Source organism: Solibacillus sp. FSL R7-0668, from assembly GCF_038006205.1.
In the GTDB taxonomy this organism is placed as follows: domain Bacteria; phylum Bacillota; class Bacilli; order Bacillales_A; family Planococcaceae; genus Solibacillus.
The window spans coordinates 884,387-942,057 of record NZ_JBBOUU010000001.1; the positions used below are offsets into that span (position 1 = coordinate 884,387).

At 39.3% G+C, this 57,671-nt stretch carries 60 protein-coding genes and 1 other annotated feature (2 of these 61 running past the window's edge); of the genes, 53 read left to right on the plus strand and 7 right to left on the minus strand.

The window, feature by feature from the left end:
* Nucleotides 1-29 carry the 5' end (the start) of a peptidyl-prolyl cis-trans isomerase gene (locus tag MKX47_RS04040; protein WP_340771406.1) on the minus strand. It extends 472 nt beyond the left edge of the window, so the window shows 29 of its 501 coding nt (coding positions 1-29); its start codon is at nt 27-29; its stop codon lies off the left edge, out of view.
* Nucleotides 30-199: 170 nt separating this feature from the next.
* On the opposite strand from MKX47_RS04040, the gene MKX47_RS04045 reads away from it, so the two are divergent.
* The 3 genes from MKX47_RS04045 (at nt 200) to pyc (ending at nt 5,166) form a co-directional block, all read left to right on the plus strand.
* Nucleotides 200-481 (plus strand): YlaN family protein, encoded by a 282-nt coding sequence (locus tag MKX47_RS04045; RefSeq protein WP_340771409.1) that lies wholly within the window; start codon nt 200-202, stop codon nt 479-481.
* Between the two features lie 63 nt (nt 482-544).
* The gene (locus tag MKX47_RS04050; protein ID WP_340771411.1) at nt 545-1,714 is read left to right on the plus strand and encodes an FtsW/RodA/SpoVE family cell cycle protein; all 1,170 of its coding nucleotides are present in this window, start codon (nt 545-547) and stop codon (nt 1,712-1,714) included.
* A gap of 17 nt (nt 1,715-1,731) precedes the next feature.
* On the plus strand, nt 1,732-5,166 hold the full coding sequence (pyc, locus tag MKX47_RS04055) for a pyruvate carboxylase (RefSeq protein ID WP_340771414.1): 3,435 nt from the start codon (nt 1,732-1,734) through the stop codon (nt 5,164-5,166).
* Between the two features lie 44 nt (nt 5,167-5,210).
* Here pyc and MKX47_RS04060 read toward each other — a convergent pair whose 3' ends face one another.
* Complete coding sequence (locus MKX47_RS04060; RefSeq protein ID WP_340771416.1) at nt 5,211-6,122, minus strand: COX15/CtaA family protein; 912 nt, start codon at nt 6,120-6,122, stop codon at nt 5,211-5,213.
* Nucleotides 6,123-7,040: 918 nt separating this feature from the next.
* Between MKX47_RS04060 and coxB the strand changes: the two genes are divergently transcribed.
* The 6 genes from coxB (at nt 7,041) to MKX47_RS04090 (ending at nt 12,773) form a co-directional block, all read left to right on the plus strand.
* Entirely contained in the window at nt 7,041-8,111 is a 1,071-nt protein-coding gene (coxB, locus tag MKX47_RS04065; RefSeq protein WP_340771418.1) for a cytochrome c oxidase subunit II, read from the plus strand.
* A gap of 39 nt (nt 8,112-8,150) precedes the next feature.
* Nucleotides 8,151-10,091, plus strand: a complete 1,941-nt coding sequence (locus tag MKX47_RS04070; protein WP_340771420.1) for a cbb3-type cytochrome c oxidase subunit I — start codon at nt 8,151-8,153, stop codon at nt 10,089-10,091.
* Complete coding sequence (locus MKX47_RS04075; protein ID WP_340771422.1) at nt 10,091-10,717, plus strand: cytochrome (ubi)quinol oxidase subunit III; 627 nt, start codon at nt 10,091-10,093, stop codon at nt 10,715-10,717. Before MKX47_RS04070 ends, MKX47_RS04075 begins: the two co-directional genes overlap by 1 nt.
* On the plus strand, nt 10,717-11,064 hold the full coding sequence (locus MKX47_RS04080; protein WP_340771424.1) for a cytochrome C oxidase subunit IV family protein: 348 nt from the start codon (nt 10,717-10,719) through the stop codon (nt 11,062-11,064). The genes MKX47_RS04075 and MKX47_RS04080 overlap by 1 nt, the downstream gene beginning before the upstream one ends.
* Nucleotides 11,065-11,326: 262 nt before the next feature.
* Nucleotides 11,327-12,238 carry a cytochrome c oxidase assembly factor CtaG gene (gene ctaG / locus MKX47_RS04085; protein ID WP_340771426.1) on the plus strand — a complete coding sequence of 304 codons (912 nt, stop codon included), beginning with the start codon at nt 11,327-11,329 and terminating at the stop codon, nt 12,236-12,238.
* A gap of 73 nt (nt 12,239-12,311) precedes the next feature.
* Nucleotides 12,312-12,773: a DUF420 domain-containing protein gene (locus MKX47_RS04090; RefSeq protein ID WP_340771427.1), complete on the plus strand. Its 462-nt coding sequence runs from the start codon at nt 12,312-12,314 to the stop codon at nt 12,771-12,773.
* An 86-nt stretch (nt 12,774-12,859) separates the two neighbouring features.
* Here the strand turns inward: MKX47_RS04090 and MKX47_RS04095 are convergent, their stop codons facing one another.
* On the minus strand, nt 12,860-13,216 hold the full coding sequence (locus tag MKX47_RS04095; protein ID WP_340771430.1) for a YugN family protein: 357 nt from the start codon (nt 13,214-13,216) through the stop codon (nt 12,860-12,862).
* Nucleotides 13,217-13,365: 149 nt separating this feature from the next.
* Here MKX47_RS04095 and MKX47_RS04100 point away from each other — a divergent pair, with 149 nt between their 5' ends.
* From MKX47_RS04100 to MKX47_RS04110, 3 genes are all read left to right on the plus strand, one after another.
* Nucleotides 13,366-14,412, plus strand: a complete 1,047-nt coding sequence (locus tag MKX47_RS04100) for a CAP domain-containing protein (protein ID WP_340771432.1) — start codon at nt 13,366-13,368, stop codon at nt 14,410-14,412.
* Nucleotides 14,413-14,480: 68 nt separating this feature from the next.
* Nucleotides 14,481-15,962: a UDP-N-acetylmuramoyl-L-alanyl-D-glutamate--2,6-diaminopimelate ligase gene (locus tag MKX47_RS04105; RefSeq protein WP_340771436.1), complete on the plus strand. Its 1,482-nt coding sequence runs from the start codon at nt 14,481-14,483 to the stop codon at nt 15,960-15,962.
* Nucleotides 15,963-16,010: 48 nt separating this feature from the next.
* Nucleotides 16,011-16,457, plus strand: coding sequence for a YlbF family regulator (locus MKX47_RS04110; protein ID WP_340771439.1), 447 nt, complete (start codon nt 16,011-16,013; stop codon nt 16,455-16,457).
* A 49-nt stretch (nt 16,458-16,506) separates the two neighbouring features.
* Here MKX47_RS04110 and MKX47_RS04115 read toward each other — a convergent pair whose 3' ends face one another.
* Nucleotides 16,507-17,415, minus strand: a complete 909-nt coding sequence (locus tag MKX47_RS04115) for a glycerophosphodiester phosphodiesterase family protein (protein WP_340771440.1) — start codon at nt 17,413-17,415, stop codon at nt 16,507-16,509.
* Between the two features lie 276 nt (nt 17,416-17,691).
* On the opposite strand from MKX47_RS04115, the gene MKX47_RS04120 reads away from it, so the two are divergent.
* Nucleotides 17,692-17,964 (plus strand): YlbG family protein, encoded by a 273-nt coding sequence (locus MKX47_RS04120; protein WP_340771443.1) that lies wholly within the window; start codon nt 17,692-17,694, stop codon nt 17,962-17,964.
* On the opposite strand, the gene MKX47_RS04125 is transcribed toward MKX47_RS04120, so the two are convergent.
* Nucleotides 17,965-18,354, minus strand: coding sequence for a DUF7147 family protein (locus tag MKX47_RS04125; RefSeq protein WP_340771445.1), 390 nt, complete (start codon nt 18,352-18,354; stop codon nt 17,965-17,967).
* A gap of 53 nt (nt 18,355-18,407) precedes the next feature.
* On the opposite strand from MKX47_RS04125, the gene MKX47_RS04130 reads away from it, so the two are divergent.
* The 3 genes from MKX47_RS04130 to coaD are packed head-to-tail and all read left to right on the plus strand — an operon-like array spanning nt 18,408 to nt 20,910.
* Nucleotides 18,408-19,826, plus strand: coding sequence for an RNA polymerase II (locus MKX47_RS04130; protein ID WP_340771447.1), 1,419 nt, complete (start codon nt 18,408-18,410; stop codon nt 19,824-19,826).
* 29 nt (nt 19,827-19,855) lie between these two features.
* A complete protein-coding gene (gene rsmD / locus MKX47_RS04135) occupies nt 19,856-20,428 on the plus strand; it encodes a 16S rRNA (guanine(966)-N(2))-methyltransferase RsmD (RefSeq protein WP_340771449.1) in 573 nt (190 codons plus the stop codon).
* Nucleotides 20,425-20,910, plus strand: coding sequence for a pantetheine-phosphate adenylyltransferase (coaD, locus tag MKX47_RS04140; RefSeq protein WP_340771452.1), 486 nt, complete (start codon nt 20,425-20,427; stop codon nt 20,908-20,910). The genes rsmD and coaD overlap by 4 nt, the downstream gene beginning before the upstream one ends.
* 49 nt (nt 20,911-20,959) lie before the next feature.
* Here coaD and MKX47_RS04145 read toward each other — a convergent pair whose 3' ends face one another.
* Nucleotides 20,960-21,730, minus strand: a complete 771-nt coding sequence (locus tag MKX47_RS04145; protein ID WP_340771456.1) for a hypothetical protein — start codon at nt 21,728-21,730, stop codon at nt 20,960-20,962.
* Nucleotides 21,731-21,937: 207 nt separating this feature from the next.
* Here MKX47_RS04145 and MKX47_RS04150 point away from each other — a divergent pair, with 207 nt between their 5' ends.
* A complete protein-coding gene (locus tag MKX47_RS04150; RefSeq protein WP_340771459.1) occupies nt 21,938-22,987 on the plus strand; it encodes a SepM family pheromone-processing serine protease in 1,050 nt (349 codons plus the stop codon).
* Here the strand turns inward: MKX47_RS04150 and MKX47_RS04155 are convergent.
* Nucleotides 22,984-24,192 (minus strand): nucleotidyltransferase, encoded by a 1,209-nt coding sequence (locus tag MKX47_RS04155; protein ID WP_340771462.1) that lies wholly within the window; start codon nt 24,190-24,192, stop codon nt 22,984-22,986. The genes MKX47_RS04150 and MKX47_RS04155 overlap by 4 nt on opposite strands.
* 185 nt (nt 24,193-24,377) lie before the next feature.
* Here MKX47_RS04155 and MKX47_RS04160 point away from each other — a divergent pair, with 185 nt between their 5' ends.
* From MKX47_RS04160 to MKX47_RS04335, 36 genes are all read left to right on the plus strand, one after another.
* Nucleotides 24,378-24,911: a YceD family protein gene (locus MKX47_RS04160; RefSeq protein ID WP_340771465.1), complete on the plus strand. Its 534-nt coding sequence runs from the start codon at nt 24,378-24,380 to the stop codon at nt 24,909-24,911.
* A 23-nt stretch (nt 24,912-24,934) separates the two neighbouring features.
* Nucleotides 24,935-25,108 (plus strand): 50S ribosomal protein L32, encoded by a 174-nt coding sequence (rpmF, locus tag MKX47_RS04165; RefSeq protein ID WP_008403415.1) that lies wholly within the window; start codon nt 24,935-24,937, stop codon nt 25,106-25,108.
* A 165-nt stretch (nt 25,109-25,273) separates the two neighbouring features.
* On the plus strand, nt 25,274-26,038 hold the full coding sequence (locus MKX47_RS04170; protein WP_340771467.1) for an enoyl-CoA hydratase/isomerase family protein: 765 nt from the start codon (nt 25,274-25,276) through the stop codon (nt 26,036-26,038).
* Nucleotides 26,039-26,146: 108 nt separating this feature from the next.
* Nucleotides 26,147-26,530 (plus strand): transcriptional regulator, encoded by a 384-nt coding sequence (locus tag MKX47_RS04175; RefSeq protein ID WP_340771469.1) that lies wholly within the window; start codon nt 26,147-26,149, stop codon nt 26,528-26,530.
* 118 nt (nt 26,531-26,648) lie between these two features.
* Nucleotides 26,649-26,861: a biotin/lipoyl-binding carrier protein gene (locus MKX47_RS04180; RefSeq protein WP_340771471.1), complete on the plus strand. Its 213-nt coding sequence runs from the start codon at nt 26,649-26,651 to the stop codon at nt 26,859-26,861.
* A 17-nt stretch (nt 26,862-26,878) separates the two neighbouring features.
* Entirely contained in the window at nt 26,879-28,414 is a 1,536-nt protein-coding gene (locus MKX47_RS04185; protein WP_340771473.1) for an acyl-CoA carboxylase subunit beta, read from the plus strand.
* 68 nt (nt 28,415-28,482) lie between these two features.
* Nucleotides 28,483-29,370: a ketopantoate reductase family protein gene (locus tag MKX47_RS04190; RefSeq protein ID WP_340771476.1), complete on the plus strand. Its 888-nt coding sequence runs from the start codon at nt 28,483-28,485 to the stop codon at nt 29,368-29,370.
* Nucleotides 29,367-29,762: a DUF3397 domain-containing protein gene (locus MKX47_RS04195; RefSeq protein ID WP_340771479.1), complete on the plus strand. Its 396-nt coding sequence runs from the start codon at nt 29,367-29,369 to the stop codon at nt 29,760-29,762. Before MKX47_RS04190 ends, MKX47_RS04195 begins: the two co-directional genes overlap by 4 nt.
* 103 nt (nt 29,763-29,865) lie before the next feature.
* Complete coding sequence (bshC, locus tag MKX47_RS04200; RefSeq protein ID WP_340771481.1) at nt 29,866-31,479, plus strand: bacillithiol biosynthesis cysteine-adding enzyme BshC; 1,614 nt, start codon at nt 29,866-29,868, stop codon at nt 31,477-31,479.
* Between the two features lie 176 nt (nt 31,480-31,655).
* The gene (mraZ, locus tag MKX47_RS04205) at nt 31,656-32,087 is read left to right on the plus strand and encodes a division/cell wall cluster transcriptional repressor MraZ (protein WP_340771484.1); all 432 of its coding nucleotides are present in this window, start codon (nt 31,656-31,658) and stop codon (nt 32,085-32,087) included.
* A 20-nt stretch (nt 32,088-32,107) separates the two neighbouring features.
* Complete coding sequence (gene rsmH, locus MKX47_RS04210) at nt 32,108-33,058, plus strand: 16S rRNA (cytosine(1402)-N(4))-methyltransferase RsmH (RefSeq protein WP_340771487.1); 951 nt, start codon at nt 32,108-32,110, stop codon at nt 33,056-33,058.
* Between the two features lie 3 nt (nt 33,059-33,061).
* A complete protein-coding gene (gene ftsL / locus MKX47_RS04215) occupies nt 33,062-33,439 on the plus strand; it encodes a cell division protein FtsL (protein ID WP_340771491.1) in 378 nt (125 codons plus the stop codon).
* A gap of 38 nt (nt 33,440-33,477) precedes the next feature.
* Nucleotides 33,478-35,661, plus strand: coding sequence for a penicillin-binding protein (locus MKX47_RS04220; protein WP_340771494.1), 2,184 nt, complete (start codon nt 33,478-33,480; stop codon nt 35,659-35,661).
* A 63-nt stretch (nt 35,662-35,724) separates the two neighbouring features.
* Nucleotides 35,725-37,641: a penicillin-binding transpeptidase domain-containing protein gene (locus tag MKX47_RS04225; protein ID WP_340771498.1), complete on the plus strand. Its 1,917-nt coding sequence runs from the start codon at nt 35,725-35,727 to the stop codon at nt 37,639-37,641.
* Nucleotides 37,642-37,777: 136 nt separating this feature from the next.
* Nucleotides 37,778-38,752, plus strand: coding sequence for a phospho-N-acetylmuramoyl-pentapeptide-transferase (gene mraY / locus MKX47_RS04230; RefSeq protein ID WP_340771500.1), 975 nt, complete (start codon nt 37,778-37,780; stop codon nt 38,750-38,752).
* Nucleotides 38,749-40,101 carry a UDP-N-acetylmuramoyl-L-alanine--D-glutamate ligase gene (gene murD, locus MKX47_RS04235; protein ID WP_340771503.1) on the plus strand — a complete coding sequence of 451 codons (1,353 nt, stop codon included), beginning with the start codon at nt 38,749-38,751 and terminating at the stop codon, nt 40,099-40,101. Before mraY ends, murD begins: the two co-directional genes overlap by 4 nt.
* Nucleotides 40,102-40,108: 7 nt before the next feature.
* On the plus strand, nt 40,109-41,221 hold the full coding sequence (gene ftsW, locus MKX47_RS04240; protein ID WP_340777709.1) for a putative lipid II flippase FtsW: 1,113 nt from the start codon (nt 40,109-40,111) through the stop codon (nt 41,219-41,221).
* Nucleotides 41,205-42,053, plus strand: a complete 849-nt coding sequence (locus tag MKX47_RS04245) for a cell division protein FtsQ/DivIB (RefSeq protein ID WP_340771506.1) — start codon at nt 41,205-41,207, stop codon at nt 42,051-42,053. The genes ftsW and MKX47_RS04245 overlap by 17 nt, the downstream gene beginning before the upstream one ends.
* Nucleotides 42,019-42,750 carry a DUF881 domain-containing protein gene (locus tag MKX47_RS04250; protein ID WP_340777712.1) on the plus strand — a complete coding sequence of 244 codons (732 nt, stop codon included), beginning with the start codon at nt 42,019-42,021 and terminating at the stop codon, nt 42,748-42,750. The genes MKX47_RS04245 and MKX47_RS04250 overlap by 35 nt, the downstream gene beginning before the upstream one ends.
* Nucleotides 42,751-42,788: 38 nt before the next feature.
* Nucleotides 42,789-43,496: a DUF881 domain-containing protein gene (locus tag MKX47_RS04255; RefSeq protein ID WP_340771509.1), complete on the plus strand. Its 708-nt coding sequence runs from the start codon at nt 42,789-42,791 to the stop codon at nt 43,494-43,496.
* 14 nt (nt 43,497-43,510) lie between these two features.
* Nucleotides 43,511-43,876 (plus strand): small basic family protein, encoded by a 366-nt coding sequence (locus MKX47_RS04260; RefSeq protein ID WP_340771511.1) that lies wholly within the window; start codon nt 43,511-43,513, stop codon nt 43,874-43,876.
* 104 nt (nt 43,877-43,980) lie between these two features.
* Nucleotides 43,981-45,273 carry a cell division protein FtsA gene (ftsA, locus tag MKX47_RS04265; protein ID WP_340777713.1) on the plus strand — a complete coding sequence of 431 codons (1,293 nt, stop codon included), beginning with the start codon at nt 43,981-43,983 and terminating at the stop codon, nt 45,271-45,273.
* Between the two features lie 39 nt (nt 45,274-45,312).
* Nucleotides 45,313-46,473, plus strand: coding sequence for a cell division protein FtsZ (ftsZ, locus tag MKX47_RS04270; protein ID WP_340771513.1), 1,161 nt, complete (start codon nt 45,313-45,315; stop codon nt 46,471-46,473).
* Between the two features lie 178 nt (nt 46,474-46,651).
* Nucleotides 46,652-47,473 (plus strand): sigma-E processing peptidase SpoIIGA, encoded by an 822-nt coding sequence (locus MKX47_RS04275; RefSeq protein WP_340771515.1) that lies wholly within the window; start codon nt 46,652-46,654, stop codon nt 47,471-47,473.
* Between the two features lie 13 nt (nt 47,474-47,486).
* A complete protein-coding gene (sigE, locus tag MKX47_RS04280) occupies nt 47,487-48,194 on the plus strand; it encodes an RNA polymerase sporulation sigma factor SigE (RefSeq protein WP_340771517.1) in 708 nt (235 codons plus the stop codon).
* Between the two features lie 81 nt (nt 48,195-48,275).
* Nucleotides 48,276-49,046 carry an RNA polymerase sporulation sigma factor SigG gene (sigG, locus tag MKX47_RS04285; protein WP_340771519.1) on the plus strand — a complete coding sequence of 257 codons (771 nt, stop codon included), beginning with the start codon at nt 48,276-48,278 and terminating at the stop codon, nt 49,044-49,046.
* Nucleotides 49,047-49,114: 68 nt separating this feature from the next.
* Nucleotides 49,115-49,354 (plus strand): PRC-barrel domain-containing protein, encoded by a 240-nt coding sequence (locus tag MKX47_RS04290; RefSeq protein ID WP_340771521.1) that lies wholly within the window; start codon nt 49,115-49,117, stop codon nt 49,352-49,354.
* A 75-nt stretch (nt 49,355-49,429) separates the two neighbouring features.
* Complete coding sequence (locus MKX47_RS04295; RefSeq protein WP_340771523.1) at nt 49,430-50,098, plus strand: YggS family pyridoxal phosphate-dependent enzyme; 669 nt, start codon at nt 49,430-49,432, stop codon at nt 50,096-50,098.
* 12 nt (nt 50,099-50,110) lie between these two features.
* Nucleotides 50,111-50,653, plus strand: a complete 543-nt coding sequence (locus tag MKX47_RS04300) for a cell division protein SepF (RefSeq protein ID WP_340771525.1) — start codon at nt 50,111-50,113, stop codon at nt 50,651-50,653.
* A 23-nt stretch (nt 50,654-50,676) separates the two neighbouring features.
* Nucleotides 50,677-50,937 carry a YggT family protein gene (locus MKX47_RS04305; protein WP_340771527.1) on the plus strand — a complete coding sequence of 87 codons (261 nt, stop codon included), beginning with the start codon at nt 50,677-50,679 and terminating at the stop codon, nt 50,935-50,937.
* A 92-nt stretch (nt 50,938-51,029) separates the two neighbouring features.
* Complete coding sequence (locus MKX47_RS04310) at nt 51,030-51,818, plus strand: YlmH family RNA-binding protein (protein WP_340777715.1); 789 nt, start codon at nt 51,030-51,032, stop codon at nt 51,816-51,818.
* A 94-nt stretch (nt 51,819-51,912) separates the two neighbouring features.
* On the plus strand, nt 51,913-52,458 hold the full coding sequence (locus tag MKX47_RS04315; protein WP_340771529.1) for a DivIVA domain-containing protein: 546 nt from the start codon (nt 51,913-51,915) through the stop codon (nt 52,456-52,458).
* A gap of 67 nt (nt 52,459-52,525) precedes the next feature.
* Nucleotides 52,526-52,744, plus strand: a binding site (T-box leader).
* 86 nt (nt 52,745-52,830) lie between these two features.
* A complete protein-coding gene (ileS, locus tag MKX47_RS04320) occupies nt 52,831-55,596 on the plus strand; it encodes an isoleucine--tRNA ligase (RefSeq protein WP_340771532.1) in 2,766 nt (921 codons plus the stop codon).
* 340 nt (nt 55,597-55,936) lie between these two features.
* Nucleotides 55,937-56,653 carry an AzlC family ABC transporter permease gene (locus MKX47_RS04325; protein WP_340771533.1) on the plus strand — a complete coding sequence of 239 codons (717 nt, stop codon included), beginning with the start codon at nt 55,937-55,939 and terminating at the stop codon, nt 56,651-56,653.
* Complete coding sequence (locus tag MKX47_RS04330; RefSeq protein ID WP_340771535.1) at nt 56,650-56,976, plus strand: AzlD domain-containing protein; 327 nt, start codon at nt 56,650-56,652, stop codon at nt 56,974-56,976. Before MKX47_RS04325 ends, MKX47_RS04330 begins: the two co-directional genes overlap by 4 nt.
* Nucleotides 56,977-57,127: 151 nt before the next feature.
* On the plus strand, nt 57,128-57,671 hold the 5' portion of the coding sequence (locus MKX47_RS04335; protein WP_340771536.1) for an FIST signal transduction protein. 599 nt of this gene lie beyond the right edge of the window; only the first 544 of its 1,143 coding nucleotides appear in the window; its start codon is at nt 57,128-57,130; the stop codon falls past the right edge of the window.

Here is a 57,671-nt window from a genome sequence, read left to right on the forward strand (position 1 = left end):
CCTTTAACTGGGATGATTGTTTCGACCATTTGTAAGTCCCCCTTAACTATTTTCCTACATTATTATAACGTTTTCTGGCTTAGAAAGAAATATAATTGAATTGAATCTAAATCATACAAAGACGCTTGCAATTTCTGTAGTAAAAAGATACACTTTACTAAGATAGAATCGAAGAAATTTCATAGATGGGGGCGTCCTCATGGATACGAAAGCACAAGCTTCCTTTCAGGAAAAAGCATTAGAACAACTAACTGCAGACGCAGCAAAAATCGCTCAATTAATTCACGTACAAATGGATAATTTGACTATGCCATCTTGTCCATTGTATGAAGAAGTATTAGATACCCAAATGTTTGGTTTATCGCGTGAAATCGAGTTTGCAACGAAGCTTGGTTTAATTGAGAGAGAGCAAGGGAAGCAAATTCTAGATTCATTAGAAAAGAAGCTTTCCTTATTACATGATGCGTATACAGACAAATAAAAGAAAACTCAAACGCTTTCACGCGCTTTGAGTTTTTTTTTCAAAAAATGAGGTTTTGAAAATATGAAGCAATATTTTAAAAATTATTTCCGTAACTTTGATTATGGGCTATTATTTGTGTACATATCCCTTATGCTCTTTGGACTTGTCATGATTTATAGTGCCAGTATTTGGGTATCCATCGTCCATTTCGACGAAGATCCAGATCATTATTATAAGCGCCAATTAATCAATATTTGCATGGCATTTTGCTTATTTTTAGCGGCGGTCATTTTTCCGTATAAGAGATTTGCAGATAAAAAGATTTTAGGGCTATTATTTGCGCTGATGGTTTTCCTTGAGGTGACATTAATACTCATTGGGAATGAAGTAAATGGTGCCAGAAGCTGGATAGACTTTGGTGTGATGAACTTTCAACCATCCGAGTTTGCTAAATTATTCATTATTATTTATTTTGCAGGTACCTTTTATCGTAAGAGCGTTCATAAAGGTTCCATGCAGCTTTTATCGTTTGAGGATGTCACTCCACCATTAGTCATGTGGTTATTTATCGTGCTTGTCGTAGGATTTGAAACCGATTTAGGGGCACTTGCTATCATTGTTTGTATTGCGATGTCGGTCGTTATTGCGAGCGGCGTTAAGGGGAAAACATTACAAAGAATTTTTGGCTTATTAAGTGTACTAGGGGTTATTGGTGCGATTGGAATTTTAATTTTCAAATGGGACACGGTGTTTAACTCAAGTCGCCGAGGTCGTATTACATCCTATTTAGACCCATTTAGTGATCCACTCAACTCAGGGTATCATGTTATAAATGGTTATTATGCAATCGGTGCAGGAGGGCTTGAAGGACGTGGATTAGGGCAGTCAATTCAGAAGCTCGGCTACGTACCAGAGCCACAAACCGATTTTATTATGGCCATCATTGCCGAGGAGCTTGGTGTTGTTGGCGTTTCAATTGTTATTTTTGGTTTAGGTTTCATTGTAATGCGCGGTTTTTATGTTGCAATGAAAACAAAAGACCCGTTAGCACGTATGCTCGCGGCGGGCATTTCAACTTGGATTGGTACACAAACCTTTATTAACTTAGGTGGTTTATCGGGAATTATCCCGTTAACCGGAGTAACGCTTCCTTTTATTAGTTATGGCGGTACTTCTATATTATTGCTATCTATAGCAATGGGGATTTTAATCAATGTTTCTACACATTACAAACTAGAAAAAAGAAAGTAATGAGGGGTTGAGGAGAAATGAGAACGATTAAAAAGATTTTAGTAGCAAACCGGGGAGAAATTGCCATTCGTATTTTACGCGCATGTAATGAATTGCACATTAACACCGTAGCAATTTATTCACGCGAGGATAGCGGCTCCTACCACCGTTATAAGGCAGATGAAGCGTACATTATAGGGGTAGGTAAAAAACCAATTGATGCCTACTTAGATATTGAGGGCATCATTAAAATTGCAAAAGAGGCCAATGTTGATGCGATTCATCCAGGTTATGGATTTTTAGCAGAAAACGTTCAATTTGCACGTCGCTGTGAAGAGGAAGGGATTCAATTTATCGGGCCAACTTCACATCATTTAGATATGTTTGGCGATAAAGTAAAAGCGCGTGAGCAAGCGATTGCAGCAGAAATTCCAGTAATTCCAGGAACAGATGGTCCGGTAGCAAGCTTAGAAGAAGTGCAAACATTTGGTGCTACACATGGCTATCCAATCATGATTAAAGCAGCACTTGGTGGTGGGGGACGAGGCATGCGTCTTGTGCATTCAGCTGACACGGTTCAAGATGCCTATGACCGTGCAAAGTCTGAAGCCAAGGCAGCATTCGGCTCGGATGAAGTGTATGTGGAAAAGGCAATTATTAAGCCGAAGCATATCGAAGTTCAAATTATTGGTGACACACATGACAATATTGTGCATTTATATGAGCGAGATTGTTCGATTCAGCGCCGTCACCAAAAGGTAGTTGAAATCGCGCCATCTAACTCCATTTCTGCTGATTTGCGTAATCGCATTTGTAATGCAGCTGTTAAGTTAATGAAAAATGTGGGCTATATCAATGCGGGTACGGTTGAATTTTTAGTAGCAGGCGATGAATTTTATTTCATCGAGGTTAATCCACGTATTCAAGTGGAACATACGATTACTGAAATGATTACAGGCATCGATATTGTGCATGCGCAAATTAAAGTAGCACAAGGGGAAGACATCCATTCAGAGGCAGTAGGAATTCCAACGCAGGACAAAATTCCTTTATTCGGATATGCCATTCAATCACGTGTGACAACAGAAGATCCAGCAAATGATTTCATGCCAGACACTGGAAAGTTAATGGTATACCGTTCAAGCGGAGGCTTTGGGGTACGCCTAGACGCAGGGAACGGTTTCCAAGGAGCAGTTGTAACACCATATTACGATTCTTTACTCGTGAAAATTTCGACTTGGGGTATGACATTTGCAGAAGCCGCTGCCAAAATGGACCGCAATTTACGCGAATTCCGTATTCGTGGTGTGAAAACAAATATTCCGTTTTTAGAAAATGTTGTATTGCATGAAAAGTTTTTAACAGGTGCCTTTGATACTAGCCTTATCGATTCAACGCCTGAATTATTTGAGTTTCCTGAGCGAAAAGACCGTGGTACAAAGCTATTAAATTATATTGGCAATGTCACATTAAACGGTTTCCCAGGAGTAGAAAAGCGCACGAAGCCCATCTTTGTACAGCCAGATAAGCCAAAAATCGATTTGCTAACGGCTCCATTAAGTGGAACAAAGCAAATTTTAGATGCGCAAGGTGCAGATGGATTAGTGAAATGGGTGAAAGAGCAAAAGGATGTACTGTTAACGGATACAACTTTCCGTGATGCGCATCAATCGCTGCTTGCTACACGTGTCCGCTCACAGGATATGTTCCAAATTGCTGATGAAACCGCACGTCTCATGCATAACTACTTCTCGCTAGAAATGTGGGGGGGTGCGACATTTGACGTAGCCTACCGCTTCTTGAAGGAAGATCCATGGGCACGACTGGAAAAATTACGCGAACAAGTACCAAATGTATTATTCCAAATGCTGTTACGTGGGGCCAATGCAGTTGGTTACACAAACTATCCGGATAATTTAATTCGTGAATTTATCCAGCAATCAGCGGCATCAGGGGTGGATGTATTCCGTATTTTCGACTCGCTAAACTGGATTAAAGGAATGGAAGTAGCGATTGACGAGGCGCGTAATACAGGTAAAATTGCGGAAGCTGCGATTTGCTATACGGGTGATATATTAGATGACAGCCGAGCAAAATACACGGTGCAGTATTATAAAGAGATGGCACGTGAATTAGAAGCAACAGGTGCCCATATTTTAGCGATTAAAGATATGGCTGGTTTATTAAAGCCACAAGCAGCCTACCGCTTAATTTCAGAGCTAAAAGATACTACGAGCTTACCAATTCATTTACACACACATGATACGAGCGGCAATGGGATTTACTTATATTCAAAAGCCATTGAAGCGGGCGTAGACATTATTGATACAGCATTAGGTTCAATGGCAGGCTTAACATCACAGCCAAGCGCAAACTCATTGTACTATGCAATGAAGGGCTCTGAGCGTAATGTACGTGCAGATATCGAAAACTTAGAAAAGTTATCCTACTATTGGGAAGATGTACGTAAATATTATGTAGATTTTGAAAGTGGTATGAATGCACCACATTCAGAAATTTATGTGCACGAAATGCCAGGTGGTCAGTATAGTAACTTACAGCAGCAAGCAAAGGCAGTAGGGTTAGGTGACCGTTGGGATGAAGTGAAAACAATGTATTCGCGTGTCAACATGATGTTTGGCGATATCGTAAAAGTAACGCCTTCATCAAAAGTTGTAGGAGATATGGCATTGTTTATGGTGCAAAATAATTTAACAGAAGACAATGTCATTGAACGCGGACAAGCAATCGACTTCCCAGAGTCTGTTATTGAGTTTTTCCAAGGCTATCTAGGACAACCACATGGCGGTTTCCCTAAAGAGCTACAAGCAGTGGTCTTAAAAGAGCGCGAAGCCATTACTGTCCGTCCAGGAGAGCTATTAGAACCGATTGATTTTGAAAAGCTATCGGCACAGTTAGAAGAAAAAATGGGCCGCACACCGACGAAAAAGGATGTTCTGGCATATGCCTTATACCCAAAAGTATTTGAACAATACGTGCAAGCTTCTGACCAATTTGGTGATATTTCGGTGCTGGATACCCCAACGTTTTTATATGGCTTAAAGTTGGGTGAAGAAATTGAAGTCGAAATCGAAAAAGGAAAAACATTGATCATTAAGCTTGTGTCAATTGGTGAGCCGCAGCATGATGGTACACGTGTTATTTACTTTGAGATGAATGGTCAATCACGTGAGCTTGTTATTCAAGATTTAACGGTTGAAGTTGATGGCAGTATTGCACTGAAGGCGGATCTATCCAATCCAAACCAAATCGGAGCAACAATGCCAGGTACGGTATTAAAAGTTGTAGTGAATAAAGGAAGTAGCGTGAAACGTGGCGATCATTTATTAATTACCGAATCGATGAAGATGGAAACAACGGTACAAGCACCAAAAGACGGGATCGTTAAAGAGGTCTATGCGACAGCAGGCGATGCCATTTCGACAGGTGATTTATTAATCGAATTACAATAAAGAAAAAAATCCTAATTCTCTTAGTCTAAGAGAATTAGGATTTTTTATTTAGAACGTGAAACGAGTAAGATGAAATAGCATAATAAGCCGAATAGCAATGTAATAAGTAATGAGTGTAGTAATGAAACAAGTAAATGTAACTTAAATAGTACGACAAGCATGCCGGCTAGTACTTGCCCAATGACAAGTAACATGGCCGTAATCCAGCCCCAGAAAATGACGCGCTGCTCTTTATAATTGCGAACGACATAAACGGTAATATAAACCATCCAAATGACGAATAGTAGCACGGCAAATCGATGCCCCATTTGAACCCATTCATACATATTATAAGGAATTGCGAATGGTTCTTCGTTGCGACAGAATGGCCAATCTGGACAAACTAAACTGGAATCTGTATGACGAACAAGAGCGCCAGAGTACACAACGATATATGAATATAATGTAACGCAGATTGTATGTATCTTTAATTTTTTACTCATGAAAATCCGGTCGGTATCGAATTTGGAATCTGCCTCAAACACGATAAACGTAAGTAACAGTACCGCTGCAAATGAAATTAACGAAATTCCAAAATGTAGCGCTAAGATGAAATCTCCTTGTCCCCACAGTACTTGTGCAGCTCCGATCAGCGCTTGAAGAATTAGGAAGAATAATGCCAAAAATCCTAAAAATTTCACTTCACGAATATGTCCAAGCGAACGCCATGTCCAAATGACTAAAATCAGAATGAAAATGGAAACAGAACCTGTAACTAACCGATGCGAAAATTCTATTAAAACTTCTGTTGTAATTTCTTGAGGTATTAATGAGCCGTTACAATCTGGCCAATTTCGCCCGCAACCTAAACCACTATCGGTTTTCGTAACGAGCGCCCCACCTTGCAGAATCAGCAACATGCCAAGCGTCGATAAAACACCAAACCATTTTAAAAATTTATTGTATTTTTGTTGCATAAAGTTGAGCCCACCTACTTTAATATTCAACGTCGCTTATGAAAGCGTCTCTAGTTTCAAATGATAGCGAAAAAATGGCAAAAATACAACTTATATCAAGGTTTCGCTCGAAATAGCACCCATTTTTTCACAAATTGTTCATAAATTCGTCTCCTATCCTTCACAAATATTGGCAGAAAATGAATTACTATATATATATGTTGTTTTAGATTTCTAAGCGCTTCTAAATTTTTGAAATGCTGCTTTTTGAAATTTCACGAAACGTCTAGAAATCCGATACAAATTTAGATATAGTTAATGGTAGCGGAATATGCTTACAAATTTGAAAGGAAAAGTAATAGTAAGGCGTGCAACCCTTGTAATAACGACTACTGTTTATTACATACCAAATAAATTCATGTGCATTTTCGTTTTACGCTGATTAAAATTGATTGTTCAATTTTAGTTAAAATAATCATGAAATGGGTAATTCATCTATATCGACTGCTTCACGTAATGATACAAATCGAAGCATAGAGTAGGGAATGCGTACAAACTATTATTATTTGGAACTTCAATCACGATTATGAAGCTTTGTAAGCAATGGCATCGTTTGCTGCCATACATGTGGGGACTAGCAATTTGGCTAGCGTTTATGCTTCACTCGTTTTAGTAATATTGTAGATTTACAGATTTGATGGGGACTCGAATTTCTAGCACTGATTATTTTTTTGTAAGCTCGCTATCAATGGTAAATTTATAGGCGCATAATACTTTGTTGCAAATATTACGGACTAAACGCTAATCATTTTGAAGTGAGTGGCTTACGTATTGGAATTCTTTCTTTGGCAGTAGTTACTGCATAAGAATTCACATAAACATAACCGTAGTCCTGGTTACACATGAAAATACAACAAAGAAAGAGGGGTTTATTAAGCTATGATGAAAGGGCTTAAAAAATGGCGTTTATTCTCGCTATTAACAGTAATGACGGTTTTCCTTTCAGCATGTGGTGAAGAATATCTTTCGACGCTTCGCCCAGCAGGTCCGGTAGGTAAAGAGCAACTAAACATCTTATTATTAACTATTGTGATTATGGCATTAGTCGTAGTCGTAGTATCTACAATTTATTTAGTTGCTTTCTTTAAATTCCGTCGATCTAAATTAGGTGCTAATCATATGCCTAAGCAAGTAGAAGGAAGCCACACATTAGAAGTAATCTGGACAGTTATTCCAATTATTTTACTATTAATTATAGCTGTACCAACATTGAATTCTACTTACAAATTTGCAGATGTTGCTGCAATGGATGAAGTAGATGAAAATGGTAACAAAACAGCTCTTACAGTGAATGTAACAGCAAAATTATATTGGTGGGAGTTTGAATATCCAGATTTAGGTATTATTACTGCGCAAGAGCTAGTAGTACCAACTGGTGAAAAAGTATACTTCAACCTAATCGCTTCGGACGTTAAGCACTCCTTCTGGATCCCAGCAGCGGGCGGTAAGATGGATACTAACGTTGATGGTATTAACAAATTCTATTTACAATTCGACAAAGAATCAGCTGATTTAAATGATGGAGAAGGCGTATTCTATGGTAAATGTGCTGAGTTATGTGGTCCTTCTCACGCATTAATGGACTTCAAAGTTAAAGCACTTGAGCCAGCAGCATTTGATGCATGGGTTGCATCAATGAAAGCAACAGAAGGTCAAACTGCAAGCGCAGAATCAGCTGATGTTGGGGAAGCGGCATTTGCAAACTCTTGCTTAGGATGTCACGCAGTATCAGCAGTAGCTGGTAATGGTATGGGTCCTAACTTAACAACATTCGGTGACCGTAACCGCTTAGCTGGTTTCATGGAGCACTCTGTTGAAGAAACAACAAACTGGATTATTGATCCTGAGAAGTACAAACCAGGTAACACAATGACTGGTAAATATAATGTTACAGATGAAGAAGCAAAAGCAATTGCTGAATATTTAATGACATTATCTGTTGAAAAATAATTTTAAAACAAGAGAGAAACTTTGAAGGAGGTTAAAGTTGTGAGCTCTGTTACACAGAAAAAGGGCTTTGGGGCACATGTATGGGACTATTTAACAACAGTCGATCATAAAAAGATCGCGATTATGTATTTAGCTGCCGGTACATTGTTCTTCGCAATTGCAGGTTTTGAAGCGTTACTTATGCGTATTCAATTAATGTTCCCAGAAAGTACATTCATTTCTGCAGGCCTATTTAACGAATTATTAACAATGCACGGTACAACGATGCTATTCTTAGCAGCGACACCGATTATCTTTGCCTTTATGAACGCCATCGTACCACTTCAAATTGGTGCACGTGACGTAGCGTTCCCATTCTTAAACTCACTAGGGTTCTGGTTATTCTTCCTTGGTGCGGTATTCCTTCACCTTTCATTCTTCCTAGGTGGAGCACCTGATGCAGGTTGGACATCATATGCATCATTATCTTTATATTCGCCAGGACATGGTATCGACTTCTATATCCTTGGTTTACAAATTTCTGGTGCGGGTACGTTAATCTCTGGTATTAACTTTATCGTAACGATTATTACGATGCGTGCACCTGGTATGACGTTCATGCGTATGCCATTATTCACTTGGACTACTTTAGTATCAAGTTCATTAATTTTATTCGCATTCCCTCCACTTACTGGTGGTTTATTCTTACTGTTAGTGGACCGTATGTTCGGAGCAAACTTCTTCGACCATACAATGGGTGGTAACACAATTATTTGGGAGCATTTATTCTGGATCTTTGGTCACCCTGAAGTATATATTTTAGTATTACCAGCATTCGGTTTATTCTCTGAGATTATTCCTGTATTTGCTCGTAAACGTTTATTCGGATATTCTTCAATGGTATTCGCAACAATTTTAATCGGTTTCTTAGGGTTCATGGTATGGGCTCACCACATGTTCACAGTTGGTTTAGGTGCTACTGCGAACGCAATCTTCGCTGTTGCAACAATGGCGATTGCCGTTCCTACAGGGATGAAAGTATTCAACTGGATTCTTACAATCTGGGGCGGTTCGATTAAAGTTACAGTACCAATGCTTTATGCACTTGGTTTCATCCCGTCATTCGTTGCGGGGGGAGTTACAGGGGTTATGCAAGCAACTGCGCCACTTGACTACCAATTACACGATTCTTACTTTATCGTAGCTCACTTCCACTACGTAATCGTAGGTGGTATCGTAACTGCGTTATTCGGTTCAGCTCACTTCTACTGGCCGATTATGTTTAACCGTGCGTTAAATCATAAACTGGGAGTCCTTACTTTCTGGATCTTCTTCATTGGTTTCCATTTAACGTTCTTCCTACAACATTTCTTAGGGTTAATGGGTATGCCACGTCGTGTATTTACATACATGGGCGGCCAAGGTTGGGATTTATTCAACTTCATCTCAACAATTGGTGCTATGATGATGGGTGTTGGGGTAATTTTATTAGTAGTCGATGTATTATTATCGATTAAATCAGAACCAGTTAACAAACGTGATTACTGGGGCGATGGTCGTTCACTTGAGTGGGCAATCGAAACGCCACTACCATTCTATAACTTTAAACAAACACCACTTGTACGCGGATTCGATCCTTATTGGATTGAAAAAGAGGAAGGTAACAAAGAAGGGATGGTTTATGCTGAGCCACTAGGCGAAATTCATATGCCAAACAACTCAATCTTACCTTTACTTATGTCAATCGGAACATTCATCGCTGCATTCGGTGCTTTATACAGCCCATGGGGTGATCAAGTTCAAGCGGGTACAGCTACAGGTGCTTCACCAGCCGTATCACTAGCATTAATTATCGGTGGTTTAGGCTTAACAATTGGCTGTATGATTGCTCGTTCGTTCAAGGATGATCTTGGCTTCCATGTAACAGTTGCTGAAGTTGAAGCAATTGAAGCAGATTTAGCTCACTACCGTGCAACTGGTAAAAAAGGGGGTAACAAGTAATGGATATTAATCAAAAATTTACTCCACAAACTTGGCCAAAACACCCTGAACAAGCTACACAAGAAGGGAAAAACAAGTTAGTTGGTCTTTGGATTTTCCTAGCGTCAGATACAGTATTATTTGCGAGTGTGTTTGCTACATACATCGCATTAAAAGATCATGGTCCAGCAGGGATGGAGTTCGCTGCAAAAGACCTATATGAACTACCATTAGCATTTATTATGACGATGTTATTATTAACATCTTCATTAACTTCTGTGTATGCAATGTACCATATGAAGAATTATAACTTTAACGGTGTTCGTACATGGATGGGAATTACAGTTCTTTTAGGTCTAGGCTTCCTATGCTTAGAAATTTATGAATTCCAGCATTACGTCCATATTGGATTTGGTTATACACAATCTGCATTCTCTTCTGCGTTCTTTACGCTTGTAGGGATGCACGGAATTCACGTTATTATTGGTTTAATTTGGATTTCAGGGTTAATCATCCGCAATAGCGGTCGAGGCCTTAACCTTTACAACGCGCCGAAGTTCTTTGCAGCTTCATTATACTGGCACTTCATCGACGTTGTATGGGTATTCATCTTCACAGTAGTATATCTGATGGGAGTGTTGGGATAATGGCACACGGAACTCATGTAGAAGTACGTACTCAAGCTCAATACGAATATGACAAGGCTCAGTCTAAAGCTCATATGCGTAAACAAGTAGTAAACTTTGCGATCATGATTTTCTTAACATTTATCGCGTTTGCTTCTGTATTATCTGGCTTCGCGCCAACGTTCATCATTCCAGTGATTTTATTACTTGCTGGAATCCAAGTGGTATTACAACTTTATGCTTTCATGCACTTAGAAGACCGTTCAACACATATGGTTGGTGTGATTGAATTCTTTATTTGGAGTGCAGCCTTCATCGCGTTTACGTTCTTCCTTGCGTTTACAACAATCATTTGGTGGGGCAACTAAGCAAAACAAACACGTCCTTAGCATGTGCTAAGGGCGTTTTGCTTGTTGTAAAGGGGTTAGTTAATCGCTATTCGCATTGTAGCACGCCACATGGACGGGGCGTTTTACTCACTCGGAGTTGGGCGGGCGCGAATGCAATTTCTTATTAAACAAATACATAAAATACATGTTTGTTTTCAAGCAATTGTCATAGTTATTCCATTGAAGTTATAAATTTCCCATTCTATAATGAACATACTGATGTTTAAAGGAGCATGGTCATATGCCGATAAGTATTTTTGGTTTTCAAGCATTATGGAGTCCTTATTTATTAGGGACGCTTATTCTCGTGACAGTGTTATATTTTTTAGTAACTGTAAAGTGGCAGCATAAATTCAAAGCAAGCGAACCATTAAAGAAAAGTGAAGCGACCAATTTTATTCTTTTTGTCATTTCGTTCTATATTATTAAAGGCTCGCCGATTGATTTATTAGGTCATATTATGTTTACATTGCATATGACACAGATGGCATTTTTATTGTTGTTAGTACCGATATTCTTTATTAAAGGTATTCCAGATTGGATTTGGAAAATTGTTGTGGAAGCGCCAGTGATGCGTACAATTTTTCAAGTCTTTACGAAGCCTTTAGTAGCGATTGTGTTATTTACCGGATTGTTTTCGGTTTATCATTTACCTTCCGTTTTTGACACAATTAAATTAAATGAAATTCTACATATGCTCTATACGATGATTTTATTTATTTCTTCAATTTTTATGTATTGGCCATTATTAAATACTGTTGAAGGTCAGCATGAAATGAAAAATATAAGTAAATTGGCGTATATTGCATCGAATGCGGTATTAATTACGCCGGCTTGCGCATTAATTATTTTTGCATCTAGCCCAATGTATGGGACATATAGCGATAGCGAGATGTGGATGAAAGCGATGGAGCTATGTGTGCCTACATCAACATTATCAGGGCTGTCATTATCTGGCCCAGAATTATTTTCGAATATGGATTTAGTAAGTGACCAGCAAGTTGGTGGCGTACTGATGAAAATTATTCAAGAAATTATATTTGGTATTATTTTATTCCGTATTTTCCGAAAATGGTGGAATACTGAACGTACAAGCCAAGAGGAAATTACACAAAATGCACTAAAAGAGTTTCAAAATAGAACTCATTACTAATAAAATGATAAACTAAATAGACATGATTGATCATGTGAAAACAAATGAATTATTGAGATTGGGGATTTTATTAATGGGCGTACCTATTTTACCAACAATCAGTACTGCGTTTATCGTAATCAGTGCTGTTTTAGTAGCAATTGGTTGGGTTTTAATTGCACAACGAAAAATTGAGGCACATAAAAAAGTGATGTTTGCTGCGGGTGTTTCAGCGCTAATTTTCTTCATTATTTATGCTTCACGTACGGTATTTATCGGAAACACGGCATTTGGTGGACCAGATGAATTAAAAGGCTACTATACATTCTTTTTAGTTTTCCATATTACATTAGCAACAACGGGTGCTGTATTTGGACTTACGAGCCTTTTTTCAGGCTTTAAAAATAACTTGAAATTACATCGTCGTATCGGACCAATTACAAGTATTATTTGGTTCTTCGTAGCCATTACAGGGGTTTTAGTTTACTTATTACTCTATGTCATTTATGAAGGCGGAGAAACTACTTCCGTATTTAAAGCAATTTTAGGCTTCTAATGAAAAGCTTCTCATGCAGATGTGTGAGAAGCTTTTCTTATAAAATAAAAAAAGCTGGATACGAGCGACCAGCTTTTTAGCGTGTATTAAATACCGTATGCAGATAATTCTTTACGAACATCAATTAATACTTTTTCACACTCTTTTAATAAATGTGAAGGGAAAACTTCGTCTGTGTATTCAACACCATGTGGATAGTAATATTTGCCGAGTGCAGGCTTGTTGATGTTTAATGTTGCGCTATTTGCACCTACATCACCAGATACAGCATCACAGAAAACACGTAAGTAGAAACGGCCTTCTTTAACGTCATATTTACGGTCGAATGTCATACGGTCATAATCCCATGCTCCGTCGCATTCTAAACCAAATTTACCCATTACTGTTGTTAAAACTTCTTGATCTACTTTAACATTTTCCAGTTGTGTATTTTCAATATACATTTCGTTATCCTCCTTATACCTATCGTACAAAACTATACGGTCAAATTTAATAATAGAACAAAATGGTAAATGTTTCAATGACAACATTGTGTCATTGAGGCCAAAATTGGTATAATTATACTTGATATAATAGGAGAGTGGAGGGCTTTATGAAGGTTTTATTTCAAATATTGATCGTCGCGACCTGTATTGGCATTGTCGTATATTATACAAATGTGGAGCCTTCTAAAACAGAGGTGCTAGAAGGGCCTACAACGATAACGAAACCCGTGGTCGATGTAGAGCCTACACAGCAAAATAGTGATGAATTGCCAAGACCAACAACAGGGATTTCCATATATATCGGAAAATCAAGTGATGAAATTTTGGATAATTACGGTAAGCCGTTGCGCGTAGATCCAACTGAATTTGGTTATGAGTGGTGGATCTATGAACAGCAGGCAGGCCTATTGATGGTAGGGATAATGGATCGAATTGTCACACAAATCTTTACAAATGACATGAATTTTAATACAACACCTTATACGATCAATGAATCGATTGAAGATATTTACCGAATGACGATTTTTGAACAAGAAGTATCCTTTGAAAGTGACGATAATGTGTACCTATTTGCGATGAATGAAGAGGATATGAAAAATCGAATTTTAGTGAAGTATGGCGATGTTTATGTACAGCTCTACATAGATCAAGAAACGAATACACTGTATGGTGTGCGTTTTTTAGATGGCGCGACACTTGTATTACATAAATCATACGAAATGCAATTTGTTGGGGAGCTAGTAGAGGCAAGCACACCTTCTAGCTTTGCACAAATCGAAATTAATTTAGCGAATGGCCGGCAACTGACCGCGTTAACGAATGCTTTCCGACAAAAGTTTGAATTACCGAAATTGCTGTTTTCTAATATGTTGACATCCTTAGCCAATGATAATAGTGAACAAATGTTTTTAGCCCTAATGGAAACACAAGCAACGGACTCCGAAAAGTTTGATGTCGGTGGAGAATTAGATGCACTTGAAATCAGCTATGAGCAGCTTGGGGAAAATGTAGCGGCAAATTATAAAGATTCGATTGAAGTATTCCATGGCTGGATTAATTCAAAGGAACACCGTGCACTCATAGTCAATCAAGACTATACGCACATCGGTTCGGGTGCGTATTTGAATAATTTTACACAGCTGTATATGAAGTAAGAAATAAAGCGCTGCCTTCGAGTAGCGTTTTTTTATTTGGGTCATACAGTAAAGTAAGGAGTGTGAGTGTGCAATTAGCAGAGCTATTAAATGATTGGCCGTGTACTGTCAAGGGCTCTGTGCGATGTGAAGTAATGCGCATTGAGGATCATACGAGCGAAGTAACAGCGGGAACCATTTTTGTAGCAAGAAAGGGAAAGGTATCAAATGGGATCACGTATATTCCTCAAGCGATATCAAATGGCGCAGTAGCGATTGTTGTGGACGATGAACATTATTATAATTCGGCTAAGCTAACAGTGCCCCTTATTTGGGTGCCGAATACGCTGAGTTTTTTAGCGTATAGCAATGCAAAGATGCATCATTTTCCAGCTGAAGTATTGACGATTATTGCTGTAACAGGTACAAATGGTAAAACAACTGTGACGCATTTAATTGGACAATTATTGCAACGTTTGAAGCAACAGGTCATGGTCATCGGTACAAACGGTGTCTATGTCAATGGGATCAAATCTTTCGAGCATTACGAATCATTAACGACCTTGCAGCCTAAGCAATTGCAAACCTTATTTCATGAAGCAGTGAAGGCCGGCATTTGCTATGTTGTATTGGAAGCTTCCTCTATTGGCTTGCATAAGCACCGGCTGGATTATAGTGATATTGATATTGGTGTGTTTTTAAATGTGACGGAGGATCATCTTGAAGATCATGGAAGTATGGAAAATTATAAATTAGCGAAGCAAATATTGGCGACGATGGCCAAACAAATTATTGTCAATAGCGACGATGTTATTTGTCGTTCGATTGGCTTTTCGAAAAAGGGGAAAAGAAGCTTTTTCGGAAAGGGCCAGCATGTGGATTATTTTTATCAGGTTTTATTTGAAGGCGCGACCTATACAACGTGCCTAGTACAATATAAGGATGAAAAGCATGTTGTGCACATACCGTTTGTTGGAGACTATCAATGCTCGAATGTATTAGCGGCAATCAGTGTATTAGTTCAATTACAATACCCGCTTGAGCAATTATGCAGCTATTGTGAAGAGCTCAAATTGCCTGAAGGAAGATTTGAACGCATTACGAATGACCGTGGCTTAGATATTATTATTGATTATGCTCATACACCGGATGCAATGAAGCAACTGTTACAAGCTGTAAAACGGCAAGCAAAACAACGCGTCATCGTTGTATTTAGCTGTGGTGGCAATCGCGATCAAGCAAAGCGATCAAAAATGGGGATGATTGCTTCCATTTATGCTGATATCATTATTTTGACAACAGATAATGCGCGCAGTGAAGATCCCCAAACGATCAATGCACAAATTCAACAGGGCTTTTCCTCTACACAAGTTTTTCATGAGGTACTTGATCGGAAGCAAGCAATTTTAGCAGCGTTAGAGGAAGCAAAAGAAGGCGACTCCGTTGTCATATTAGGCAAGGGGCATGAAAAAACACAGCAGATTGGCAAAGTTCAAAGTGAATTTTCAGATCATCTATGTGTTCGGCAATTTTTACAGGATACACAGCAACAAGCAGGCAACGACAATTGATTTTCGAAGCGATTCTGTTATGATTAGATGAGATTGGAGGAATTAACAATGCTCATGACTTCAGATTGGCTCCTGATATTGGATGAGGTCGATGAATTAAGTGCGATGATACTCTCTTCTACACAAGCGCAAGCCTATCGGAATGCATATATGGCTGTGTATGGGGATGAAGCATTAAGTGCTCAAATTAAGGCCTTTCAACGATTAAAAGATCAATATGAGGATGTCCAACGCTTCGGAAAATATCATCCTGATTATCATACAATTATGAAACAAATTCGAACAGAAAAGCGTGCGCTCGATTTAAACGAGCAAGTAGCGGCTCTGAAAGTAGCGGAAAATGACTATCAAGATTTATTAGATGAAATCAGTTTTATTATCGGTCGTTCCGTTTCAGAGGCGGTAAAAATTCCAGCAAGCAATCCGTTCTTTGCAAGCGGCTCATCATGTGGCTCAGGCTGTGGTACAGGTGGCAGCTGCTCTTGCTCGGCTTAATGTTTCATGAAAAAACCAACATTCGCCTATGAATGTTGGTTTTTTTTATTTAAACTTCGATGGTTTCGTTTACGAGTGCGGCAATATCAGGGCGATTTGTAATAATGCCCATTGCCCCTTGACGAATTAAGCGATTCATCGTCATTAAATCATCGATATCGCTATACATTGTTGGGACATTTAAGTCTGCTAAAAATTTCACAAAGCGCGGTGAGTCATAATTGAAAACTCCTGCTTTTAACGGTACAACAAATAAGTCTACTTTTGGATTGTATAAATGACCAAATTGACTTGTAAATGCCGTCATTGCTTTTTTCACGTCGCTTTCACCCGCACCTAATGCTATGCGGTTTTGTGCGTATAAATTGAAGCGGTCAATTTGCTCACTATAGGGGCTTGTTACGATAATTTGATACTGAATATCTAATTCTTCGATTAAGCGCCATAGTTTCGAAGGCATTAAACTACCTTCATATGTGTCTGGGCTATCTTGAATAGAAACAATAAATAATTTATTTGGATATTTTTCGAAAAGTTCACGCAATGTAACTACTGCTACTGCATCCTCTTCATATGGACGTATGCCATCAATTGATTCAAAATGATAGCCGATATTCAGTTGCTTTAGTTCCTCTAATGTTAAATCTTTGACGTAACCTGTGCCGTTTGTTGTGCGATCAACAGTAGCATCGTGGAAGGCAATAATTTCTTCGTCTTTTGTAAGACGTACGCTTACAGCAAATCCATCTACTCCATGATCGCTTGCTTGTTCAAATGCAAGTGATGAGTGTTCAGGAGCTAAAGCAGCGCCCCCATACTGTGCGATAATAATTGGACGTTCAAATTGTAATGCTTCTTTAGATTCGCGTTTTTGTGGCTTCGAAATCGCTTTGGATCCTGCCCATGCCGCAGCACTCGCCGCAGCAATTGCTAAAGCAACTTTTGTTTTCTTACCCATTAAATTCGTCCTCCTCTAACCGTACATTTCTTCTACTATGACTATGAATAAATAGAGTGTGAAACGTGCATGAACGTATGGAGTGCATTTTATCACTCTACTCGTTCCTATTATAACGGATAAAGACGTCAACTGTCTAAACTCTGTTGCTATCAATTTGTACATTTGGTATTCTTTTAATGGATAATGTAGTAAAAATTTTGTTCAAATGAGCAGGGGTTCCTGTTCGTTTTTGACAATATACGTGGTCGTTTAAATGAGAAAAGAGGGATTTATATGAATGAAAGACAAGGGTTGATTGTTTACGTTCATCAGTTGAAGCATGCGAAATCGCTGAGGAAATATGGGCATGTTAATTTTATTTCACGCAAACAAAAATATGTAGTCATTTATTGTAATCGTGAGGACATGGAAGCCTTAAAGACAAAAATACAACGCCTTCCTTTTGTGAAAGACGTTGTAGAGTCATACCGACCATTTGTCAAAACCGAATTTGAAAATGCCAAACCAGATAAGGCAAAAGAATATGATTATAAAATCGGGCTTTAATTAGCGCATAGGTGGTATGTAATGATTTAGTCGTAAAATGCCAATTAAGTATTGATAATATTGATTTGTTTCCGAAAAAATAGAAGAGTGCTTAATTTCGAAAATATTTTCTAACTGACCGACTTCTTGGATTGTTTGTTTGAAAATTTCGATGCGCTTCGAAGGCTTTTCCGCATTAAATGGAATCCCTTCGCGGCAAATGTATATGGGCATGAATTTACTTTCACCAGCTGGCTTCAATGCGACAGCTAGTGAGGCAACTTGTTGGCCGTTATGATTAGCAGTAAAGATGAACGCGTTGTGGAAACGGTTTTCATTTGTTTTAACTAGCTCACAAAGCTCGTAAATGTCACCATAACCTTGACCAAGTTCGATAAATTGTTGAATCATTATGACACATCCTTTCTTTTATAATAGTATCATGATGCAGGAGGGTAGAGCACATGAAAATTGCAGTAAGTATTTTTTCTTTTTTAGCAATTTTAATCGGGACTGTCCTTTTTATGCAGTTCCAAGTTTATTCAAATGAGTTAGACTCGATCGAAAAGGGCTATCAGTACTCACAGGAAATTGAAATTGTATATCATGGCGATAGCTTAGACATTCGTCAGCATTTCAAAAATTTACCGACAGAGGAAATTAGCATCGAATGGCCGAAAAAAGCGGTCAGTCCCAATTGTTTTATTGAAAATGAGCATAGCTGTGCGCGTTTAAGTGAGGATTCTTTAACCTTTAAAGCGGGCGAAACACGTGCACAATCCATTTCTTATGTCATCCCATTAGAAAAAGGGTTGCAGTCCAGTAAACTGATGAAAGATGTGTTTACAACCTTAAAAAATGGCGATGTTCAATTTTCAACGGTACATATTTCTACTTCTCCTGATATTCAAGGGGAGTGGGTGACAGGCTTACCATTAATCGGTGAGCAAAAGCTCTCATTAGTAAATTACACAATGTTTAGTGGACGCGGTGCGGTAAAGGATTTGTTCTGGCAAGATGGTATCATGGATTTACAGCATCAATCTGAGCTATTATCCATTTATTCAAAAACAGCGTTAACACCGGCCTTTTATGAAAAATTAAAAAAGGTAAACTTTTTAAATGCCGATTCTTTTGCTGTTATTAATGGTGCCAATATGGATGGCTTAGAAGGCTATCGCATGCTATTTTTACCGAATATTACAATTGCACAATTACAGCAAACTGTTGTCATTTCACAATTAGAAGCGATGTATGAATTTGGCGACAGTCCAAACTGGGTAAAAGAATTAGTGGCGTCGTATTTGACAGGAACCGTATTTGGCAGCGATAAAACAAAAGAGGTTGCTTCGATGATTACCAATCAAATGACCGATCAGCAATTAGAAGATTGGTTGGCGCGTTTACAAGCATTAGAAGGACAAGCGATGAATACAGAAGTTTTAGATGAGCAGCTGTCAGAAGTGCTAGGTGCAACGACTAGATATATCACGATGAATGCGGCAACAAAAGGTTCATATCCTTTTTTATTCAACGATCCGCGTGAGATTTATGTGAATTTACATAAACAAGAGGCCATTCAAGTGGTCTTAAAAGATGGGGAAGTGCTATATTCTGCGGATTCTTTATTAAATGCGCTAGGATATGATGTGAAAACGGGTGAAAACGGGTATTATGTAACGAGTGAAACACGTGCGTTCCGATTCCCACATGACCCTGGCTTCTATGTATTTAACCAGCGTCGTTATAATACGGTATCGATGCCTATTAAAACAGTTGCTGGCCAATATTTCATAGAGGAAGCATGGTTGCAGCGTCTATTTTTAGTCGAATTAACAAAATCGGATAATCGAATTACGATTACAGCACCTGATGATCAATAATAGACGATTTTAGAAAGATTGGTGAAAACATGCGCGTAGTAGCGGGTGATCGAAAAGGAATGCCATTGAAGGCCGTAGCGGGTAGTACAACTCGTCCAACAACCGATAAAGTAAAGGAATCGATATTTAATATCATTGGCCCATTTTTTGACGGTGGGACAGTCGTCGATTTGTTTGCTGGTAGTGGTGGGCTAGGAATTGAGACGTTAAGCCGCGGGGCAGCGCATGCTTTATTTATAGAAAAGGATAGTCGCGCATACCAAGTGTTGCAGGAAAACATCAAAAAATGCCGTTATGAGGACGTTTCAGAATTATTCCGAGTCGATGCAGCACGTGCGGTAAAGGCATTAGTAAAGCGTGAAATTGTGATTGATTATTTATTTGTCGATCCACCTTATCACAAAAAAGAGTATTATGATTTAGTCGAAACGCTTGTAGCAGGCGGAAAATTATCTGAGCAGGCGATAATTATGTGTGAGCATTCTACAGAAGTCACACTGCCAGAAAATTACGGGATGTACCGTCTTGTTAGACAAGAAACGTATGGCAGTACAATTATTTCGATTTATCGTTACGAAGGAGAAGAGGGAGCAATCGAATGACGGAAAAAATAGCTGTAGTACCAGGGAGTTTTGACCCGATTACAAAAGGGCATTTGGATATTATTCGACGTGCCGCAGATGTGTTTGATGTAGTTTATGTCGCTGTATTAAACAATTCTGCAAAACAGCCATTATTTACGGTAGAAGAGCGTTCAGCGTTAATTAAAGAGGTAACGAAGGAATTACCGAACATTCGTATCGAAACGTCCTCGGGGCTTTTAATTGATTATGCTCGCGAAAAAAATGCAAAGGCAATCGTGCGTGGATTGCGTGCTGTTTCAGACTTTGAATATGAAATGCAAATCACATCGATGAACCGTGTATTAGACGAAAATATCGAAACATTTTTCATCATGACAAAAAATCAATATTCGTTTTTAAGCTCAAGCATTGTCAAGGAAGTTGCGAAATATGGGGGCAATGTAAGCGAGCTTGTACCAGCAATCGTGGAACAAGCATTAAAACAAAAATTTAATCACTAATAAAAAGCTTTTGTGTTAGAGGGACGACCCTTCATACACAAAAGCTTTTTTACATGAAGAAAAGTGCAAACAGGATCGGGATACAAAGACTATAAAGTGCCCGTATTATAAAATAGGGGCGCAGTGGAATTTGCGCTGTTCGTGCAATGACCACTACTTGTAGGTGAATGCTAAAGCTCTGTGTTGTAAGAAGAACGACACTAAAAAATAGGAGCCACTTTCCATACAGATGCTGTTGAAGCATCGCTAGTCCATTCGTCATTTCTAAGGTGCCAGCTGTAAATAGCTTGAATACAGTGGGGAGGCTAGTAAACGATTCAATACTATGAATGACAACATGATAAATGGTTGTAAAAAAAATTAACGTAATCGCCACTGTTAGGATGGTCGGTGCACTATCGCGTATACTATTCGAAAATGGTGTTGTTTCTTTGATAGGCGCTACGGTTTGAACGCCATCCTTTGCTACAAGACGATAAACGACGAGTAACAAGCAAAGTGAAAAGCTATGTATTAACAATAAATATTGCCAGCTAAACGTAGTAGATTGCAGTAAGTCCTGTCCAACAAAGCCAAATAGAAATAACGGACTGGGGCTATGACAAATTCCGAGCATTAATGCTGCCTGACGCTTTGTAAATACTTGTTGCTTTGTGAGCTGTGTAATCGTTGCCGCTCCTGTAGGAAAGCCACCAATCGCGCTAATAAAGTATGTTTGAAAAAAGGTGAAATAAGAGGTGCTAGAAGAAGTTGTAGTAATGCGAATGAGCCAGCTTGTTAAGATTAAATACGGTAATAAATAAGGGAAGAGAGCTTCCATAAAAAGGGTAAACCCTAAATCTACCCCTTCATGCGTTACATCAGGGAATTGTAACATTAATAAAATAAGCAATAAGCATAAAAGGATCTTCCAAATAATACGTCATCCTTTACAATATTTTGTCATTCATTCGTTCAGATGCTACACTAATTGTATGCACAAGCAATTTAAATTAGTCTTTCACTGATTTTGGAGGCGTTCGTATAGATGAACAATAAAGCAAAAATTTCAATAGGAATCTTTTTTATTTTTTTAATGATACTATCATTTTATCGCTTGGATTATTATATTACAAAGCCTGGTGGTACATATGATGTGAGTGATTTCTTAGCCGTTCAAAATGGTGATGTGGACGATGAGGGCGCGCTTTACATGACAACTGTTGCAATGGGACGTGCAACCCCAATATCCTATGCAATGGCAAGTATGATGGACTTTTACGACATTGTAAAAATAACGGATGTACGTCAAGAGGAAGAAGATGACGAGGAATATAATATACGCCAATTAAAATACATGACGGATTCGCAATTTAATGCAACCTATGTCGCGTTTAATCGCGCGGAATTAGATTATCAAGTGACCTATAAAGGGCTCTATGTCCTGAATGTATTAGCAGATGGCGCGGCAGATGGCTATTTAAAGCCAGGCGATGAAATAGTAGAAGCAGATGGCAAGCGCATCGATAGTTTAGAAACATTTCGTGACATCATTACCCCAAAAACAAAAGGGGACCAAATACGCCTTGTTGTGAAGCGCAATGACAAATTAATTGATGAAACATTAGCTATTAAAAAAATTCCAGGTGCGGATGACCGCTATGGCATTGGCATTACCTACTCTGAAAGCAAATCGATCAAAACAGATCCAAAAGTAAATGTGAAAACAGAGGATATTGGTGGACCATCCGCGGGTCTTATGTTTACATTAGAGCTGTTAAATCAATTGGTGGATGAGGATATTACAAAGGGCTATAATATAGCAGGTACAGGTGAAATATTTGAAGATGGTACAGTAGGTCGAATTGGCGGCATTGAGAAGAAAATTGTCTCAGCACATAAAGAAAGCATGGATATTTTCTTTGCACCAGACGATGAAATTACAGAAGCGATGCTTGAGTATGACTCAAACATCGAATCTAATTATGAAACCGCAAAGAAAACGGGCGAAAAAATTAAGACAGCTATGAAAATCGTACCCGTTAAAACAGTGGATGATGCACTAAACTATTTAGAAACACTACAACCGAAAAATTAAAACCGGATAGGCGGAGATTTATAATCTTCGTCTATTTTAATGCTTGAAAATTGTGCGACCCCTTGTTGGTACATTTGCGTCGCATGTAAATCAATGGCTAAAACCGGATCACTAATCGCAGCTACGCGACTAATTAGCGGCAATGTAAGGGATTTTTTTATCGTGGATATATACGCCTGACCTTGCTTGGTCATTCCTAAAATCCGAATATAGCTCGGTGCCTGTGTTTGATGTAATTGCTCCTTTGTGATGCCTGTATATATATGTGTCAGCATGCGCTGTAGACGAGTCCATGTATAGCGCTTTGACTTTAAGGCATTCATAAATTCGGCGTAGCTATCACTTGCCGCCGCATGCTTGAGAAGTGAATTTTCAAGCCCCTCTGACACATCGGCATATTGCTTTAGTTGCTGCGGTGTATGGCGTAAAAGGGCATATTTTAAAAGTGGCCAAAAGCTTTCCCAGCTTGCAAATTGCCCATGAGTATGTTGCCAAATTTGCAGCTGCTCTCTACTTGCTAAAGGTAAAAACTGTGCCATCTCCTGTAAATTTTGGCCGCCAAATAAAGCTTGGCGAATACCTGTTGCACTAGCGATTTGGCTAGACGTATCAATCGCATCATGATAGCCGGCAGCAATGCGCTGAATTGTAGCAGGTTGCATTGCACACTCGAGTTGCTTCAATGCTTCAACATAGTGATAGCCTAAAATATTGTTTGGCTGTGCTAAATCGATGTATGCATTTGGAGCTTGTTGAGTAAGCTGTTCGTAGGCAATAAATAATGCCTGTGGATAGCTTTTTCCTTGTTGAACCTGTTCTTTAATGATGCGATTATACAGGTCTTGATTAGTGTGAATGATCTCATACGTATTTAGAAAAGGAGTGATTGTACCCTGTTCGCTTCCGAAAGCAAGGTGTTTGCATTGCATGGCCTCAAGCAATTGAACTGCACCTGATGCGAATAAAGTGGCTTGAGCCGTACTAAAAATGTACGGAAGCTCAATGACAACATCCACACCACTTTGTAACGCCATTTTCGTGCGATACCATTTGTCTACGAGTGCGGGTTCTCCGCGTTGTAAAAACTGGCCACTCATTACGGCAACCGCGACATCGGACTTCGTTGTACGTTTTGCCTCGGTTACATGATGGAAGTGTCCATTATGAAAAGGATTATATTCTACGACAATACCAACAGCTTGCATAAACTTCCTCCTTACGATAGAATTATTTTTCGCTTATATTGACGAAAATTTGGTGAATGTTAGGTTTCGATATGATAGAATGTAACTTGATTATAAGCACGTTTTTAAAGAGTGACAAGAAATTATCTTGACATCTTTTTTTGTACACTATATAATCAACAGTGTTGTCTCGAGGTGATAAACGAATGAAATGGTCAATTCATCAATTATCGAAGTTTCGAAAAGACGGCATGCCACTTGACCTTGTTGTTAACTTGGATGACGTTAAAAGTCGTAACGGAGATATTCGCAACGTTTCACCCGTTCATGTAAAAGGGCTATGTACTTTCGGTGCATCGCAAATGACTTGTCAATTAACGATTAGCGCTACATTGACGCTTCCGTGTGCTCGCACGTGGGAAGATGTTGAATATCCTGTGGAAATTGAAACAGCTGAGGTATTTAGCTGGATTGATCCAGAAAACCGCGGGGATGTTGATGGCGATATCCACTTTATTGATGGAGAAGTAATTGACATGAAGCCAGTACTTGAAGAATTGATTCTTCTTGAAGTGCCAATGCAAGTATTCAAAGAGAATACCGAAGGACAAGTGCAGGGCGGTAAAGACTGGTCCTATTCAACGGATGAAGATGTAGAAAAGGCTAAACAAGTTGACGAACCAAAAGTGGATCCAAGACTGGCTGATTTAGCTAAGTATTTTGATCAAACAGATGAATAACTATCTGTAAGGAGGTGCCAATAATGGCTGTACCATTTAGAAGAACTTCTAAAACTGCAAAAAGAAAGCGTCGTACGCATTTCAAATTATCTGTACCTGGTATGGTAGCTTGCCCAAACTGTGGTGAAGCTAAATTATCACACCGCGTGTGCAAAGCTTGCGGACAATACAAAGGTAAAGAAGTAGTAGCAAAATAATTCAGTATTTTGCTCAGATAAGACTAGTTGAGAGACCATGGCTCTTAACTAGTCTTTTTTCTAGTTGTCTTTCTTTTACATAAATTATTGTAAAATTATTTTTACTCGCGTAGTATTGATATTGTTAGAAAATTTAATCACTTTATAAAACAAGGGGGATGGAAGATGGATTACTTAATTCAAAATGACAATGGGATTTTAACATTTACCATTAATCGTGAGGAAAAGCGTAATGCGATTAACTATGCAGTAATGGATGGCTTAAAAGAAGTGATTACATACATAAAAGAACATGATGATGTGCGCTTTTTAGTCATTACGGGAGCAGGCGAAAAATCATTTTGTTCAGGTGGGGATTTATCAGAGTTTCATAATTTAGAAACCGAGGATCAAGCATTTGGTATGCTAAGCAAAATGGCAGAAATTTTATATGAAGTAGCAACCTTACCTGTACCAACCATTGCTTTAATTAACGGTACGGCTGTAGGTGGAGGCTGTGAGATTGCAACAGCCTGTGATTTCCGTTTAATGGCCTCACATGCAAAGGCGGGCTTTATTCAAGGATCGCTTGCAATTACATCGGGCTGGGGCGGCGGTACGTATTTATTTGAGCGCGGGCTACGTCATGACCGTGCACTAAAAATGCTCGTAGATGCCAAACCATATGATGCCCAAACATTATACGAAATTGGCTGGGCAATGCGTGTCTATATTGAAGGTACGAAAGAACAAGCATTAGCCGACTTTATTGAGCATATGGCGAAAATTCACCCTTCCGTGCATCAAGCCTATAAAGAAATTGAGCTTCGTAAATGGCGTGAACGTAATATGTATGAACGCGTGATGGAAGAGGTTCGCTTATGTGCAAAGCTTTGGGAATCAGAAGCGCATCATGAAGCGGTGCAAAATTTTTTAAACAAAAAGAAATAAGAATGATCCAGTTACGACGAAACTATTTTTGTCGTAACTTTTTTTATTTTAAAGTCTATTTCGACGTCACAGGCATATAGTAGTAAAAAATATGAGGTGGTGCATGAAGTGGGACAAAAAAGACGAAAAGATCAATGGACAGTTGCAGATGATGAAAAGTTAGCGGAAATTGTGATTCATAGTGTACAAAATGGTCGAACACAGCTAGAGGCGTTTGAGCAAGCGGCACAGGCGTTAAATCGTACGAAGCAGGCGTGTGGGTTTAGATGGAATAAAACACTACGTACTCAATACGGACAAGTGTTAAATAGTGTAAGAAAGCGCCCGAAACAGCTCATGCGTAGTCATTTGAAATTGGCATTAACAAGCTTTGAGGAATTAACAGAGGCGTACAATGTATTAGAGATGAAATATTCCGAGCTACAATCGGATTATGACAAAATGCAAAAATGGCTGCAACAGGGTTCTGTTTATATGAAAGAAAAAGGATAAGGCAGAAAAAAAGATATTATACGAGAAAATATTTGTAATTAAATTTACAGCTAGCTTACAATGGTATTAGTAAGTCTGCGTGAAATTACGCAAATATCTTTCTAAGGGGGCAAATTTTATGGCACAAATAAAAGCACAAATGGCAGGTACTGTTTTTGAGGTGAGTGTAAAAGAGGGAGATAGCGTAACAAAGGGGCAAACATTAATTATTTTAGAATCCATGAAAATGGAGATTGCGCATGATGCAGAAGAGGATGGCGCCGTTGCAAAAGTGAATGTTACTGAAGGAGATTTTGTAGAAGAGCATGATGTATTAGTAGAATTAGTGTAAGTGACGGGGGAATAGACATGCATACAAATTATAAAGAGCACTTACAGCAAAAAATCGAAACTATTTATGCAGGTGGCGCTCCGAAATATCATGAAAAATTAAACGAAACGAATAAATTATTTGTACGAGATCGATTAGCGTTATTATTTGATGATGGCCTCTATGAAGAGGATGCACGTTTCGCAAATTGCGCAGCAGATGATTTGCCTGCAGATGGCGTCGTAACCGCAATCGGACAAATCGACGGGCAAACGGTATGTGTCATGGCAAATGATTCGACGGTAAAAGCGGGTTCTTGGGGCTCGCGTACTGTTGAAAAAATTATTCGTATTCAAGAAACGGCCGAAAAATTACAAGTACCTATGCTGTATTTAGTGGACTCAGCCGGTGCGCGAATTACCGATCAATTAGAGATGTTTCCGGGACGTCGAGGAGCGGGACGCATTTTTCATAACCAAGTACGCATGAGTGGTGCAGTTCCGCAAATTTGTATTTTATTTGGTCCATCTGCTGCAGGTGGCGCGTATATTCCTGCCTTTTGCGATATCGTCATTATGGTGGAGGGTAATGCGTCAATGTATTTAGGCTCCCCGCGTATGGCGGAAAAAGTAATTGGGGAAAAGGTGTCGCTTGAAGAAATGGGCGGCGCACGCATGCATTGTACGGTAAGTGGCTGTGGGGACGTACTTGCTGAAACGGAAGAACAGGCAATCCGGGAAGCACAGCGTTATATTAGCTATTTTCCAGCGAACTTTGCAGAGTTCCCACCTTCAGAAGAGCCGAAAGCACCAGTTGTGGGTCGCACGCTAGAAGAAATTGTCCCTGAAAATCAAAATGCGCCGTTTGATATGTATGAAGCAATCGAGCAATTGATTGACGAGGCAAGCTTTTTTGAGATAAAGAAGCTATTTGCACCCGAGATAATTACTGGACTGGCACGCATCGATGGGCAAGTTGTCGGGATCATTGCGAACCAGCCTAAAGTGAAAGGGGGCGTGCTATTTGTTGATTCCGCGGACAAAGCAGCGAAGTTTATTACATTGTGTGACGCCTTTTCGATTCCTTTATTATTTTTAGCGGATGTGCCGGGCTTTATGATTGGCACAAAAGTAGAAAAAGCAGGGATTATTCGTCATGGGGCTAAATTTATTTCCGCGATGAGTGCAGCAACTGTACCGAAAATTTCAGTCATTGTTCGGAAAGCATACGGAGCGGGGCTATATGCGATGTGTGGTCCTGCATTTGAGCCAGATGCAGTAATCGCATTACCAACAGCTCAAATTGCCGTTATGGGTCCTGAGGCGGCTGTGAATGCCGTGTATTCAAATAAAATTGAAGCGATAGAAGACCCGAAAGAGCGCATGCAGTTTGTAAAACAAAAAATCGAGGCGTACAAGGAAGAAATCAATTTATACAAGCTAGCATCAGAAATGGTCATTGATGATATCGTAGCGCCGAATGAACTGCGAAGTGTATTAATTCAACGTTTTCACCATTACAATTCCAAACAAATGGTGTTACCATATCGAAAACATCCAGTATATCCAGTATAATAAAGTAAGCTAAAGGTCTGTCTTGAAGGCAGACCTTTTTAATTCGAAATTAATTTGAGGTATAATAGATGCGTATTGAAATTATTGGAGCCGGTGCAGTAGGGTTAATCATTGCTAGTTATTTAATTGAGCAGCAAGTAGAGGTCACTTTAGTGAAGCGCCAGCAATGCAAAAAGGAGCAAAGTATCGCTCGAATCAATTTAGACGGAAGCTTGAAAACGAATTTACAAGCTTCAGTAGCGACTCGCCCTTCAAATAAGGCGGATTTAATCATTGTGGCGGTCAAGTACGGTCAATTACAAGAGTTATATCCAATATTGGCGGAGATGCCGGTGAGTAGCCCGATACTATTCGTTCAAAACGGACTGGCTCATTTTGACGAAGCTTTGCAATTACCGCAGCAAAACATCGCGTTTAGTTCTATTCGATTTGGTGCGCAAAAATTAGAGGAATTCCATGTTGCGCATAAAGGAATAGGAGAGATGAAAATTGCGGTAGCACGAGGAGATTCTGCGCTATTTACAATGTTACAAAAGTTTTCAAGCGGTAATTTCCCGATTGATTTTGAGCAGGATGCCGAAATAATGCTACTAGAAAAGGCGCTGTTAAATTGCTTTATTAATCCGCTAACAGCCATTTTACAAGTGAACAACGGACAATTAATATCTGAAAACAATGCTTTTCAATTATTAAAAAATTTATATAATGAAATAATGGCGGTATTTCCACATTATGAAAAAATCATTCAATTTGAGCAAGTTGTAGCATTATGTAACAAAACAGCTGCAAACACCTCATCTATGTTGGCAGATCGCTTAGCGGGTAGAAAAACTGAAGTTGATACAATTGTAGCACCGTTTTTGAAGAAAGCTGCATTGCAAAATCAACGGATGCCGGTGTTGCAAACCATCTACTTGCTTGTCAAAGCCTTTGAGGAGAGCGGTGAAAAAATGTGATCTTATTTCTTCAATTCATGTTCGCAACAATTATTATTTTTCCGATAATCCTTTTTATCATTATGCTACTTGTTTGTCGGAAGTTGAAGTTTAAGAAACGTAAAGCAATCGGATTAGCGGCAGATGTGACGACGTTGATCTTACTGTTTTCAGTCCCTATAGCGATTCATAGCCTATGGGGGGTATCGATTTGGATTCCGATGCTCGTTGCCTTGCTTATTATAGCAATCATTTTTACATATACAGATTGGCGAACTAAAAAAGAAATTGAAATAAAACCACTATTAAAGAAAATTTGGCGCATGTATTTTTTAATCCTAAGTTTTGCCTATTTTACAACATGGGTTATTGGCATGACACATTCTGTAATGATTTATATGGTGATTGATTAAGCCATTATTCTTTCGTTATGCCGAAATACTGGATACAATAGAACAGCAGTTAAAAAACGAATGATTAATAGAACTGAGTAGAGTGAAGTAGAGGAGAATTTTCATGGAACTGGAACAAATTCAAACCCCAGTCAGCAATAAACTATTAGCAGATTACTGGTCAAACGATGCTGAAATTCATGCGTTTTTTGATCATGCATATAATGATGAAGCATTTATTGCACGAGCGGCATATTTACAACAACAAAATTATCGTACAGCAGAACTTGCAAAAATTATCCGTGAATATATGGAACCGTATGGTATTTCACAGCAAACGGAAAAACATTTACAACAGTTAGAACAAGGAGCACTTGTCATTGTAGGTGGTCAGCAGGCAGGGCTTCTTACAGGTCCCTTATATTCTGTGCATAAGGCGATTTCGGTTCTATTATTAGCAAAAGAAAAGCAACAGCAATTAAATACTAATGTCGTACCGATGTTCTGGATTGCAGGGGAAGACCACGATCTTGAAGAAATCAATCATACGTATACAATCGTGGATGCACAAACAAAAAAGCGCGGCTATAGTGAGCGCACAAAATATAAAACAATGGCCTCAACAACTGTTTTAAATCAGGACGCATTAACGCAATTCATTAAAACAACCTTTAAAGATTTTGGGGAAACAGAATATACAGAAAGCTTATTAGCAAATGTATTAGCACATGCGCAAAGCAGTGCGACGTTTACGGATTTCTTTAGTCGCTTAATGAACGATCTCTTTAAAAATCATGGCTTACTCATGCTGGATGCTACTTTTGCACCGTTCCGTAACTATGAAAAAGCGTATTTCACTGCGTTAATCGAAAACAATGAGACGATTGCACACGGTGTCGTTGCACAAGAACAAAAGCTTGCGGATGCGGGATACAATAAACCGATTGAAGCGACAAAAAATAACGCCAATTTATTTTATGTTAAAGAGGGCGAGCGTTTTTTATTGGAGCGTAAAGACAATAGCTATAAAAATGTACTAGCACATGTGAACTTTACCCAAGAGGAATTATTACAGCTAGCAAACGAGACCCCACAGCTTCTAAGTAATAATGTAGTGACACGTCCGCTGATGCAGGAAATGACCATTCCGGTGCTAGCCTTTGTTGGTGGTCCAGGTGAGTTAGCGTATTGGGCTACATTGAAACCAGCCTTCCATACATTAGGCTTGCAAATGCCGATTTTTGCACCGCGTTTAAATATTACACTTGTGACACGTCAGGTACAAGCATTATTAAAGCAAAAGAATACAACAGTAGCAGAGGCTCTAGACAATCAAATTGACGCAAAATTAGCCGATTATATCGCAATGATTCGTGATGATGAATCACGTCAGTTTATCGAATCGATGCAGCAACAATTACAAGGACAGTACGAGCAATTCGAACAACAATTGCAGCAACGCTATCAATTAAATGATTTGCTTGAAAAAAATAAAAACTATCATCTACGCCAGTTCCAATACTTGCAAGCAAAAATTGAACAGCAAAATATCGAGCAGCATGATGTGGCGATTCGTCAATATCGTACATTGCAGGCACAATTATTCCCGAATAAAGGTTATCAAGAACGTGTTTATAGTCCATACGTCTATCTAAATGAATATGGAGAGTCATTAATAGATGAACTACTAGCATTGCAGATGAGTATTTCAGATCATCATCATATTGTGTATCTATAAAGGATAAGAGTTATCTCATAGGGAGATAGCTCTTTTTTTATGTCTTTTGACACCGAACTAACGTACTAAATTGAGTGCATTTTCGTGATTTCCTAATATTGATTGTAGATTTAATGAAATGAGTGGTGGAAAGTGGGGGTATGTGGTACATTATTTATTAAAGTGGGGTGAGTAGCATGTTCATGGGTGAATATCAACATTCAATCGATGCAAAAGGCCGTATGATTGTCCCAGCAAAATTTCGTGAATTACTAGGCGAAACATTTGTGCTGACACGCGGATTGGATCATTGTATTCTTGGTTACCCTATGGATGAATGGCGAAAACTCGAACAAAAATTAAAGGATTTACCGATGACGAAAAAAGACGCTCGTGCATTCGCTCGCTTTTTCTTTTCAGGGGCAAGCGAGGTAGAACTGGACAAGCAAGGTCGTATTAATATTCCATCCACCCTAATCAACCATGCTAATCTCGAAAAAGAGTGCATCATACTAGGTGTATCAAGTAAGATAGAGATTTGGGCAAAGGCTGCTTGGGATTCATATTTAGAGGAATCATCGGAATCGTTTAATGATATTGCAGAGAATTTAATTGGATTTGATTTTTAAGTTTAAGAGGTGCTTTTATAATGTTCGATCATACAACTGTATTATTGAAAGAAACTGTTGATGGATTGAACATCAACCCAGATGGTATTTATGTGGACTGTACATTAGGTGGTGCAGGTCATAGTGAATACCTTGTAAAGCAATTGTCAGAAAACGGGCGTTTGATTTGTTTTGACCAAGATACAATTGCCATTGAAAATGCAAAAATAAGATTAGCGGATTATTTAGATCGTGTAACATTCGTACATTCAAATTTCCGATATTTAAAAGATGAACTATATAACTTAAATATTCATCACGTAGATGGAATTTTATATGATTTAGGTGTTTCCTCTCCGCAGTTAGATACACCAGAGCGAGGCTTCAGCTATCATCATGATGCTCCCCTTGATATGCGAATGGATCAAACCGCAGAATTAACAGCTTATCATGTTGTCAATGAATGGTCTTATGAGGATTTAGTGCGTATTTTTTTCCGTTATGGAGAAGAGAAGTTTTCAAAGCAAGTTGCGCGTAAAATTGAACAAGCTCGCGAAATCGCACCAGTAGAAACAACAGGGCAACTAGTGGAGCTTATAAAAGACGGTATTCCAGCACCTGCACGTCGCAAAGGTGGACATCCTGCAAAACGAATTTTCCAAGCAATTCGAATTGCTGTCAATGATGAGTTAGGGGCAGCAGAAGATTCGTTAGTAGATGCAATCGACTTATTAAAAATCGGGGGTCGCATTAGTGTGATCACATTCCATTCTTTAGAAGACCGATTAACAAAAACAATCTTTAAAGAGGCTTCATCCCTTCCTGATTTACCACCAGGACTACCGATTATTCCGGATCATATGAAGCCGGTGCTTAAATTAGTATCGAGAAAGCCGATTTTACCATCTGACGAGGAGTTAGCTGCGAATAATCGTTCGCGTTCAGCAAAATTGCGTGTCGCTGAAAAAATTAACGATAAAGGGCGTGAATAAGCAATGGCCGTAAGAGTTCGCCAAACATATATTCAACAACAGCCTGAAGTACCTGAACAACAGCAAAGGCAAATACAGCAAGCTGAAAAGAAAAAGCCACATGTAAAATTTTTTACAGCTGGGGAAAAGATATTATTTATTATTATTACAGTAATCGTAGCATCTTTCGCAATTTCCATATTACATAAACAGGGAGAAATCCAAGCAGTAAGTATGGAAATCCAATCGATTGAAAGAGAAATAACAGAAATTAATAATAATAATGTTGATTTAAAAGTACGTGTTAGTGAGCTATCGACTCATGAGCGTATTTGGGAAAAAGCGAAAGAACTCGGTTTAACATTAAATGAGAAAAATGTGAAGGTAGTGCCGGGGGAATGAAAAAGAGAAAATTTCGTTACCAGTATGGAGCCTTTCTAATGTTTTTATTATTTGGAGGGCTCTTTTTACTGTTATATTGGCGTTTTGTATCCATACAAGCTACAGGAGTTGTAAAAGGACACGAACTCGAAACAGAGGCACTATCAAAATATGAATCGGGCTATGCCTTGTCTGCGGATCGCGGGAAAATATTAGATTGTAACGAAAATGTGATTGCAGAGGATACATTGAGCTACCGTCTAGTAGCGGTTATTTCAGATAAGGCAACGGAAAATGAAAAAAATCCTAGACATGTTGTTGATACTGCCAAAACAGCGAGTGAATTAGCGAAGTATATCCCAATGGACGAGGATAAAATTTATGAGCGTCTCAATCCGAGTAAGCAAAAATATCAAGTAGAATTCGGGCTTGCAGGTCGAGGCATTAGCCATGACGTGAAAAAGCAAATTGAAGCATTGAATTTACCAGGAATTATTTTCTTTAGCGATAAAAAGCGCTATTATCCAAATGGCGCATTTGCCTCGCATTTAATTGGCTTTGCGTTGCGAGATACCGATGAAGATGGTAATTCAGAAGTAGTAGGGAAAATGGGGCTTGAATCCATTTATAATAAGCAACTAACAGGCACGGACGGCAAATTAACCTATCAGCGTGATGCACGAAACTATCTGTTGCCGAATAGCAGTAAAAACGTACAAGAGGCACAGCATGGGAATGACATTTATTTAACGCTGGATAAAACAATCCAAAACTTTTTAGAAGATGCGATGAACCGAGTGAATGCAAAATATAGCCCGCAGTCCATGATTGGCGTCGTTGCTAATCCAAAAACGGGCGAAATTCTAGCTATGTCACAACGTCCGACATTTAATCCAGATACGCGTGAAGGACTAGATGGCAACTGGTTAAATGATGTTGTAGAAAATACGATTGAGCCAGGTTCGACATTCAAAACCTTTACCGTGGCAGCAGCAATGGATTCGGGCAATTGGTTTCCAAATGCAACTTATAAATCAGGTCAATACACAGTTTATGATGATATTATCCGAGATCATAACAGGTATGGTTGGGGAACGATTTCCTATTTAGTAGGGTTCCAGCGTTCATCAAATACGGCGATGACGAACTTACTTGATGTGATGAAATGGGATACATTAGAAAAGTATTTAGATGATTTTGGTTTCGGTCAAAAGACAGGGATTGATTTGCCGAATGAGGCGAGCGGGATCATCAACTCGCGCTATCCAATTGATAAGTATACAACGACATTTGGTCAAGGCTCTACGGTGACACCGATTCAGCTTATTCAGGCATTATCAGCCATTGCAAATGACGGGAAAATGATGCAACCCTATGTCATTGATAAAATTGTCAATCCGAATACGGGCGAAATTGTGTTGAATTCAGAGCCTGAAGAGAAGGGGCAGCCGATTACAGCGGAAACAGCGAAGAACATGCGTGAATTACTCGCTTCTACTATTTATGGGGAGGCTGGAAACGCTAAACGCTTCCAAATCGAGGGCTATGAAGTAGCTGGTAAAACTGGTACTGCGCAAATGCCAAAAGCAAATGGACGCGGTTATGACTGGGGGAAAAACGAGTTCTTGTATTCGTTTTTAGGTATGGCTCCAGCAGACGACCCACAGCTAACAGTCTATATTGCTGTTGCAAAACCAAAATTGGGTGCGACAGAGGCTGGTTCTGATCCCGTGTCACAAGTATTTAATTCAGTCGTTCAAAACAGTTTGAAATATATGAATATCAATCCAACAGATGTAGCGGAAGTACAGAAGAAGGATGTGGCCAATTATGTTGGAAAACATTCTGATTCTATTGTAACGGAGCTAGAGGCAGATGGTTTGCAGCCAATACTAATTGGAGAAAGTGGCGAAATTACGGAGCAATTCCCGGTACAAGGGAAAGTGCTAACAAAGGGCAGTATGGTCTTTTTAAAAACGTCTGGTGCAATCACTGTACCATCATTCGAGCATTGGTCGTTACGTAATTTGCTTGTCTATAAATCATTATCGGATTTACCAATCGAAATTTTTGGTGAAGGCTATGTCGAAAGTCAAAGCGTGTCACAAGGTGCGGTCATTTCGGATGGTGCACCGATTGTCGTCAAATTAAAAACGCCAGAAGAACAGCATTTAACGCCGCCAGCAGAGGATATGGCATTAGATGAAGAAGAGGGTATAGAGGAAGAACAACAACCTTCATAACAATAAAACGCTTAGAATACAACCATTCCTAAAGACATACGCTGTTGTTAGTGAGGTGTCTAAATGAAATGGGTACAAAAAAGCTCTAAACATCGATTAACATGGATCGCCATCGCATTTGTTTTATACGGCGTGGCGATTTTTGTTAAATTGGTGTATGTTCAGGTCGTTCAATATGAGGAATTGTCAGCATTAGCAAAGGAAAACTGGGACCGAGAAATTCCGTTTAATTCAGAACGGGGTGAAATCGTTGACCGAAATGGCGAAGTAATTGTTACGAATGCCTTAGCACCAACCTTATATTTTATGCCTGCGCAAAATGAAAACAAGGAACAGGTTGCAGATGCCATTAGCGAAGTATTGAACAAGGATCGAACACAAATTTTAAAAAAACTGCAACAAAGGATTAATCTCGTCAAACTCCAACCTGAAGCAAAAAATATTACCTATGACCAGGCGATTACACTGCAACAAATGGAAATACCGGGGCTTTATAGTGGGATTGATTATGTAAGAGCATATCCGAATGGAAATTTATTGTCGCGGTTTTTAGGGTTTACGGGTGTCGACAATCAAGGCTTAGCAGGAATTGAATATGAATACGATAAAATCTTAACAAGCTCAAGCGCGGCTGTTCGTTTGTATACAGATGCAAAGGGAACACCACTAGAGCATGTGGATGATGAATGGAAAGATGGAAAAGATGGGGCCACCTTGCAATTAACGATGGATCTGGAAGTGCAAAAGATTGTGGAACGGGAATTAGCGCAGGCAATGCTACAATATGATGCCGATCAAGCGCTAGCTATTGCGATGAATCCGAACAGTGGCGAAATTTTAGCACTAGCCTCGTTTCCAACGTATGATCCGACAAACTTTACGGAGGTCGATTCAAGCATTTATAACCGCAACTTACCAGTATTTATGTCGTATGAACCGGGCTCTACCTTTAAGATCATTACATTAAGCGCAGCGATTGAAGAAGATGTTGTCGATATGGAACATGAAGATTTTTATGATCCGGGCTATACGATGGTCGAAGGGGCAAGGCTGCGCTGCTGGAATCGTTCTGGACATAAGCATCAAAGCTTCTATGAAGTGGTGCAAAATTCATGTAACCCAGGCTTTGTTGAGCTCGGTCAACGTCTTGGTCCAGACAGGCTACTCGATTATATTCACCGTTTCGGCTTTGGGAAAAAAACAGGCTCGAATATAGCGGGAGAATCTTCCGGGATTTTGTTTTCAAAAGAAAGCTTTGGACCTGTTGAGCATGCTACAACGTCCTTTGGGCAAGGAATATCCGTTACGCCGATTCAACAAATGCAAGCGGTAGCCGCAGTCATTAATGGTGGTACATTATACCAGCCCTATGCGGTATCCCAAATTGTCGATAGCGAAACGAATGAAGTCATTATGGAGCAACAGCCTGTAGCAAAGGCACAAGTCATTAGTGAGAAAACATCTGAGCAAGTGCGTCATGCTTTAGAATTGGTTGTAGCGAATGGTTCTGGGCGACATGCTTACCGTGATGGGCTACGGATTGCAGGGAAAACAGGGACAGCACAAAAGGTGGAAAACGGACGGTATAAAGAAGGCGATTACATCGTGTCCTTTATCGGCTTTGCACCAGCAAATGATCCAGAAATTCTTGTCTATGTTGCAATCGACAATCCAAAAAGCGCCTTGCAGTTTGGTAGTGTAATTGCTGCACCAATTGTAGGTCAAATTATAGAGGATGCGGCACCGATTCTACAAATCGAAAAGCAAACAGATCAAATCGAGCGACGATATGTTTGGGGAGATGAACTAACAGAGCGAACGCCAAATTTTGTTGGACTTACTAAAGATGAAGTCTTTGAGCAATTATATCCATATAAAATTGCATGGCATGGTGAGGGGAAGAAAGTCATTCAGCAAATCCCTATCGAAAATAGTCGAATTTTGCAGAATGACACAGTTCATTTATATTTAGGTGATTAAATTGCGTTTCTGCCTTTAAAAATCCAACTAAAAGAACTATTATAGTGAATGACGTTTTTTGTAACGATATTGTGAAAAAATATTGAAGCATACAACGCCAACGTATTTCAAACAGAAGTTTTAAAGGAGATTTATTATGACACTATCAACAACATTGACCATACTCGTTTCTTCGTTTTTATTAACGGTCATTTTAGCACCAATCGGTATTCCGATTTTGCGCCGTTTGAAGTTTGGCCAAAGCATTCGTGAGGAAGGCCCTCAATCACATATGAAAAAAGCAGGCACACCAACAATGGGCGGCTTAATTTTCTTAGTAGCTATCATTGTTTCGACAATCGTTGTGGCGATGATATTTGATTTATTTACAACACAAACCGTTGTACTATTACTTGTTTTAGTTGGATTTGGTGTTATTGGCTTTTTAGATGATGGTTTAAAAGTTATTTTTAAACGTAATTTAGGTTTGACTTCATTACAAAAGCTGATCGGACAAATCGTAATTGCGGTGGCAGCATTCCTGTTATTACGTTTAGGTTCATTTGATACAGCAGTGGGCATTCCCTATACAGATATTTCGATTGACTTAGGAATGTTTTATGTAGCCTTTTTAATTTTTTGGCTTGTTGGGTTCTCAAATGCGGTGAATTTAACAGATGGATTAGATGGGCTTGTTTCAGGTACAGCTTCGATTGCGTTTGCCGCATTTGGTGTCATCGCGCTATTCAATGAGCAAGCAGATATCGCGTTATTCGCATTTGCTGTTACGGGAGCATTATTAGGTTTCTTAATTTTCAATGCAAACCCTGCGAAAGTATTCATGGGTGATACGGGTTCGTTAGCTCTTGGTGGGGCTCTAGCAATGATCTCAGTCCTTGTGAAGCAAGAGTTATTATTACTGTTAGTCGGTTTAGTGTTCGTCATTGAAACGTTATCGGTTATTTTACAAGTAGGCAGCTTCAAGTTGCGTAAGAAGCGTATTTTCAAAATGAGTCCTATTCATCACCATTTCGAATTATCTGGATGGTCTGAATGGAAGGTTGTCATTGTATTTTGGTCAACAAGTTGTATCGTAGCACTTATTGCAGTATTAGCGGAGGCGTTATTATGATTCAGTATGAGGGATTACAGGCAAAAAAAGTTTTAGTACTAGGATTAGCGAAAAGCGGTGTCGCTGCAGCTGAGCTTTTGCATAAGCTAGGCGCGTTTGTAACCGTTAACGATGCGAAACCATTTGATGCAAATTCCGATGCACAGGCGTTATTAGCAAAGGGAATTACCGTGATTTGTGGGCGTCACCCAGAAGATTTATTGGATGAGGGCTTTGAATTTGTCGTAAAAAACCCAGGTATTCCCTATACCAATCCAATCGTAGCAGATGCAGTAGGTCGAGGGTTGCCAGTGCTCACAGAGGTAGAACTTGCATATTTAGTAAGTGAGGCCCCATTTATCGGCATTACCGGTTCCAATGGTAAAACGACGACGACAACGATCATTTTTGAAATGCTTCAACAAGGTCAGTTAAAACCGTTAATTGCAGGGAATATCGGAACGGTAGCATGTGGTGTCGCAGCAGAAGCAAAGCCCGACAATATTATTGTCACAGAACTCTCTTCGTTCCAATTAATGGGGACACGTGATTTTCGTCCACGCATTGCGATTTTAACCAATTTATATGAAGCGCATTTAGATTATCATGGGACATTTGAAGAGTATGCGGAGGCAAAGTTTGGTGTAACAAAAAACCAAACAGCTGAAGATTATTTTATCTATAATGCCGACCAAGAAATTGTCGTTGAGTATGCCAAAAAGTCAAAGGCACAACTTATTCCATTCACAACAAAGGGTCGCTCGGAAGTGGGCATTAGTGCAGATGCTGAAACAATCTATTGGCAAGGCGAGGCGATTTTAAAACGCGCGCATATCGTTTTACCGGGTAAACATAATTTGGAGAATATTTTGTGTGCAGTTGCGGCAGCGAAATTATCGAACTGTCCAATCGAGGCCATTGAACAAGTGCTTGCAACATTTGCGGGTGTTCGTCACCGTACGCAATTTGTTCGCGAATGGCAAGGGCGTAAAATTTATAATGACTCCAAAGCGACAAATGTTTTGGCTACGAAAAGTGCACTAGCAGCCTTTACAGCACCGATTGTGTTATTAGCAGGAGGTTTAGATCGAGGGCATTCATTTGAAGAGCTACGAGCAGACATGAAGGGTGTGAAGGCTGTCGTTGCATTTGGTGAAACCGCGTTACGCTTTATCGAATTTGCTAAGAGTTGCGGTGTTGAAAAAATAGTTCGTGCCATTGATGTAGAAGATGCGGTTGGCTATGCTGCGAAGATGTCAGATGCTGGTGATATTATTTTACTTTCTCCTGCATGTGCTAGCTGGGATCAGCATGAAAGCTTTGAAATTCGAGGCGACTTATTTATCGAACGTGTAATGAAACTATCTTAAAGGAAGGATAGCGACACTGTCACAGCACTTAAAGGTTTATTTTTTCGTCAGTGCTTTTTTGTTATCGATTATTGGGATTCTGTTTATTTATTCTGCCGGTACGTATTGGGGCGAAGTGCGCTATTTTGGACAAACACCATTTTATATTAAGCAGGCGCTCTATTTTGGGGTAGCGCTCGTTTGTTGTCTAACGGTGATGAAAATTTCGGCATTACAAAGTGCGAAATTGTGGGCTGTTTTTTATATCATTTCCCTGTTGCTATTAGTGGCTGTACTAATACCGGGAATTGGAATCGTACGAAACGGCTCACAAAGCTGGATTGGTGTAGGTGCATTAACCGTTCAGCCTGCTGAGCTTGCTAAAGTGACCACGCTTATTTATTTAAGCGCGGTCCTATCAAAGCGCAAATCATATGAACGTGTCGTACAATTACGACATTTTGTAATTATCTTTTTGCCGGTAGCACTGATTATGCTACAGCCAGATTTCGGGGCCGTGTTTATATTAGTAGTTGTGGCATTTTTATTGTTATTTATTGCGAAGTATCCGATTCGGCTATATGTCGCCTTGCTAGGGATAGGAATGACTGGGCTGGCATTATTAATTGCGGCGGCACCGTATCGTTTAAAACGGATTGAAGCCTTCATTAATCCTTGGGCCGATCCATTAGGAAGTGGATTTCAAGCGGTACAATCCCTTTTTGCAATCGGACCTGCGGGGTTATTTGGACATGGCTTATTAAAAAGTAGACAAAAGTATTTATATTTACCTGAACCACAAAATGATTTTATTTTTGCCATTATATTGGAGGAAATAGGGCTTGTTGGCGGATTCGGATTGCTGCTTATTTTTGCGTGCTTTTTAATAACAGGCTATCAATTAGCGCTCCGCTGTAATGAGGCGTTTCATTTTTATGCGATATGTGGATTAACAACAATTATTGCCGTGCAGGCTTGTCTAAATATAGGCGTAGTGATTAATTTATTACCTGTAACAGGGGTAACATTACCATTTATTAGCTACGGAGGAACATCGTTAGTCGTTGTATGGCTAACAGTAGCGCTCATATTAAATTTTTCGAGTGAGGAAAGGAGGAAAAATGATGGAAAAAGTGATTGATATTACAGAGCGTGTTCCCGCAATGAAAAAACGCAGAAAACGAAGAACGAACTTCAAATTTATTGCTTTAATCACCATTTTCCTCCTAATCATAGTCGTACTACTTTATTTTCAATTACCTTATAGCAATATAAAAAAAATTGACATTAAAGGTGCAGCGCTTCGAGAGGACGCATTTTATTTGCAACAATCGACGCTGCAAGTCGATGATTCGTTATGGGGATTCAAAACGTCAGAAGTGGAACAATCTATTGCTGAAAATGAATGGATTAAATCGGTTGATGTAAAACGGAAATTTTTAAATGATGTAGAAATTACAATCGAAGAATGGCAAAAGGTGGCGTATATTTCAAAGGATGGTGAGTTTTACCCAATGCTTGAGAATGGTGTGATATTTAGTGAGGCGAATGAAATCATACCAATTGATGCACCAATCTTTTTAGAATTTGAAGACGAGGCACTTCGTAAAAAGCTATTAAAGCAACTTGCAGAGTTAAAGCCAGAAGTGCTGTCGCAAATTTCTCAAATTAATGCTAATCCATCGGAGACCGACCCATATGCCATTACGTTATTTATGAATGATGGCTATGAAGTACGGGCGGATGCGAATACATTGGGGGAAAAGCTCAATTATTATCCTTCCATCATCGCACAAATTGAGCAGCAGGAAGTGTTTGAAAAGGGCGTCATCGATATTGAAGTCGGTACCTATTACCGTCCTTTTTCTGATGTATATACACTAAACAGTGATGTAGAAGCGGAGTCTGAGGAAGGGGGGCAAGAAGAAAAGCAAAATGATGAACAACAAGAGCAGCAAACAGGAGAAGAATAAATCATCGTTGTTTTCGAGAAAGTATAGGATATTATTTATCGTATGTGTCATTACCGGATTTATTATCGGTTTTTCTTATAATTTATCGAAGGACAAGCGAACTTTGAACACTGCCTCCTCGCAATTCGAACAGGAAAACCAGTATATGGAAGACTTAATAAGCCAAAAAGAGCGCAATAAAGAGCTTGTCAATGAGCTTGCTGAACTGGAAGAAAAAATTCGTACGTATGAGAAAAAGTATTCTTCTGATGAGGCACAATATGAGCAAAATATACAGGATGCCGAGCAGCTTCGATTATTGCTAGGCTTATCAGCGGGTGTAGGTAAAGGGATTAAAATTACGCTACAAGATAGTGATTATAACCCACAATCCACGAATCCAAATGAGTATATTGTCCATGAAAGTCACATATTTAAAGTATTGAATGAGTTAAAAATTGCTGGTGCAGAGGCACTTTCCATTAATGGTCAACGCTTAAAAGCAAATTCTTATATTAGCTGTAATGGCCCTGTAATCACGATTGACGGCCAGCAATATCCAGCGCCCTTTATTATAGAAGCAATCGGTAATCAGGATGCACTCATTTCTTCCCTGGAATTAACGGGTGGTGTGTTTGATCAACTATTAAACGAACAAGTTGTCGTAACGATTGAACGCAAAGACTTTGTTGAAATGGCGTCAATCAATGAAGAATAAAACAAAAACGCAGTGAAAAATTATTCGGAGGGGTCATGATGACGAAAAAAATGTACCGTAATATTACGATAATCTCGTTCATCATTGGATTCATGCTAGCAGTGCAATACAATACTGTTCAAAACCCAACCGAACGAAATACAGTAGATATATGGGAAATTCGACAGCAGCTTTCAGAGGAAAAACAGCGACATTCAGAATTGCTTACGACGATTGAGGAAGTGACGGAAACCGTTAATAAATATGAGGATGCTGAGTTTGATAATCCAGAGTTACTTTTACAACAAACGGTGGATAATTTAAAGGCACATGCAGGGATTTTACCAATAAAGGGTCCTGGTGTGACGCTATCAATTGAACCAGCTGAAGAATTACTACAATTTGGATACGAAATAAAGCCTATTTCACCAGAATTGTTAATTCGACTAATCAACGATTTATATCGCTACAATGCGCAGGCAATTGAAATTGATGGCAAACGATTAATGTTTAATAGTGCAATTCGTGATATTAATGGGAAAACAATGGTGAATAGTGAGCCAATCGATGATCTGAATGTTGAAATGAACATTATTACGCAATCTTATGATCAAGCTCAAAAATTAAAAAACCATTTATTAGCCTCATCCTTCCCAGACGAATTTTATATCGATAATCTTGTATTAACTGTTCATGAGCCTTCTGAAAATATACGTATTAATTCAACAGTTGTTGTACAAAAGAGCAACTATTTATCAGAGAAGTAAAAGGGGATGCGAATATGTGGTTACCACTTTTAGGATTGATTTTTGGCGTGGTATTAGGCGTTTTAACAAACATTCAAATTCCATCTGTCTACGAAAGCTATTTGTCAATTGCTGTATTAGCATCGCTTGATACGATGGTTGGAGGAATTCGCGCTCAATTACAACAAGTTTATGATGATAAAGTATTTATTTCGGGTTTTTTCTTTAATATACTTTTAGCTGCAGGGCTCGCCTTTTTAGGTGTTCATATTGGAGTAGACTTATATTTAGCGGCAATTTTTGCCTTCGGAGTACGTCTTTTCCAAAATATCGCAGTCATTCGACGTATACTATTAACAAAATTTGAAAATAGACGATTAAAAAAAGGTGAAAACTCATAACAATCACGTTAAAATATCATTACAAATTACGGATTTGCTTAGACAATCGCATGAATTTACAATAGAATGAATAATAAGGAGTAATTCGAAGGAGGTGCAGAATGTTGAATCATCAAGAAATATATGTTTCGCTCGATATTGGCTCGTCTTCTATTAAAGTATTAATCGGGGAAATGAGCGATGATCAATTGCACGTAATTGGGGTAGGGCATGTCAAATCAACAGGAGTTCGTAAAGGAGCCATTGTTGATATTGATGCAACCGTACAATCAATTAAAAAAGCAGTAGACCAGGCTGAGCGTATGACTGGTATTAAAATAGACGACGTCATTCTCGGCGTACCTGCAAACCAAACATTTTTACAATCTGTAAAAGGTGTGGTAGCCGTTAATAGTGAAAACCGTGAAATCACAGATGATGATTTGGCACGTGTAATTGACTCTGCGCAAGTAATGTCTATTCCACCTGAACGAGAGCTAGTAAACTTAATCCCTAAACAATTTATCGTAGACAATTTAGACGAGATTAAAGATCCACGTGGCATGATTGGTATTCGCTTAGAAATGGATGCGACAATGATTACCACATCGAAGACGCTCGTACATAATGTGCTGCGATGTGTAGAACGTGCAGGCCTACAAATTCGTGAAATTTATTTGCAACCGTTAGCAGCAGGTACATTTGCATTAACGGAAGACGAAAAAAATCAAGGGACTGCTTACATCGATTTAGGTGGTGGTTCTACGACAATTGCGGTATTCCAAGATGGTTTATTGACGAATACAGCCGTTATTCCAGTTGGTGGGGATCACATTACGAAAGATTTATCCATTGTTTTAAAAACACCAACAGAGCAAGCTGAGAAAATTAAAAAGCAATATGGACATGCCTTTTATGATGACGCTTCTGATGAACAATTATTTGAAGTTCCAGTTGTTGGGACGGATTCAACTGATCAATATAGTCAACGCTATATTGCTGAAATCATTGGTGTCCGTTTAGAAGAATTGTTTGAGCTTGTTTTAGACGAACTTGCTCGCATGGGCATCCAAGATTTACCCGGTGGTATTGTAATTTCGGGTGGGGTAGCACAGCTAGAAGGCATGGCTCAGCTCGCACGTCAAATGATGTTAACGCGCGTACGTATTTATACGCCGGATTATATCGGTGTTCGTGAACCAGCATTTACAACTTCGGTTGGTTTAATTCGTCATGCGTATGCCGATGACGAATTTTATGGCCATAGCGAGCCAGTAAATGCGATACCTTATCCTACTCAACCAGCTCCTTCTAAAAAGCAAGCTGCGAATGTATCGGAGAGAGTAGATAGCGCTAATGCTAATAAAGTAAGTGTTATTGATCGCGCAAAAAACATATTAAATAAATTTTTCGATTAAGACGAAAAGTATGACGTGAACAATTAGGAGGAGAACTGTATGTTAGAATTTGAAACGGGGATGGACCAGCTAGCCGTAATTAAAGTAATCGGCGTTGGTGGTGGTGGTAATAACGCTGTAAACCGTATGATTGAACATGGTGTACAAGGCGTTGACTTTATCGCTGTAAATACAGATGCACAAGCTTTGAACTTATCAAAAGCTGAATATAAATTACAAATTGGTGGCAAATTAACGCGCGGTCTTGGTGCTGGTGCAAATCCTGAAGTGGGTAAAAAAGCAGCAGAAGAAAGCCGTGAGCAATTGGAAGAAGTATTACGGGGTGCCGATATGGTATTCGTTACTGCTGGTATGGGTGGCGGTACAGGAACGGGTGCAGCGCCTGTAATCGCTTCTATTGCGCGTGAATTAGGCGCATTAACTGTAGGGGTAGTAACACGCCCATTTACATTTGAAGGCCGTAAACGTCAAACACAAGCGATTGGCGGCATTACTTCTATGAAAGAAGCTGTCGATACGCTTATTGTTATTCCAAATGATAAGTTATTACAAATCGTGGATAAATCAACGCCAATGTTAGAAGCATTCCGTGAAGCAGACAATGTATTGCGTCAAGGGGTACAAGGGATTTCGGATTTAATCGCAACGCCGGGTTTAATCAACCTTGACTTTGCCGATGTGAAAACAATTATGTCTGATAAAGGTTCCGCATTAATGGGAATCGGTATTGCTTCAGGTGAAAACCGTGCAGTAGAAGCAGCGAAAAAAGCCATTTCATCACCACTTTTAGAAACATCCATTGATGGGGCTAAAGGGGTCATTATGAATATTACTGGTGGCACGAACTTAAGTCTTTACGAAGTTCAAGAGGCTGCGGACATTGTTCAATTAGCTTCTGATGAAGAAGTGAATATGATCTTCGGTTCGGTAATTAATGATAACTTAAATGACGAAATAATTGTAACAGTTATCGCAACAGGCTTCTCTGATGATTTCATTGCGCCTAAACCGCAGCCAATTCGTCCGTCGTTAGGTGCGCGTCAGCAAGCAGCGACACAACAGGCACCTCAACAGCATCCATCTACTCGTACGCAAGAGCCAGTACAACAAGAGGCTCCACGTCAGCAACAACAAACGAACTACCAGCAAGAAGATGCTTTAGATATTCCGACATTTTTACGCAATCGTCGTAATCGATAATGATTATAATCAAACTAGCACTCCGCTTTTACAGGGGGTGCTAGTTTTTTATTATTTAAATTGTCGAAAAATTCTATAAACTCTCGCAATCTGTCAAACGATTTATTGAAATGGGCGTGCTTGTTTGACAAAAAGCGCAGCCCTAAATTTGCTAGTCTTAATAGCAGGAGGACAAAGCATGTATGCAGAGTGGATACTGATATTTAATTTTCTTGTCAATGTGGCACTTTTAAAATTCATAGAAGCAATGACTTCTTCAACGATTCCCGTATGGAGACTAGTAGTAAGTGCATTTAGTAGTGCGCTCATTGCATTCGTATTTTATGGTCATATACTTAGCATCTTTTTGTGCTTTCTTGTGCTTATTGGGATTGCGTATTCTTTTCGCTTCACCGCATTTTTACTGTATGGTCGCTGGCTTGTTGTGGCAACGCTATTAGTAGGTGGTTTATTGACAGCGCTACAACCGTTATTAAGTTCAGATGCATTTTTTGTATATATTTTGCTGAGTGTTGGCATAGTATGTAGTAGTTTACTAGCATTTAAACTTGGTTGGATGAAAAAGCTACAACAAATTGTGCAGTTGCGGTTTATTACACCTTGTACGATACAGTTTCTTCAGGAGCAATGGGAGCTTGTTGCCTATATCGATACAGGGAACGAATGCGTAGAACCAATTAGCCGAGCACCCGTTCATTTTATCGCATTTGATGCTGTACAAACATCCATGACTCCAGCATTAAAAAAGGGTCTGCTTGAGTGGGACGAAGCACGACCGTATGAGCTGTCTATGTTTGATTCACAGCTTCAAAAATACATTCGAATGGTGGCCATTTCAACTGTACAAAAAAAGACGACATTTGTTCCAGCCTTTCGCATCACACTTACAATTCACGAACACACTTATACGAATCATTATGTTGTTTTTACAAAAAGTGCGACAAAGTTTCCACAAAGTGCACATTTAATTGCACATGTTTCTGTTCTAACCAATTCATAAGGGAGGCTCGATATTGTTACAAAAACTAAAATCATGGATTGTTAAACTATTCAGCCATTTTACGAAAAAAGGGACATACTATATAGGAGGACATGATTCATTGCCAATTCCATTAACACGAGAAGAAGAAGTTGTTGTCGTAGAAGCTTTTATGAATGGGGACTTACACGCGCGAGATATGCTGATCGAACGTAATTTACGTTTAGTTGTTTATATTGCTAGACGCTTTGATAATACGACGACGCCAATCGAGGATTTAATCAGTATTGGTTCAATCGGGCTTATTAAAGCAATTGAAACTTTTAATTTAGACAAAAATATTAAATTGGCGACTTACGCATCACGTTGCATTGAAAATGAAATTTTAATGCATTTACGCAAGACAAGCCGCATGAAGGGTGAAGTGTCTTTTGACGAACCACTCAATGCTGATGCAGATGGCAATGAATTATTACTGTCCGATATTTTAGGGACAGAAGAGCATATTATTACGATGGATGTTGAACGAAAAATTGAGCGTCAGCATATGTTTATGGCAATCAACCAATTAACACCACGTGAAAAGTATATTATGGAATGTCGATTTGGTTTAAATGGTAAAGAAGAAATGACACAAAAGGAAGTGGCAGATCACTTAGGCATTTCTCAGTCCTATATTTCACGTTTAGAAAAGAAGATTATTTTAGATTTGCGTGAATATTTAAATGAACCGATTGCGTAATACTGGCTAATTTTGGCGCGCATAGTGTCACTAAATCCGGACAAACTGATGTTAATCATGAAGTTCGAAAGGTGAAATGCTATGCGGACGAAAGTAGAACTATGTGGAGTAGATACTTCCACATTACCAGTATTAAAACCAGAGGAAATGAAACAATTATTTATTCGCTTACAACAAGGTGAGGTATATGTACGTGATGAGCTTGTCTATTGTAATTTACGACTTGTGCTTAGTATTGTAGGTCGTTATGCGTATCGTGGGGAACAGGCAGATGACTTGTTCCAAGTGGGCTGTATTGGCTTACTAAAGGCGATAGATAATTTTGATTTGAAGCATAATGTACGATTTTCCACATATGCCGTGCCGATGATTATGGGGGAAATCCGTCGTCATTTACGTGATCACCATGCGCTGCGTGTGTCGCGTTCACTACGAGACATTGCATATAAGGCAATGCAAGCAAAGGAACGCTATATTGCCGAGCATTTACGAGAGCCGACAATTGAGCAATTAGCACAGGAAATTGAAATGAAAAAAGAGGATGTACTGTTTGCGCTCGATGCCATCCAAGATCCGATGTCGTTGCATGAGCCGATTTATTCAGATGGTGGCGATGCAATCTATATGATGGATCAAATTAGAGATAAAGTAACGGAAGAGCAGTGGGTAGGGACGATTTCGCTACAAGAGAGTATGAAGCGCTTGAATAGTCGCCAAAAGATGATTATTGAAAAGCGATTCTTTTTCGGTGAAACACAAACTGAAATTGCTCAAAGCTTAGGGATCTCACAAGCACAAATTTCTAGATTGGAAAAAAGCGCGGTTGAATTATTACAGCGTGATTTCCGTTAGCGTATGTTAAACTGAGGGACTGTCCGTGATGAGGGCTGTCCCTTTTAGTTCATAGAAAGGATGGGAAAATGCGTTTTTCTTCTGTACAGGAAAAGGAGATTATTGATTCGGTTAGTGGGAGATTTATTGGGTATATTGTCGATGCAGAAATTGATGAGGCCCGTGGAGAAATCGTAGCATTAATTATTTCCGCTCCGAAAAAGTTTTACCACTTATTTCAAGGGGAAGAGACCGTTAAGAAGATTGCCTTTAGTCATATTCTCACAGTAGGGAAAGATGTAATATTGGTGAAAACACAGGAGGAATAGGTCAGCCTATTCATTGATAATTACTACTCCCCTTGTTACAATGAAAGAAACTATTGTAGTAAAGTTGGGAAAAAAGTGGCGAAAATCGAAAATAATTTAGAAGTTATTCAACATCATATAGAACAGGCGAAGCAACGTGCCAATACACAACAGCAAGTGAACATTATTGCAGTAACAAAACAAGTGGATGTCGCGCGTACAGAAGAAGCGATTGCTGCTGGGATACTTCATTTAGGAGAAAATCGTCCAGAAGGTCTCGAAAATAAATTACAAGCAATTGATTCAAAGGTTTCATGGCACTATATCGGTTCATTACAAACTAGAAAAGTGAAGCAAGTAATTGACCGAATTGATTACTTACATTCGTTAGATCGTTTAAGCCTGGCTCAAGAAATTGAAAAAAGAGCAACCAAAACAGTAAAATGCTTTGTACAAGTAAATGTTTCGGGTGAGGATTCAAAACACGGCTTAACGAACGAGCAAGCAGTAGAATTTATAAAACAATTAGAGCAATTTTCGAAAATTGAAGTAGTAGGTTTAATGACAATGGCTCCTTTTACTGAAGATGATACCGTGATTCGTAATGTGTTCAAACAATTAAAACAATTGCAACAACAAGTGACCGAGTTAAGCATTCCGAACGTACCTTGTACAGAGCTTTCGATGGGGATGTCCAATGACTATGAAATTGCCGTCGAGGAGGGCGCAACATTTGTCAGAATAGGAACGGCTCTTGTTGGCTAAGGAGGATTTAAAATGAGCATCAAAAATATTTTTGATAAATTCTTTTATTTAGAAGACATCGAAGACGATCAAGCTCCGGCTCAAGCACAGGCAATGCCATCAAAGCAAGCACCAAAAACAACACCACAGGAAGCTTATTATCAAGAGGCCGTTCAAAAGCAACAAACCCAAGTTATTCAAAATCGCATGAAGAAGGAACGAAAAATGCCACAACAGCAACGCAATGACATGATTGTGCAGAACAATCAGCAAACGAGTAATAATGTTGTAAGCCTTCAAGCGGCAGCATCATCGAAAAATTCCAAGCTCGTATTAATCGAGCCGCGTGTATATGCAGAGGCACAGGACATTGCCGAGCATTTAAAGCAAAGACGTGCAACTGTTGTAAATTTACAGCGTATTGACCGTGATCAAGGGAAGCGAATTATCGACTTTTTGAGCGGAACAGTATACGCTTTAGGTGGAGATATTCAACGTATCGGGAATGACATTTTCTTATGCACACCAGAAAACGTAGAAGTATCAGGGGAAATCTCGAATTTAACATTCGAGTAATTTAGTAATAGAGAGGTAATCAAATGATCATTTTTGGAGTTATACAAACAGCATTTCTAGTATACCGATATATGCTGATTGGTTACATACTAATGTCTTGGGTGCCAGCACTGCAAGAATCAGCAGTTGGACGTTTCCTAGAAAAAGTATGTGAACCATATTTAGGCTTTTTCCGTAAGTTTATTCCACCAATTGGTATGATTGATATTTCACCAATCGTTGGTTTATTCGTACTCTATTTCATTGAGCGCGGTGTATACAACGTTCTAATCTTCTTCCTATAAAGCACGTAAAACCCCATCACATCCAAATATGTTGGGGTTTTCTTTATGGATGTGAAAAACAAAGCATATATTTAATAGAAAGTAGGCTTATGATGGAGCATTTAATACAGCATTTTCGTAAAGATGAGCAGCCCTTTATCGAACAAGTTGTCGGCTGGCAACGTGAGGTAGAGGATCGTTATGCCCCAAAGCTAACGGATTTTTTAGACCCAAGACAGCGTTTCATTGTTGAATCAATCATTGGTCAAAATGACGACCTTCGTATATTTACAGCGGGTGTTTTTGAAGAAGCTGAGCGCATGCGTATGCTTATTGCCCCTTCTTATTTTGAGCCGACAGTAGATGATTTTCAAATAGGCATCTATACCATTAACTATCCGGCAAAATTTGTACAATTACGCCATCCAGATGTGCTCGGTGCCCTATTGTCCATTGGATTAGACCGTAGCAAATTCGGGGATATTCGCCTCGCAGAAAGTAGCGTGCAATTTGCATTAGCTTCTGAAATTGCCGACTATGTGCGTGCCAATCTTTCGGGTATTGGCAAGGTGAAAGTGCATGTTGAACCAATCAATGAAACAGACCCACTTATACAAAATGAAGAACAATGGGTTGAAAGCTCTTACACGGCGTCATCTATGCGCTTAGATGTTGTATTAGCAACTGTTGCCAATATATCACGTCAAAAATCACAAAGCTTGATCAATGCAGGAAAAGTTAAAGTGAATTGGACTGTCCGTGAAGCTGTCGCATATGAGCTGCAAGAGGGTGATATTGTTTCGGCAAGAGGATTTGGCCGTTTGAAGGTCATTATGACAGAAGGCCGAACAAAAAAAGATAAAATACGCTTACAAATAGGACGTTTAGAGCAAAAAGCATAAAATTCAAGGATTTTTTATGAAAACATGATGTTATCCGATTAAGAAACGTATATAATATTTGTAACAATATAGATGTAAAGGAGAGTAGAACGATATGCCATTATCACCTCTTGATATACATAATAAAGAATTTACACGCGGCTTCCGTGGCTATGCAGAGGACGAGGTAAATGAATTTTTAGATCAAGTAATCAAAGACTATGAGATTATTTTGCGTGAAAAAAAAGAGCTAGAAGCAGAAGTGCAATCAATGATTGAAAAAATGAATCATTACAATTCATTGGAAGATACATTGCAAAAATCTATTGTTGTCGCGCAAGAGGCTGCTGATGAAGTACGCCGCAACTCTCAAAAAGAAGCAAAATTAATTGTTAAAGAGGCAGAGAAAAACGCGGACCGTATTATTAATGATGCATTAACAAAGGCTCGAAAAGTAACAATTGAAATTGACGAGCTAAAAAAGCAATCAAAAGTATTCCGCAATCGCTTCAAAATGCTAGTAGAGGCACAGCTTGACCTGTTAAATACAGGGGACTGGGATCATCTGTTAGAATATGATGTGAATTTAACGGACATTCAAGACCAGCACCGTCAAGAAGAAGATGAGGCTGCTTCGACAGATAGTAAACCAATATATTAAGGGAACGTACTTGACTTTTCGGAGTACGATTTCTATACTGAAAAATAATGAAATAGTATGCACAACGCATAAAGCTTTGATGGAGACAGTATATTTAGATTGCCGCATAGCGATTCGAGGATGGTGAGAGCTCGAACAAAACAAGCTAAATGGAAAATCACTCCTGAGCTAAATAGCTGAAATTCAAGTAAGCTATTTCGTGTCACACGACGTTACAGTGTCTAATGAGGCGAATATTTCGCGAAATTAGGGTGGTACCACGAGACAAATGCTCCTCGTCCCTTTTACTGGGATGCAGGGGCTTTTTATTTTGAAAAGGCAGCTCTCCCTAGTTTGAGCATACAACTTCAATCATTTTAGGAGGCTATTTACATGGTAGAGTACAAAGATACATTATTAATGCCAAAAACAGATTTCCCGATGCGCGGTGGCTTACCAACGAAAGAACCGCAAATTCAAGCACAATGGGATGAAATGGACATCAACAAATTAGTGATGGATCGCACAAAGGGGCGCCCAGAATTTTTATTACATGACGGACCTCCATATGCCAATGGGAATATCCACGTAGGTCATGCTTTAAACAAAGTAATTAAAGATATGATCAACCGCCATAAATCAATGGCTGGATTCCATGTGAACTATGTACCGGGCTGGGATACACATGGTTTACCAATCGAGCAGGCATTAACAAATAAAGGGGTAAAGCGTAAAGAAATGTCAGTTGCTGAATTCCGTGAGCTTTGCGAAAAGTACGCCTATGAGCAAATTGACATGCAAAAAGATCAATTCCGTCGTTTAGGTGTACGTGGTGACTGGAAAAATCCATACATTACATTAAAGCCTGAATTTGAAGCGCGTCAAATCGAAGTATTCGGTAAAATGGCTGAAAAAGGTTATATCTACAAAGGCTTAAAACCAGTTTATTGGTCACCATCTTCTGAATCAGCATTAGCAGAAGCAGAAATCGAATATAAAGATGTAGAATCGTATTCAATCTATGTTGCTTTCGGCATTAAAGATGCAAAAGGGGTTGTACCTCAAGATGCCAAATTCATCATCTGGACAACGACGCCTTGGACAATTCCAGCAAACTTAGGAATCTCAGTGAACCCTGAATTTACGTATGTTGTAGCTGAAGTGGCGGGAGCAAAATACATCGTAGCAAAAGAGTTACTAGAAAAATTAACAGTAACATTTGGCTGGGAAGATGTACAAATCGTTCAAGAAGTAAAAGGGCAAGAGCTTGACTTAATCGTGGCAGAGCACCCAATTTACAAGCGTGATTCATTAGTGATGGTTGGGGAGCACGTAACTGCTGATGCGGGTACTGGCTGTGTTCACACGGCACCAGGTCATGGTGAAGATGACTATAATATTGGTAAACAATACGGTTTAGATATTTTATCACCAGTAGATAATGGTGGTTGCTATACAGCTGAAGCACCAGGATTTGAAGGCTTATTCTATGAAAAAGCAAATCCAATCGTAATTGAAAAGTTAAAAGAAGAAGGCGCATTATTAAATGTTTCAAAATTCACGCATTCATATCCACATGACTGGCGTACGAAAAAACCAGTTATTTACCGTGCAACACCACAATGGTTTGCATCAGTGGAAATGTTCCGTGGTGAATTATTAGATGCTGTAACAGCAACAGAATTCACACCGGCATGGGGTGAAACGCGCCTGTACAATATGATTCGTGACCGTGGCGACTGGGTCATCTCTCGTCAACGTGCATGGGGTGTACCGATTCCAATTTTCTATGCAGAAAACGAAGAACCAATCATTACACCAGAAACAATCGCACATATTTCGAAATTATTCCGTGAGCATGGTTCAAATATCTGGTTCCAAAAAGAAGCAAAAGATTTATTACCAGAAGGCTTTACTCATGAAGGAAGCCCGAATGGTAAATTCACAAAAGAAAATGACATCATGGACGTTTGGTTCGATTCAGGCTCAACGCACCAAGGTGTACTTGCTGAACGTGGCATGAAATATCCAGCAGACCTTTATTTAGAGGGCTCTGACCAACACCGTGGCTGGTTCAACTCGTCATTAATTACATCGGTTGCGATTAATGGTCACGCACCATACGAAGGTTTATTAACACATGGTTTCGTTCTTGATGGTGAAGGCCGTAAAATGTCGAAATCATTAGGCAACACAATCGATCCGTTAAAAGTGATGCAACAATACGGTGCAGATATCCTCCGTATGTGGGTAGCATCTGTTGACTACACAGGTGACGTTCGTATTTCTATGGATATGTTAAAGCAAGTTTCAGAAACATACCGTAAAGTGCGTAACACATTACGTTTCCTACATGGTAACGTAACAGACTTCAATGAAGCAACAGACCGTGTAGCTTATGAAGACTTACGTGAAATGGATCAATACATGTATATGCGCCTACAGGATGTGGTGAAAACGATTCGTGCAGCGTATGATCGTTATGACTTCTCGACAGTCTATACAACAGTGAATAACTTCGTTGCAATCGAGCTTTCTTCATTCTACTTAGATATCGCAAAAGATGTTGTGTACATTGAAGGCAAAGACAACAAAGACCGTCGCGCAATGCAAACGGTGATGTATGATACGTTAATGGCTTTATTAAAAGTATTAACACCAATTATCCCGCATACAACTGAAGAGTTATGGGGCTATGTGGAGTTCGAAGGAAAAGCTGCATCTGTTCAATTAACGGACTTCCCAGAAGTTGATGAGCAAGCAAACTTCGAGCAATTACGTCCAAAATGGGCAAAAATTATCGCGGTGCGCAATGAAGTGCTAAAAGCATTAGAAGAAGCACGAAACGCGAAAACAATTGGTAAATCATTAGAGGCAAAAATCTCAGTTTATGCAGATGCAGAAACAGTTGAACTATTAAATGATGCAACGATTAACTTTGCGCAGCTTTCAATTGTGTCGCAATTTATTGTTGCGGGTAGCAAAGAAACAGCTCCTGCTGAAAGTCTACAATTAGATAAAACCGCTTTAGTAGTTGAAAAAGCAGATGGCGAAAAATGTGAACGTTGCTGGACGATTTCTGAAACAGTTGGATCAGATGAAAAACATGAGACATTATGTAAACGCTGTGCGGATGTTGTAGAAAACTATTACGTATAATTTTATAGGGCTGTGCGAAAAGTAAATCTTTCTCGCGCAGTGCTTCTGCGGTGGATGAACTAGGAACGAATGCTAAAACCGTCACATCGTGTGACAACGCATTCATGACCAGCATCGTACTGGCCTCCATCCTCGGCGCAAGAGAGTGTCTAAAAAGTCTCGACTTTTTAGACAGATGTCACCTCATGTATTAGTTATCCGCTTGAGGCGGTGCTTCTGCGGTGGTCAGAATAAATTCTCACCATCCTCGGCGCAAGAGAGTGCCCAAGAGATACTTCTTGGGCACTCTCTTTATACCATTTTATATTTTCAGAAAAGAAAGATTTTTAGAGGTGTTGTAATGGAGCGTATTGAGCAGAAATCGTATACACCCGATACCTTTATACAGGGCGTGAAGGATTGTATTCCAACATTGCTTGGCTATATTAGTATTGGTGTTGCATTTGGCGTTGTGGGCATTGCATCGGGGATTTCTGTATTCGAAGTATTTTTACTTTCGGTCCTTGTTTATGCTGGCTCGGCCCAATTTATTTTTTGTGGATTATATTTAGCTGGCGCGCCTGTAACGGCTGTTATATTGACGATTTTCATTGTGAACTTAAGGCATTTATTAATGTCGCTAACGATTGCACCATATTTTACAAAGTATTCAACACTACGCAATATTGGCTTTGGAACATTACTGACAGATGAAACGTTTGGTGTATCTGTTGTAACGGCTGGTAAGGAGGGGCGTTTAGGCGGGAAATGGATGGATGGCCTCAATGTTACCGCATATACAACGTGGATTGCTGCTTGTACGATTGGTGGCATTATTGGGCAATGGCTGCCTAACCCCGAAAAGTGGGGCTTAGACTATGCACTTGTGGCGATGTTTGTGGCTTTACTTGTGTTAACGTTACATAGTATACCTAAAGAAAAGTTAATGCATTACCTAAAGTTAATTGCCGTCATGGGTGTGAGCATGTACGGTATGCTGTATTTCATGCCGGGGCATTTAGCGGTACTCCTTTCAACAATAGTTGTAGCAATGATTGGGGTGGCAACTGAAAAATGACGACAACAATTGCGATGGTATTAGTAATCGTTGGCTGTGCACTTGTCACATGGATTCCGCGTATTTTGCCATTTGTGTTCGTGAAAAAGATGAAAATGCCAGACATCGTACTGCGTTGGCTAGCCTACATACCGGTTTGTATTTTATCCGCGCTTGTCATGGAAGGCTTTTTTCATAAAGAGCAATCTTTTGTAGTAGTGGATTGGTTAAATGTAGGCGTGTTTATTCCGACATTACTAGTAGCACTGCTGACAAAAAGCCTATCAAAAACGGTCATAGTAGGTGTTGTCACAATGGCGGTACTGCGCTGGCTCCTTGTATAAAATTCTTTGACTTACTTAGCAAATTTGTTAGGTAAGTTTTTTTGTTTCAAATGGTAAAAATTTTATAGATTACTCATTTATGCTATAATGTCTTGAAGTTTAATCGTAGGATATGATCGATAGTTAATGTTAACGAAAAGGGAGTATTGATATGGATTTAATTTGTTCTGCTATAACGAAAACAAAACAAGCAAAGCAGGCCGTTGATGAGCTTGCGTTAACGATACATAAAGAACCAGCGTTTGTGTTATTCTTTGCGAGCACAGCCTATCCTTTTGAGGAATTGGTGGCATGCTTTACAAACAAATATCCGAATAGCCAAATTGTCGGGGTAACGACAACGGGTGAAATAGGACCAACAGGATTTGATGAATTCAGCCTAAGTGTACAAACTTATGCAGCACCATTTGGTCAATTTCAAGCGACGCTCATGACAGACATTGCCAAGTATCCGATATTTGAGCGCCAAAAGCTTGTGACTGCAGCAAAGCAGCTAGGGATTCCATTGCAATCTCGAAATATCGAACGAGAAGGACTAGCATTTGTTTTTCCTGTAGGCTTGCAGGCTGGGGAGGAAAAAATGCTATCTGTTGTAAATTCGATTTTTGAACAGGATGGATTTCCAATCTTCGGTGGAACAGCAGGAGATGATGCGAAATTTGAAGCAACCTATGTCAGTGTAAATGGCGAAATTA

Coding starts and splice junctions, on each gene's coding strand:
- MKX47_RS04080 (WP_340771424.1), top strand. CDS start 10,717: ATGGCACACGGAACTCATGTAGAAGTACGTACTCAAGCTCAATACGAA.
- ileS (WP_340771532.1), top strand. CDS start 52,831: ATGGTAGAGTACAAAGATACATTATTAATGCCAAAAACAGATTTCCCG.
- MKX47_RS04090 (WP_340771427.1), top strand. CDS start 12,312: ATGGGCGTACCTATTTTACCAACAATCAGTACTGCGTTTATCGTAATC.
- MKX47_RS04305 (WP_340771527.1), top strand. CDS start 50,677: ATGATCATTTTTGGAGTTATACAAACAGCATTTCTAGTATACCGATAT.
- MKX47_RS04220 (WP_340771494.1), top strand. CDS start 33,478: ATGTTTTTATTATTTGGAGGGCTCTTTTTACTGTTATATTGGCGTTTT.
- ctaG (WP_340771426.1), top strand. CDS start 11,327: ATGCCGATAAGTATTTTTGGTTTTCAAGCATTATGGAGTCCTTATTTA.
- sigG (WP_340771519.1), top strand. CDS start 48,276: ATGCGGACGAAAGTAGAACTATGTGGAGTAGATACTTCCACATTACCA.
- MKX47_RS04255 (WP_340771509.1), top strand. CDS start 42,789: ATGACGAAAAAAATGTACCGTAATATTACGATAATCTCGTTCATCATT.
- MKX47_RS04075 (WP_340771422.1), top strand. CDS start 10,091: ATGGATATTAATCAAAAATTTACTCCACAAACTTGGCCAAAACACCCT.
- MKX47_RS04125 (WP_340771445.1), bottom strand. CDS start 18,354: ATGATTCAACAATTTATCGAACTTGGTCAAGGTTATGGTGACATTTAC.
- coaD (WP_340771452.1), top strand. CDS start 20,425: ATGACGGAAAAAATAGCTGTAGTACCAGGGAGTTTTGACCCGATTACA.
- MKX47_RS04110 (WP_340771439.1), top strand. CDS start 16,011: ATGCTCATGACTTCAGATTGGCTCCTGATATTGGATGAGGTCGATGAA.
- ftsL (WP_340771491.1), top strand. CDS start 33,062: ATGGCCGTAAGAGTTCGCCAAACATATATTCAACAACAGCCTGAAGTA.
- MKX47_RS04045 (WP_340771409.1), top strand. CDS start 200: ATGGATACGAAAGCACAAGCTTCCTTTCAGGAAAAAGCATTAGAACAA.
- MKX47_RS04170 (WP_340771467.1), top strand. CDS start 25,274: ATGGATTACTTAATTCAAAATGACAATGGGATTTTAACATTTACCATT.
- MKX47_RS04060 (WP_340771416.1), bottom strand. CDS start 6,122: ATGCAACAAAAATACAATAAATTTTTAAAATGGTTTGGTGTTTTATCG.
- MKX47_RS04225 (WP_340771498.1), top strand. CDS start 35,725: ATGAAATGGGTACAAAAAAGCTCTAAACATCGATTAACATGGATCGCC.
- MKX47_RS04275 (WP_340771515.1), top strand. CDS start 46,652: ATGTATGCAGAGTGGATACTGATATTTAATTTTCTTGTCAATGTGGCA.
- ftsZ (WP_340771513.1), top strand. CDS start 45,313: ATGTTAGAATTTGAAACGGGGATGGACCAGCTAGCCGTAATTAAAGTA.
- MKX47_RS04245 (WP_340771506.1), top strand. CDS start 41,205: ATGGAAAAAGTGATTGATATTACAGAGCGTGTTCCCGCAATGAAAAAA.
- MKX47_RS04115 (WP_340771440.1), bottom strand. CDS start 17,415: ATGGGTAAGAAAACAAAAGTTGCTTTAGCAATTGCTGCGGCGAGTGCT.
- MKX47_RS04150 (WP_340771459.1), top strand. CDS start 21,938: ATGAACAATAAAGCAAAAATTTCAATAGGAATCTTTTTTATTTTTTTA.
- MKX47_RS04130 (WP_340771447.1), top strand. CDS start 18,408: ATGAAAATTGCAGTAAGTATTTTTTCTTTTTTAGCAATTTTAATCGGG.
- MKX47_RS04250 (WP_340777712.1), top strand. CDS start 42,019: ATGAACAACAAGAGCAGCAAACAGGAGAAGAATAAATCATCGTTGTTT.
- MKX47_RS04120 (WP_340771443.1), top strand. CDS start 17,692: ATGAATGAAAGACAAGGGTTGATTGTTTACGTTCATCAGTTGAAGCAT.
- MKX47_RS04145 (WP_340771456.1), bottom strand. CDS start 21,730: ATGGAAGCTCTCTTCCCTTATTTATTACCGTATTTAATCTTAACAAGC.
- MKX47_RS04315 (WP_340771529.1), top strand. CDS start 51,913: ATGCCATTATCACCTCTTGATATACATAATAAAGAATTTACACGCGGC.
- MKX47_RS04325 (WP_340771533.1), top strand. CDS start 55,937: ATGGAGCGTATTGAGCAGAAATCGTATACACCCGATACCTTTATACAG.
- MKX47_RS04155 (WP_340771462.1), bottom strand. CDS start 24,192: ATGCAAGCTGTTGGTATTGTCGTAGAATATAATCCTTTTCATAATGGA.
- mraY (WP_340771500.1), top strand. CDS start 37,778: ATGACACTATCAACAACATTGACCATACTCGTTTCTTCGTTTTTATTA.
- MKX47_RS04180 (WP_340771471.1), top strand. CDS start 26,649: ATGGCACAAATAAAAGCACAAATGGCAGGTACTGTTTTTGAGGTGAGT.
- MKX47_RS04300 (WP_340771525.1), top strand. CDS start 50,111: ATGAGCATCAAAAATATTTTTGATAAATTCTTTTATTTAGAAGACATC.
- MKX47_RS04330 (WP_340771535.1), top strand. CDS start 56,650: ATGACGACAACAATTGCGATGGTATTAGTAATCGTTGGCTGTGCACTT.
- bshC (WP_340771481.1), top strand. CDS start 29,866: ATGGAACTGGAACAAATTCAAACCCCAGTCAGCAATAAACTATTAGCA.
- mraZ (WP_340771484.1), top strand. CDS start 31,656: ATGTTCATGGGTGAATATCAACATTCAATCGATGCAAAAGGCCGTATG.
- MKX47_RS04310 (WP_340777715.1), top strand. CDS start 51,030: ATGGAGCATTTAATACAGCATTTTCGTAAAGATGAGCAGCCCTTTATC.
- rpmF (WP_008403415.1), top strand. CDS start 24,935: ATGGCTGTACCATTTAGAAGAACTTCTAAAACTGCAAAAAGAAAGCGT.
- murD (WP_340771503.1), top strand. CDS start 38,749: ATGATTCAGTATGAGGGATTACAGGCAAAAAAAGTTTTAGTACTAGGA.
- MKX47_RS04160 (WP_340771465.1), top strand. CDS start 24,378: ATGAAATGGTCAATTCATCAATTATCGAAGTTTCGAAAAGACGGCATG.
- pyc (WP_340771414.1), top strand. CDS start 1,732: ATGAGAACGATTAAAAAGATTTTAGTAGCAAACCGGGGAGAAATTGCC.
- MKX47_RS04050 (WP_340771411.1), top strand. CDS start 545: ATGAAGCAATATTTTAAAAATTATTTCCGTAACTTTGATTATGGGCTA.
- MKX47_RS04290 (WP_340771521.1), top strand. CDS start 49,115: ATGCGTTTTTCTTCTGTACAGGAAAAGGAGATTATTGATTCGGTTAGT.
- coxB (WP_340771418.1), top strand. CDS start 7,041: ATGATGAAAGGGCTTAAAAAATGGCGTTTATTCTCGCTATTAACAGTA.
- MKX47_RS04100 (WP_340771432.1), top strand. CDS start 13,366: ATGAAGGTTTTATTTCAAATATTGATCGTCGCGACCTGTATTGGCATT.
- MKX47_RS04190 (WP_340771476.1), top strand. CDS start 28,483: ATGCGTATTGAAATTATTGGAGCCGGTGCAGTAGGGTTAATCATTGCT.
- rsmH (WP_340771487.1), top strand. CDS start 32,108: ATGTTCGATCATACAACTGTATTATTGAAAGAAACTGTTGATGGATTG.
- MKX47_RS04095 (WP_340771430.1), bottom strand. CDS start 13,216: ATGTATATTGAAAATACACAACTGGAAAATGTTAAAGTAGATCAAGAA.
- MKX47_RS04260 (WP_340771511.1), top strand. CDS start 43,511: ATGTGGTTACCACTTTTAGGATTGATTTTTGGCGTGGTATTAGGCGTT.
- MKX47_RS04185 (WP_340771473.1), top strand. CDS start 26,879: ATGCATACAAATTATAAAGAGCACTTACAGCAAAAAATCGAAACTATT.
- rsmD (WP_340771449.1), top strand. CDS start 19,856: ATGCGCGTAGTAGCGGGTGATCGAAAAGGAATGCCATTGAAGGCCGTA.